Here is a 55,430-nt window from a genome sequence, read left to right on the forward strand (position 1 = left end):
CGGAAATCCATGGCCAGCGGAACGATCCGTAGAGATAGTTCTGCATCATCAGGTTCACGAACATGTAGGCGAGGGTATAGGCTAGGAACTCGCCACCTGATGCCGTGAAGATTTCCAGATCGAAGAACAGATAAAAGAGCGGCGCGAACAGAAAAACCGTGCGCGGAAATGGAAACATCCAGAACAGCGTTGACGACATGTAGCAGAAGCGCTGCGCAACCGAGAGGCCACGCTTCAACGGCGGGAAACGGAAACGCAGGATCTGCATCATGCCCTGCGCCCAGCGCGAGCGCTGGCCGATAAAGCTTGCAAACGTCGCGGGCTGCAGACCGGCGATCAGCGGTTTGTCGACATAGATGCTGTGCCAACCGGTGCTGTGCAGCTCAAGCGCCGTCTCGCAATCCTCGGTGATGCTGATGCCGCTGAAGCCATTGGTGGTTTCCAGCGCCTTGCGGCTGAGAACCGCCGCAGAACCGCAGAAGAAAGCCGCGTTCCACTTGTCGAGACCACGCTGGATGATGCCGTAGAACATCTCGTTCTCGCTTGGCATCTTGTCGAAGGTGCGAAGATTGCGCTCCAGCGGATCCGGGTTGATGAAGAAATGCGGCGTCTGCACGAGGAAGAGTTTTTCCTGCTCCTCGAAATAGCCTACCGTTTCCTTGAGGAAATCGCGTGCCGGCGCATGGTCGGCGTCAAAGACCGCAATCAACTCGCCGCTGGAATGCTGCATGCCATTGTTGAGATTGCCGGCCTTGGCGTGTTCGTTGCGATCACGCGTGAGATAATGGACACCCAAATCCTCGCAGAGCTGTTTCAGCTCCTTGTGGCGGGCCATCGCCTCCTGCGCCTCCAGAAGTTTCGGAGAATTGCGCTTCTGCAGCGTGCCGCCATCATCCAGCAGCCAGATATGCAGCTTGTCGGCCGGGTAATCCATGCTGCTGGCAGCTGCCAACGTGTTGGCCAGCAGGGTTGCATCCTCGTTATACGAGGGCACGAAGACATCGACATGCGGAAAATGTTCGAGCTTGCCCGCACGCGAGGGGCGCGGCGGCAGCGGTGTCGCGACGACGAAGAGGCTGAGGCCCAGCATCATCACGTTGTACATTTCAGCGAGATACAGCAGGAAACCGGGAATGAAGTTTTCCAGCTGGTTGATCGGCGGCAACGTGCTGGTCGTGCGCCAGTAGACATAACGCAGCACGATGGCCGTGCCGAAAGCCAGCGCGATCAGACGCCAGGTCCCCTCACCCTTGAGGATCTTGATGATCGCCATCACGGCGAGCGCGCAGATGCTGGCAATGAGCTGTGTCTGGAGATTGACCGGCAGCGTGATGAGAGCAATGACGGCAGTAACGACAATGATCCAGACGATGACGCTGCGGATCTTGTGAATGGGCATTTCAGAACTCCCCGCGCCGGTCTGGCGCAACTTCAATCCGATCCGTCATCGGTCTTGTCATGGGCAGCGCGTGCCGCTGCCGCCGACACAATCCGGGGTCGGCACCCGTATGGAATTTTGGTTTTGCATCGCTGGCCGCCCGTTTGCCGTAGCAGCGGCGGGCATTGACGAATTCGTTGGCGGAAGCGGTACCATGGGGCCGGTCGGTGCAGTCGAAACCGGCGGCGTCACGGTGCGGGCAGCCTGGCGGACCGGTGCCACCCGCGGGCGGGCGGGCGCAGCCGCGGCACGGCGCACCGCCGGTTGCGGTTCGTAACCAAGCGGTGCTGCATAATGGTCGATCGCTGCGGCCGCAGGATAGACCGGATGACCCGGCCGGCCGAGGTTGGGATCGACGCCATCCGTCCTGCCATAAGGGTTCCATTGCCAGCCGGTGAACGAGCCATTGATGGTGTAGCCGTACATGGTCGCCAGAAGCGCCTGTTCCGACAGCACGGCATCACACAACCGCAAACGCATCTGGATGATGCCGAGGTTATGAAGGGTATTGCGGGCATCGGGGCTGGAGCGGATCTGCTGCCAGCCATAAACGCAGGTATCGCCGCCACGGCTCCTGCCCACCGCATAGCTGAACGGGCCGTAATTGTTCTGCAGGTAGCTCGGCGTGCGCACCATGGCGATGCCCGGTACCTCGCTGCGCATTTCCCGCGAAACGGCGAGATCCGTCAGTCGAGCCGAAGAGAGCGTCTTGTCGGTATTCGTGCCCTCGATACCGGGGCCCACGAATTTGACCTTGATCGAGTTCTGGCCGGGTACGGAAGATTGCGTGCGCAGGGCTATATCCTGCTCTATGCCATTGCGGAAGCGGCGCTCGACAACGGCAATGATCGCTGGTCCACCCGGCGGCGGAAAGACCAGTGCTTCTGTCGCGGAAACCGAACGCGTCGGCTGAAACCGGGTGACGCCCTCGGTGGAACTGCAGCCCGCCAAGGCTCCCATCAACAGAACTGTCGTCGCAATCGATTTCATACAGGCAGCCGCAATCAAAAAACTGGTTCCACGCGTTGCACATCAAGACTGATTCGCGAGTGCTGCGTGGATAATATTAGCGTTTTAGTAACTGATTTGTTAATCAAGCGTTAACGCTATTCCCAGAAAAAGCCACATGCCCCACCACGGGATTGGAAATGACCGGCGATAGCCTATTCGACCAGTCGCATCACATCTCCGGCGACCGCATAGGATGACAAGCGGCCAAGAAAGCTCATGCCGATCAAGGCGGTCGGCAGGGCGCCATTGCGCACCACGAGTGCATCGACATCTTTCAACGAGACATTGCCGACAGTCAGACTGGCCAAGGTCACACGGGCCGCCTTGATGTCGCCTGCCGCAGTCGCGACCGTATGGTCGTAGACGAGATCATCCGAATCGATGCCGATGTGTTGCGCGTCCGTTTCACTCAAGGCAACGAATGTCGCACCGGTATCGATGACGCCGGCAACAGGACGGCCATTGATGACAAACTTGGCCGCGAAATGACCATCACGACCGGCCATAAGCGTCGCATCGTTCGCAAGTCTGGATGTTGAAGAGATGGGCTGCGATAAGGCGGCGCTGGGCTCCTTACCGGAGGCAAGCATCGCCGGCGCCTGGGTGGCGACAAATACCGCAAGGCTTGCAGCCACGACAATTCGTGCAAGCATGACAAGGAATCCTTCCTTTTGATCCCGCATCATGCAGGCCAGTGATTCGGCCCATACAGCTCAAAACGTTAAAAAATCCTCAAATGAGACGAGCGGGAAACCCGTTTCAGCGCAGAACCAGTGCAGATTTTGTGTGGCTTCGGAACAGATGGCCTCTTAAAGGGAACCGGTGAACATGCAGGGAGTATCGATGTCCAAGCCGCGCAAGCGACAGTCCATGGCCGGACAACGCCTGAAAAGAGACTTCCCTGACATCCATGCCGAGCTGGTTTCCGGCCGCATTCCCTCCCTGAAAAAAGCCCTCATCAAGGCAGGACTTGCCACCAGGCCGACGCCGATCGAAAAGCTGGTGAAGGCCTGGGGCAAGGCAAATGCGCAGGAGCGCGAGCAGTTTCTGACGCAGATCGGTGCCAACCGTATAGCTCCGACAATACCTGCAATGGCAGCAGAGACGGCGCACGGCCTTATTGCCAATGGCCGCTATCTCCTGCCGCAGACCGTGCAACGGATTGAAACCATCATGAAAGCGCGCAATCTGTCGCCATCGCTGGTGATGAAGGAAGCGGGATTTCCGACCGAAGGACGCGCGTTGACGATGGCGCTCGCCAGAAATGCAAGCCTGCGGCTCGCCGTCATCGCCGCCCTTGGACAGTGGATCAAGGATCAGGACTGACGATCATCCACCTGCGATCGGCAAACGATCCGCCAGCAACCGGATGGCATCGACGCCGACATTGGCGAAGGCGGCACGGACAAAACCCTGCTGATTTTCGCCAAAACAGGTTCCGGGCAGCATCAGGATACCGAATTCCGACGCCATCCAGCGCGTCACATCCATGGAGTCGCGACCGATAAACGGGTGCCGCAGATAAGCGAAATAAGCACCGATCGATACGATGGACCAGCCAGCCAGACCATCGATGACCGTTTGAAAGGCCTGTCGCCGCTCATCGATAATGGCGGTATTGCCCTGTCGCCATTCCGTCAGGGCCGGCAGAGCCGCAGCCACGGCATGCTGGGCCGGACGCGGCGCGCAAATCTGCAAATTGTCCATCACCTTCTGCAATTGCTCCATCGCCTTTCCCCCGCAAACGATCGCGCCGAGGCGGTGGCCGGGAATGCAGAAGACCTTTGAAAAGCTGTAAAGATGGATGAAGCCGTCCCGCCATCCGGTTTTGGAAAACAGCGCATGGGCCGGTCCGGAACCAGCCGGCAGGAAATCACGATAGGTCTCGTCGGCGATGACAAATATGCCGCGGGCTGCGCAGAGGTCGTAAAGCGCATCCAGAAAAGCAGGCAGATAGACTGCGCCGGTCGGATTGTTGGGCGTGACCACGAAAACGGCGCGGGTGCGCGACGTTACCGCCGCCTCCACCGCCTCGATCGACGGCACGAACCCGGCCTGCGGGTCGGCATCCACGACTTTCACGTCGATGCCCAGCATGCGCAGTGTCATTTCGTGGTTGAAATAATAGGGGCGGATAAGAATGACTTCGTCGCCAGGCCGCAGCAGCGCCAGCGCGACGGCAAAAAACGCCTGATTGCCGCCAGCGGTGATCTGTACATCTTCAGCCGTCACCTCGGCCTGATAGGCAAGATTGAGATCGGCCGCAAAGGCATTGCGCAGAACCGCCTCGCCCTGGATCTGGCCATAACCGCACAGATCGGCGCGGCTGGCCGTCTCCCCCAGCCAGCGCAACAGATCGTCATGCGGTGCGTAGCCCGGAACGGCCTGCGAAAGATCGATGACCGGGCCGGCCGCTCCCGTGTAGGATTTGAGACTTGCCTGCACGGCCGGGATCGGCGGCGGCGCCAATTGTTCCACCCATGGATTGAAGCTTAGCGGCGCAGGCATGTCGTTCATGGTTTCCCCTTTTTTCACCCGCATACGGGCCTGCTGCGTGACAAGGATTGTCCATCAGCCTTGCCAACCTGCAACGACATCGGAAAAATTGAAAGCCTCAGGCCTCGCTGACATTCTTCAGGAGAACGGACTGATCGGTGAGGTATCGCGCAAAGATCGGCAGGCTGGCCCCGCCGATGGCGCGCGCCTGCGATCCCACCTTCCCCTCGATGATATCGGGAATGACGACGCCGCGCAGATCGAGCCGGGCGACGGCCTCGAGGGTCGCGGTAACGATACGCTTTCTGACCCAGGCTGGAAAACCGCCATCGATGACGGCAGCGCCGAAATCGATGATCGATGCCGCCGCAACAATGGCCTGCGCCAACGCGGCGGCCGTCGCCTGGATCCAAACCTCAAGCGGCTCACCGAAATCGACCCACTCATCGGCGGAATACCACAAGGGCTGAGGATCGACACCGCGTTCACGCAGCATGTTTTCCAGAACGAAAATCGAGGCGATGTCGAGAAGCTGACGGTTCTCGCCATCCTTTCCGCGCACAGGCAGCGGGCCGACGGCCCCGGCCGTACCGGTTCGACCGGAAAAGATGCTGGAATTCAAAACAATGCCGCCACCGATGAAGGAACCGATGAACAGGTATATGAAATCGGGATAAATCGACCCCATCCCAAAAACCAGTTCAGCACCGCAGGCACTGGTGGCATCGTTCTGCAGATAGACGGAATGCGCCACCCGCGCTGCGACTTCCGCCTGCAGATCGAACCCGTGCCAGACATCCATCGCCCCGCTCGGAGCACCGATTTCATCGGCCCAATTCCACAATTCGAAAGGTGCGGCGATACCGATGCCGGCCACACGGGCCTGTTCCTCGGCATTCATCTGCGCCTCTATGTCGGCAATGCCGGACGTGATGATCCTGAGAATTTCCTGCGGAAGCGGATAGGCATAGGTCTCGTGGTAACGCTTGCGAATATTGCCGACGAAATCCATCAGCACGAGATCGGCGCTGCGGCGGCCGATTTTCACCCCGAAGGACAGGACTGCATCGGGATTGAGCCGCATCGGCACCGAGGGTTGGCCGACACGGCCACGCAACGGCTCGCCACGCAACAGCAGACCATCCTTTTCCAGCGCGCGCATGATGACCGAAGCCGTCTGTGCGGACAGACCACTGAGCCGGGTAATATCCGCCTTCGACAGCGCGCCATGCAGCCGCACCAGCGACAGCACAAGCCGCTCGTTATAGGCGCGCACCCGCGTCTGGTTGGAACCACCGGAAAAACCGGCAGATGAAACGAGCCCGGAAAGCGGGCCATCGGTGATCGACATCCAGCACCTCCCCGCCTTCGCTCTCTCACGCCGGACACAGCATGACAAGATGGAATAAATAATTCAATCGGAATTAATTATTGACAGGCGGTTTTGTTTTGCGATTATGCAAATCGCAAGAATGCAGGGATGTCTGGAGGAGGCATCTGGCTCGATCTGGCCCTGTATCGCTCGAACCCGTCCGCGTCGCGGACTTCGTCTCTGGGAGGAGATCATGAAAAAATCCGTATTGTCCCTGTCTTTCGGGGCGCTGGCGTTTGGCGTCGTGTTTGCAGCACCGGCACAGGCCGCCGATGTTTCCGCCTGCCTGATCACCAAGACCGATACCAACCCCTTCTTCGTGAAAATGAAGGAAGGCGCCACCGCCAAGGCCAAGGAACTCGGCGTGACGCTGAAATCCTATGCCGGCAAGATCGATGGTGACAGTGAAAGCCAGGTGGCCGCAATCGAAACCTGCATCGCCGATGGCGCCAAGGGTATTCTCATTACAGCTTCGGACACCAAGGGCATCGTGCCGAACCTGAAAAAGGCACGCGACGCCGGCCTTCTGGTAATCGCGCTCGACACGCCGCTTGAGCCGATCGACGCTGCTGACATGACCTTTGCCACCGACAACCTGCTTGCCGGCAAACTGATCGGCCAATGGGCGAAGGATACGCTGGGCGACAAGGCGAAGGATGCCAAAGTGGCATTTCTCGACCTCACCCCCTCGCAGCCTTCCGTCGACATTCTTCGCGACCAGGGTTTCATGATCGGCTTCGGCATTGACCCCAAGGACCCGAACAAGATCGGTGACGAAAACGATCCACGCATCGTCGGCCACGACATCACCAACGGCAACGAGGAAGGCGGCCGCACGGCGATGGAAAACCTTCTCCAGAAGGACCCGACCATCAACGTCGTCCACACGATCAACGAACCGGCTGCCGCTGGTGCCTATGAAGCCCTGAAGTCGGTCGGCCGCGAAAAAGACGTGCTGATCGTTTCGGTCGATGGCGGTTGCCCGGGTGTCAAGAACGTCGCCGATGGCGCGATCGGCGCCACCTCGCAGCAATACCCGCTGCAGATGGCAGCACTCGGCATCGAGGCCATCAAGAAGTTTGCCGATAGCGGTGAAAAGCCAAAGCCGACCGAAGGCAAGAACTTCTTCGATACCGGCGTGACGCTGGTCACCGACAAGCCCGTCCCGTCGATCAAGTCGATCGACACCAAGGAAGGCCTTGGAAAGTGCTGGGGCTAAGCCTCTAGCCAATTTTGCGGGCCGGTGGAGACACTTCATCGGCCCGCCACGGCAAACCGGCCTGAACCGGACACACGACACAGCGGGAGGATTTCATGAGCGAGCCAGTGGCAAGCGCACCGCATCACGACTACGAAAAAGTGCTGAAGGACAGTTCCAAGGATGTGGCATCCTTCGACAGCGACAAACCATCCGCCCTTCACAAGTTTCGCCATTTCCTGCATTCAAACCCGTCCGCCGTATCGCTGATCGTGCTGGTGGTTTCGCTCTTCGTGTTCGGACTGACGCTCGGCGGCAAATTCTTTTCCGCCTTCTCGCTGACGCTGATCCTGCAGCAGGTGGCGATCACCGGCATTGTCGGCGCCGCCCAGTCGCTGGTGATCATGACCGCCGGCATCGACCTGTCGGTCGGCGCCATCATGGTCCTGTCTTCGGTGGTGATGGGCCAGTTCACGTTTCGCTACGGCCTGCCGCCGGAACTCGCTGTTCTCTGCGGCTTCATCACCGGCGCGCTTTGCGGCTTCATCAATGGCGTGTTGATCGCCAAGGTAAAACTGCCGCCTTTCATCGTGACGCTCGGCATGTGGCAGATCGTGCTTGCCAGCAATTTTCTCTATTCCGCCAACGAAACCATTCGCGCGCAGGAAATCGAGGCGAATGCGCCGATCCTGCAATTCTTCGGCGAAACTTTTAAACTCGGCGGTGCAGTGTTCACATATGGCGTCATTGCCATGATCCTGCTCGTCGCCGTTCTCTGGTATGTGCTCAACCACACCGCCTGGGGCCGCCATCTTTACGCGGTCGGCGATGATCCGGAAGCCGCCGATCTTTCCGGCGTCAACGTGACGCGCATGCTGATTTCCGTCTACGTTATCTCCGGCGTCATCTGTGCGCTTGCCGGCTGGGCGCTGATCGGCCGCATCGGCTCCGTCTCGCCGACCGCCGGCCAGTTTGCCAATATCGAATCGATCACCGCCGTGGTGATCGGCGGCATCTCTCTGTTCGGTGGCCGCGGTTCCATTCTCGGCATGATGTTCGGCGCACTGATCGTCGGCGTCTTTTCGCTGGGTCTGCGCCTTCTCGGCACCGACGTGCAATGGACATATCTCCTGATCGGCGTCCTCATCATCGTCGCCGTCGCAGCCGACCAATGGATCAGAAAGGCCGCCCGCTAATGACCGAGGTACAGACAAGAAAACCCTTCCTCACCGGCCGCGGACTGATCAAGCGTTACGGCCGCGTCACCGCCATCGACAATGCCGATTTCGACCTTTATCCGGGCGAAATCCTCGCCGTGATCGGTGACAACGGCGCCGGCAAATCATCGCTGATCAAGGCGATTTCCGGCGCCATCCGGCCTGACGAGGGCGAGATCCGCATGGATGGAGAACTCGTACAGTTCGCCTCGCCGATAGAGGCCCGCAAGGCCGGCATCGAAACCGTCTACCAGAACCTTGCGCTGTCACCGGCACTGTCGATTGCCGATAACATGTTTCTGGGACGCGAGATCCGCAAGCCGGGCTTCATGGGCAAGGTACTGCGCAAACTCGATCACGGCGCCATGGAACGAATGGCTCGCGAAAAGCTCACCGAACTCGGACTGATGACCATTCAGAACATCAACCAGGCAGTGGAAACACTGTCGGGTGGCCAGCGCCAGGGCGTGGCGGTGGCGCGCGCAGCTGCTTTCGGTTCCAAGGTCATCATTCTCGACGAACCGACAGCGGCGCTCGGCGTCAAGGAAAGCCGGCGTGTGCTGGAACTCATCCTCGACGTGCGCTCGCGCGGCATTCCGATCGTGCTGATTTCCCACAACATGCCGCATGTTTTTGAAATCGCCGACCGCATCCATATCCATCGGCTCGGCAAACGACTGACCGTCATCAATCCGAAGGACTATACGATGTCGGACGCCGTCGCTTTCATGACCGGCGCCAAGGCACCGGAGCCACTTGCCGCATGACACCGACGACAGACGATCTCGCCCGCACACTGATGGACCGTGCGGGCGACAAAAAACGCTTCCTCGTGGCGATCGCCGGCCCGCCCGGTGCCGGAAAATCGACGCTGGCGGATTCTCTTTCGGCCGCATTGAAGGCAAATGGCGAGACCGCCGAAGTGCTGCCAATGGATGGTTTTCACATGGATGACGGCATCCTGCGTGAAAAGGGACTTCTGCCGCGCAAGGGTTCCCCTGAAACATTCGATGTCCGCGGCTTTCTTGATATTATCCGTGCCGTGAAAGCTGCCGAAGGTGAAGTGCTCGTACCGGTGTTTGACCGGTCGCGTGAAATTGCCATCGCCGCGGCGCGCATCGTTGCCAGATCGACGCGTTTCGTGCTGGTGGAAGGCAATTATCTGCTGCTGGACCAAGCCCCGTGGTCCGCACTGGATGGGCAATTCGACTATTCGATCCTGATCTCCCCACCCGTCGCTTTGCTGGAAAAAAGGCTGATGCAGCGATGGCTGGATCTCGGCTTCACGCAGGAAGCGGCGCGCGCGAAAACCGAAGGCAACGATCTCAAGAATGGTGCCCTTGTCCGCGAACACGGCCGAACGGCCGATTGCGTCCTGACGGACTGAGCCTTTGATGCTCAAATGGCGCAATTGCACGCCACTCTTGATCAACATCAAGAATAGATCGCACGAAAAATGCGATCAGTCCGGTGGGAGGACGTGAGGCGGGGATTGCCCCGCAATGTCCAGAGGACACTGCAATGCCCACCAAATTGACTGGAATTCTGACCTATTTCAAACAGGCGGTGCCGTTCCGGATCCTGCCCGCGATCGTCACCACCGCCTTTCTGATTACTCTTCTCGCCATTCCTGCCCCATCTGGCCTGGATGAAAACGGCTGGGTAATGCTGGCGATCTTCCTGACCACCATTCTGGCGATCATTCTGAAGGTGATGTCGATCGGCGTCATGGCCATCATGGCGATCGTCATCGTCTCGCTGGCGCAGGTCACCTCGCCCAGTTCGAAGGGCGCCGTCGCCGATGCGCTCAGCAGCTTTGCCAATCCGCTGATCTGGCTGATCGTTATTGCCGTGCTGATCTCGCTCGGCCTGAAGAAAACCGGGCTGGGTCGTCGGATCGGGCTTTATTTTATCGCCCTTCTCGGCAAGCGCACGCTCGGTATCGGGTATGGACTGGTGATCTGCGAACTGATCCTCGCACCGTTCACTCCCAGCAATACCGCACGCGGTGGAGGCATCATCCATCCGATCATGAAATCGATCGCCAACGCCTTCGATTCGGATCCGGCCAAGGGAACGCAAGGTCGTGTCGGCACCTATCTGGCACTGGTGAACTATCATGCCAACCCGATCTCGTCGGCGATGTTCGTCACGGCAACGGCACCCAATCCGCTGGTGCTGGAATATGTCACCAAGGTCACCGGCGGCACTGTCCATCTCACCTGGGTCACCTGGGCGCTCGCCATGTTCGTACCCGGCATCGTCGCGCTTCTGGTCATGCCGCTCATTCTATACGCGCTGTCGCCGCCGGAGATGAAGAAGACACCCGACGCGATCGTCTACGCCCGCAAGGAACTGACCGAGATGGGACCTCTGTCGGGCAAGGAATGGGTGATGATCGGCACCTTTGCGCTGTTGCTGCTGTTATGGGCCAACGTGCCGGCAATGATGTTTGGTCCCGCTTTCATGCTTGATCCGACCGTGGTTGCCCTGATCGGCCTCTTCGCGCTGCTGATCACCGGCACGCTCGACTGGAACGACATTCTCGGTGAAAAAAGCGCCTGGGACACGCTCATCTGGTTCGGCGCGCTGGTGATGATGGCCGACCAACTCAACAAGCTCGGCGTGATCGGATGGTTCTCGAACGGCATGAAGGATGCGATTACCGCTGCCGACTTGAGCTGGCAGCTGACGGCCGCGGTGCTCGTGGCGGTCTTCACCTTCTCACATTACATGTTTGCCAGCACCACAGCCCATGTCAGCGCCATGATGCTCGCCTTCCTGACCGTCGGCGTCATGCTGATCCCCGCCGAATATCAAGGCATCTTCATCCTGATGATGGCGGCCGGCTCAGGCATCATGATGACGCTCACCCATTATGCCACCGGTACCTCGCCGATCATTTTCGGCAGCGGATATGTCACCATGAGCAAATGGTGGGGCATCGGTTTTGTCATGTGTGTGATCAACCTTGCCATCTTCGCCACCGTCGGCGGCATCTGGTGGAAGGTTCTGGGTTACTGGTGAAACCAAAAATCGCCTCCTGCGGCCGTCATCGCGGCAAGGGAGCGGCGTTCCGGAAATTTCCAATGAAACGAGGCAGCTGTGTTCACCCGCAGCTGCCTCTTTTTATTGGAGGAACATGCGGTTTCCGCGTTTCCCAAAATGCTATTTTGAGATCGTGCAGGCCGGAATCTATGATGTCGGGACCACGATCTTGGCGTTGACGAATACGTCGTACCGGGTGCTTTTGCCGACGATCTGATGCGATGGCTTGCGCACGCCCGGCATGGGCTCCGCACGCAATGGCCACTTCAGCACGACCCGGTTTTGCGCGGTTTCCAATGCGATGCGCATCAATTCCGCCGAATCCGGATCAGTGCCGACGATATCCCGGATCAGCCGCATCTCCTTTTTCACCAGTGATGTCTTGTCACGTGGCGGATGCATCGGATCGATCAGAACGACCTGCGTCTTCAACTGTGTCAGCAGAACGCAGGAATCGCCATGAAGGAGAGTCATGCGATCAACCGTTTCAGCATAACGCCCACCTTCCGCATGGGCCCGCTCAAGCCCCTCGGCAAGCAGCGCATGCATCGTCGGCGAACGCTCGATCAGAGTGACGCGCGCGCCGAGTGCAGCCAGAAAAAATGCATCGCGTCCAAGCCCCGCCGTCGCATCAACGACCTCGGGCGTGACCCCACTGGAAAAGCCGGCGGCTTTTGCCAGAGGCTGCCCACGCCCCTCGCCAGAACGAAAACGATGGCCAACGGCACCACCGACGAAATCGACGATTAGCGATGATTGTTCGAGTTTTTGCGCCATTGTCCGGCCTCAGAAGGGAACGGGAGCGGTGAAGCTGACATCCTGACCATCGGGATGACGAAAGGCCAGATGCTCGGCGTGCAGCAACAGACGGTCAGCCGCAGCCAATGCCGCACTATCCGCATAAAATTCGTCACCAAGGATCACGTGCCCCAGCGCCTTCATATGCACACGAAGCTGATGTGTGCGCCCCGTCAGCGGAGACAGGCGAAGCCGCGTGGTGTTCTCGCCATATCCGAGCACCTGCCAGCGCGTCTGTGCGGGTTTGCCATGCTCCGTATCGACTCGATGCCTGGGCTTGTTGTCGGGATCGATCGCCAAGGGCAGGTCGATCATTCCTTCCTCGTCGGCCACACGTCCCCAGACCTCGGCTACATAGGATTTTTTGGTCGTGCGCGCCTCGAACTGGGCGGCAACAAAGGCGTGCGCCTTGCGGTTGCGCGACATCAGCACCATGCCGGATGTATCCTTGTCCAGCCGGTGGATGATCAATGCCTGCGGATAGTCTTTCTGCACACGCGTCAGCAAACTGTCGGACAGGGCAGGATGACGACCAGGCACGGACAAGAGGCCGCTCGGCTTGTCGAAAACAAGGAAATCCGCGTCACGGTGGAGAAGCGACACGTAGGGATCGAGCGGCGGGTTATAAATCGGAGCGACGTCTGAAAGCGCGGTCATGAAGTCCGTCTAGCACAATTCGATCCACGCGGGAGGGGTTTTGCGTGTCGATCTTACCCGGTATTCCCCTGCCTCGTCAGCCAAGAGACAGGCTGATGTTTTCCGCTGCCTGCCTCAACAACGGCAGCACATGCTCGACCAATTGCGTCAGCGACATGTGCGCGGCAGGCGCCCCCACGTTCAACGCCGCAATCGTTTCCCCACGTCGGTTCTTCAGCGGCACTGCAATGGATCTCAAGCCGAGTTCAAGCTCTTGATCGATGATTGCGTAACCAAGCTGCCTCACCCGACCAAGCTCGGCGATGATCGCATCAATATCCGTCAGCGTGCGATCCGTATTGGCATGCAGATCGGTTCTTGCGAGCACATCACGAGCACCATCATCGCCCAGTGCGGCCAGAAGTATCCTGCCCATCGATGAACAATAGGCAGGCAGACGGCTGCCGGGGTTGAGATTGATCGACATCACCCGACGCTGCGACGCACGCGCGATGTAGAGAACCTGCGTTCCGTCGAGGACGGAGGCAGAAGAACTCTGGCCGGTCTTTTCGGCGAGCAGGTCGAGATGCGGCTGCAACAATGCCGGCAAAGGGGTTGCCGAAAGGTAGGCGTGGCCGAGACGCAGGATGCGCGGCGTCAGGGTGAAGAATTTCCCGTCGTAATCCGCATATTGCAGCTCTGCCAATGTCAGCAGAGACCGCCGCACGGTGGCCCGGTCAAGTCCCGTCTTCTTGGCGACATCGGCGATTGAAAGACGTCGATCGCCTTCCCCGAACGCTTCGATCACCCGCAAACCCTTCGCAAAACCGTTGACGAAATCCGTTTCCTTCACAGCGCCATCACCCATTCATTTTGTGCGATATACAAACAAATGTCAATTAACGCACAAAACGGATTGTCGCAAGCTTTTGTGAGTTTTATCAAACATGAGGAGGCGCTGACGAATGTCGGTGTAGAGAGGTCGAGGAGGCTTCATGGACAAGAGGTCGGCGAGTGCCGCGCAGGCAGTGTCTGCCATTGGTGACGGCGCGGTGGTGATGATCGGTGGATTTGGCGGTTCCGGTGCGCCAATCGAACTCATTCATGCGTTGATCGACAAGCGGCCCAAAAATCTCACGGTCATCAACAACAATGCCGGCAATGGCCGTATCGGCATCGCCGCGATGATCGACGCCGGCATGGTCGACAAGATGATCTGCTCATTTCCGAAATCGTCAGATCCACGCGCTTTTACGGAAAAATATCTGGCGGGAGAGATCGAGCTGGAACTGGTGCCGCAAGGCACGCTCGCCGAGCGGATCAGGGCCGGTGGGGCTGGCATTCCAGCCTTCTACACGCCGACCGCTTATGGCACCGAACTAGCGCAAGGCAAGCCGATCGCTGAATTCGACGGCCGACATTATGTTCAGGAACGCTGGCTGAAGGCCGACTTTGCGATCATCAAGGCGCATATTGGCGATACCCACGGCAACCTCACCTACAACAAGGCCGCACGTAACTTCAATCCGCTGATGTGCATGGCAGCCGCCAGAACCATCGTGCAGGTATCCAGTCTTGTGGAGGCCGGAGGCATAGATCCCGAACACATCGTCACGCCGGGAATTTTCGTCGATCAACTGGTCGAGGTGCCGAACCCGCAGCAGGAAGAGGCGATGATCCGCGCCGGTATGCAATACGAGGGAGGCGTTTACGCATGAGCACCGATACATCAAGCGTGGCCACAGACGATGCACGACTTTCGAGCGCCCAGATGGCCTGGCGTGCCGCACAGGATATTCGAGACGGCGCCTATGTGAACCTCGGCATCGGCTTTCCCGAAATGGTGGCGCGTTACCAGCCACCGGGCCGGCAGGCGATCTTTCATACCGAAAACGGCATTCTGGATTTCGGCGAAGCGCCAAAACCCGGTGAGGAAGACTGGGACCTGATCAATGCCGGCAAGAAGGCCGTCACCCTGAAGCCCGGCGCCGCGTTTTTCCACCACGCGGACAGCTTTGCCATGGTGCGCGGCGGCCATCTCGACGTGGCGATCCTCGGCGCGCTGCAGGTGGCGGAAAATGGCGACCTGGCCAACTGGCGCGTCGGCTCGAGGGGCGTTCCGGCGGTCGGCGGCGCCATGGATCTCGTCCACGGCGCCAGGCAGGTTTTTGTCATCACCGAGCACGTCACAAAGAATGGCGAACCCAAGCTCGTTGAAAAATGCACATTTCCGCTGACCGGCGTCGGCTGCATCACCCGCATCTACACCAGCCACGCCGTGGTCGATATCGTCGAAGGCCGCTTCGTTCTGCGCGAAAAACTGCCCGGCCTGACCATCGAGGAATTGCAGGCCATGACCGGCGCCAGACTTCATGTCGAGCAATCGGTCATCGATCTCGTGGTCCCGGCTCTGTGAGTTTTTGACATTCCGCATCGCGTTTCGACACCGCACCGATGCGTGGAGGAGGGTTTTATGACTGACGCATTCATCTGCGATTACATCCGCACCCCGATCGGCCGATTTGCTGGCGCATTATCCTCGGTTCGGGCGGACGATCTCGGCGCGATCCCGCTCAGGGCGTTGATGGGGCGTAATGCTGCCGTCGACTGGGAAGCAGTGGGCGATGTCATTTATGGCTGCGCCAATCAGGCGGGAGAAGACAACCGCAATGTCGCCCGCATGTCGCTGCTGCTGGCGGGTCTGCCGGTTTCGGTGACCGGTACGACGATGAACCGTCTGTGCGGTTCCGGCATGGATGCCGTCATCACCGCCGCCCGCGCCATCAAGGCCGGCGAAGCGGAACTGATGATTGCCGGCGGGGTGGAAAGCATGAGCCGCGCGCCTTTCGTGATGCCGAAGGCCGAAACGGCCTTTTCCCGAAATGCCGAAATCCACGATACGACGATCGGCTGGCGTTTCATCAATCCGCTGATGAAGAAGCAATATGGCGTCGATTCCATGCCGGAAACTGGTGAAAACGTGGCCGAAGACTACCACGTCTCGCGCGAGGATCAGGATGCCTTTGCAGTCCGCTCCCAGAACAAGGCGGCGGCAGCTCAGGAAAACGGTCGGCTGGCAAAGGAGATCACACCCGTCACCATTCCACAGCGCAAGGGTGATCCCGTCGTGGTCTCGAAGGACGAGCATCCCCGCGCCACCACGATCGAAACGCTGGCGAAACTCGGCACGCCCTTCAAGAAGGAAGGCGGAACGGTCACGGCCGGCAATGCTTCCGGCGTCAACGACGGTGCAGCGGCCTTGATCATTGCCTCGGAAGCAGCGGCAAAGAAATATGGTCTTAACCCCATCGCCCGCGTCATGGCAGGGGCTGCGGCAGGTGTTCCCCCGCGTATCATGGGCATCGGCCCTGCCCCGGCTTCACAGAAGCTGATGGCCATGCTCGGCATGAGACAGGATCAATTCGACGTCATCGAACTCAACGAAGCTTTTGCCTCACAGGGTCTGGCGACATTGCGCGAATTGGGAATTGCCGACGACGACATCCGCGTCAACATCAATGGCGGCGCCATCGCGCTCGGCCATCCGCTTGGCATGTCAGGCGCCCGCATCGCCGGCACGGCTGCACTCGAACTGTCGCTTGGCGGTGGTCGCCATGCCCTTGCCACCATGTGCATCGGTGTCGGGCAGGGTATCGCGGTGGCACTGGAACGGGTTTGAACGGATCGGGAGGCGGCGGACCTCCCTCGCCGGTGTTGAAGGCGGGGTTCACTCACTATATTGAATGGCAAACAGGCTCGGATATTTGAGATCTGAATTTTCGCATATGGCGAAGATGGTACGAGCCGGAGACATGTCATGCTGACGATTGGCGATTTGTCAAAAACGACCGGCGTCAAAGTGCCGACCATCCGTTATTACGAGCAGATGGGGCTCTTGTCCCACAGCGAGCGCTCGGAAGGAAACCAGCGTCGATATTCGAAGGGGGAGCGTGAGCGCCTTTCGTTTATCAAACATGCGCGCGAGCTGGGCCTGACGATCGAGGCGATCCGGGAATTGATCGATCTCAGCCAGCATCCGGAAAAACCCTGCGCCGAAGCCGACCGTATCGCTGCCGAACAGCTCGTCACCGTTCGCGAAAAGATCGAGCGACTGCAGAAGCTGGAGGCGGAACTCGAGCGGATCACCACCCATTGCCACAGCAATCACGTCCGCGACTGCTATGTCATTCAGGCGCTCGCCAACCATGATCTTTGCTCGACCGACCACGATTGACACCCATCGCCGGGCGACCTGAATTCATTCCGAAAAGGCAGTCGAAAGCCGGCTACGAAACATAGCCGGCTTTCGAAAAAATCGCCTTGCAGCCGTCCGATTATTTGATCGGCCGTAGCAGGCGCAACGCGTTCATTGTCACGAGCACCGTTGCGCCGGTATCGGCAAGGATGGCAGGCCACAGACCCGTCACGCCGATCACGGTGGTGACAAGAAAGACGGCCTTTAAACCAAGCGCGATCGTGATGTTCTGAAAGATGTTCTTCATCGTGCGCTTCGACAGATCGATCATCAGAGCGACATCACCGACACGGCCGTGAAGGACAGCGGCATCCGCAGTTTCCAGCGCCACATCGGTGCCGCCGCCCATGGCAATGCCGATATCGGCAGCGGCGAGCGCCGGGGCATCATTGATGCCGTCGCCGATCTTGCCGACCACATAACCATCCTTCTTGAGTTCGCCGACAATGCGCTGCTTGTCTTCCGGCATCAGCTCGGCGCGGACTTCGATACCGAGCTGTGCGCCGACGGCCGTTGCGGTGCGTGCGTTGTCACCGGTCAGCATGACCGTCTTTATGCCGGCATCGGTCAATGTTTTCAGGCCCGCCACAGCATCGGCACGTGGCTCGTCGCGCATGGCGATCGCGCCGGCCAGCACATCGCCGATGATGAGAACGGATACCGTCTTGCCATCATCGTTAAGCGACGTGATCGAACGGGTATGCGCTGCAGAAAGCTTCACGCGCTGCGCGACTGCCCTCGGCGAACCGAGAAACACTTCGACGCCGTCGATGACAGCCGTTACGCCCTTGCCCCCCAGTGCCTTTGCGGCCACTGCCGGCAATAGATCGATACCGTCTTCCTCGGCCCTTTCGAGAATGGCGAGCGCCAGCGGATGGCTCGATCCGGTTTCCAGAGAGGCCGCATACCGCAATACGTCCACGCCTGCGCGTCCGAACGGTACGATATCCGTCACCACAGGCTTGCCGGCAGTCAGCGTGCCGGTCTTGTCGAAAGCAATTGCCGTCAGCTTGCCGAGACCCTCGAGAACTGCGCCACCCTTCATCAGCAGACCGCGGCGCGCACCGGCCGACAGCGCAGCGGCAATCGCCGCCGGCGTTGAAATGACCAGCGCGCAAGGGCAGCCGATCAGCAGGATGGCAAGGCCCTTGTAGACCCACTCGCTCCAGCCGCCTCCGGCAACCAATGGCGGGATGACGGCAATCAGGGCCGCGACCAGCACGACACCCGGCGTGTAATATCGAGAGAAACGATCGATAAAGCGTTCAGTAGGAGCCTTTGATTCCTGCGCTTCCTCGACAAGCCGCACGACTCGCGCAATCGTATTGTCTTGCGCCGCAGCCGTCACACGGATGCGCAGGGCAGCATCACCATTGACCGTACCGGCGAAGACGACATCGTCGACACCTTTTTGCACAGGCACGCTTTCACCCGTCACCGGCGCCTCATCGATGGCACTTTCGCCCGCAACGATGATGCCGTCAGCGGAAACCCGATCACCGGGACGCACAAGGATGACGGAGCCAACCGCCAAGGTTTCCGCCGGCACTTCACGGGTCTTGCCGCCGTCCTCAAGCAGCGCGGTTTTCGGCACCAGCGCTGCCAGCGAACGAATGCTGTCGCGTGCACGTCCGGCGGCCACACCTTCCAGCAACTCGCCAACAAGAAACAGGAACACGACGGCTGCGGCCTCTTCGGTGGCATTGATGATCAGCGCGCCGGCGGCGGCAATCGTCATCAGCATCTCGATCGAAAAAGGCGTCCCCATCCGCGCTGCCATGAAAGCGCGGCGGGCAATCGGAAACAATCCAACCAGCATTGCCAGAATGAAGGCGAATGTGGCGATAGCCGGAACCAGATGACCAACGACATACGCAACCACCAGTGCCAGTCCGGCCATGATCGTCAGGCGTCCCTTGCGGCTTTTCCACCACGGACCATCGCTGGGACCATGGTCATGGCCGTGCAGGCTTTCGCTCGTGTCGTCCGCATGAGAATGGTCGTGACTATGATCATGATGGTGATGGTGGTGGGCGTGGGCGTGGGCGTGGGCGTGATCGCCATGATCATGCGAGCAGCCGGGACCATGGACATGACCGCCACTCGCTGAACTGTCCACCGTCGACGATTTCTCCCTGGGCACGATAGGTGTAGCGCCATACCCCAACCCGGATAACGTTTTCCCGATGACGTCGAGATTGCCGCCGTCATGCGTCACGGTCATCGTTCCAGCCGTCACGGAAACGGAAACGTCATTGACACCAGGCATGCGTCTGACAGCCGTATCGATCTTGGCCGCGCAGGACGCGCAGTCCATTCCTTCGACACGGAAACGGGTTTGAGTCGGATTGCTCATCGAATGATCCTCTTGGCACTTGGATCATTCGTACGACCTCTAGTAACTAGAGGTGCAAGGGCAAAAATTCAAAATTCTCATCTTGGTGGTGCTGCGACCCCAGACAGACAATCAACCTTGCCTTTTCACCAGGTCATCGCGCTGCTGCGGCGTCAATGGTCTGATATTTTCGCCGCGCAACATCAGAAACAGCTTTGCCGTTTCCTCCAGTTCTTCCGTCGCATATTGCGCCTCACGTAGCGATTTGCCAGCAACAACGGGACCATGATTGGCAAGCAGCACGGCCTGGCTGTCGCGCGCGCGCTCCCTGACCGCCTCCGCCAGGGCAACATCGCCCGGCGGAAAATACGGCACCATCGGCAGCCTGCCGACCCGCATGACATAATAGGCCGTCAGCGGCGGCAAGACATCTTGCGGATCAAGTCCATCGATGAGGCTGATGGCGACGGCATTGGTCGAATGCAGATGCACCACCGCGCCGGCGCTGCTACGTTCGCAATACATGCATTGATGCAGAAAGGCTTCCTTCGTCGGCTTGTCGCCATCGATATGAATGCCTTCCGCAGAAAATCTGGACAACCGCGCCGGATCAAGCGCACCGAGCGACGCGTTGGTCGGTGTCATCAGCAATTCGCCATTCGACAGCCGCGCGCTGATATTTCCTGTCGAACCAAAGGTGAAGCATCGGTCGAACAACGATTTGCCGACTTCGACGATCTCGTCACGCAGGCGTGTGTCTTCTGAAAGGATGGCCGTCATGTCAGCATTTTCCATGCCTTGAGGAAGAAATCGGCTGCGCCGAAATTGCCGGACTTGAGCGCAAGCGCCATCGGCTCGTTATCGCCTGACGTCAATGTCCAGGGCACGCCTGGATCGATCTCCGGACCGATCAGCAAGGCGGCAGGAGCGAGCGCACCGACCACCGCACCCGAGGTTTCGCCACCGGCAACGATCAGTCGCCGAACACCTTCACCGCGCAATCCGATCGCCGTCTGTGCCAGAAACGTCTCGATGACCTCCCCTGCCCTTTCCTGTCCGAGGCGTTTTTGAGCGGCAAGGACATCTTGCGGATCAGCACTCGAATAGATCAACGGCACGGCATCTCCCTGGGAAAGCGTCCATTCCAGCACTTCGCCGACCGTGATGCGGCCTTCGACAATGTCTATCGGATCGAGCTTCAGAACCGGCAGGCCGGCATCGATTGCCACCTTGATCTGCTTGCGCGTCGCCTCCGAGCACGACCCAGCAAGAATGGCGGAGCGCCCGGCAGGCGCCGCAAACTGCCCTGCCGTCTTGTCACTTGCCAGCAGACCGGCACGCCGAAAATTCTCCGGCAGGCCGATCGCGATGCCGGAGCCACCGGTGACCAAAGGGAAATCGGCAATCGCCTCGCCGATGACACGCAGATCCCTATCGGAAATCGCATCAACGACGACGACGCGATCACGCCTCGTTTTCGCGGCGTCAAACGCGTCTCTGACGGCATCGACACCGCGGGCGACAGCATCATGAGAAACCAGTCCGACCTGCAAACCGGATTGGGCCACCATCAGACGCACCAGAGACGAATCCGTCATCGGTGTCAGTGGATGATGTCGCATCGGGCTTTCCGACAGCAACTGCTCACCGACAAACAGATGCCCTTTGTAGATCGTTCTGCGATTGGCTGGAAAAGCCGGGCAGACGATTGTGAGATCGGTTCCAAGCGCCTTCACCAGCGCATCCGTGACCGGGCCGATATTGCCCTTGGGCGTGGAATCGAAGGTCGAGCAATATTTGAAGATGATTTGCCGCGCACCGGCGGCTTTCAACCATGCGAGCGCTTCCAGAGACATTCGGACGGCTTCACTAGAAGGAATCGTGCGCGATTTCAGCGCAACCACGACGGCATCGACATTGGCAGGATCAAAGCCCGCCGGCGGAACGCCCACCGTCTGGATGGTTCGCATGCCTTCGCGAGACAGCACCAGCGCCAGATCGGTCGCTCCAGTCAGATCATCGGCGATTGCGCCCAGCAGCATGCCATTCCTCCCCATCGGATGATTCAGATTCAGGCCGTAGCACCCTCGATAATTGAAAACCCCGTGTCGATGATCCGGGCATCTGGCGGACGTTTCGTGTCTTCGAGCAAAATCTCGACGGCCGTCTTGCCGATGGCGAAGCGGTTGGAGAGCACTGTGGTCAGCGGTTTTGGAAGTACCTGACCGATCTCGAGCCCGTTGAAGCCGATGAGAGCGAGATCCTCCGGCACAGAAATATTGGCCGCAAGGCAATGCATGAAGCCACCGACCGCCATATCGTCATTGGAAAAGGCAACGGCGTCGATGCCTGTGTTTTCCGCCAGCAGACGCGCAAGCGTTTCACGGCCCTCCAGCGTCGAACTGGCCTGCTCTGTACGGCACTCTGCCACCAGCGGCAAACCGGCTTCACCAAGCCCCTCGCGCAGCCCCTGATAACGCGCATAGGCGCGCCTGTCCGACGCCCAGTCATGGCCGGCATAGGCAATTTTCGAATAACCACGGTTCACCAGATGCCGCGCCATGGCTCGACCGGCCTGCCGATGCGACAGACCGACCGCCAGATCGATCGGTCGATCATCGATATCCATCAGTTCTGCAATTCGAACCCGGCTGCCTTCCAGCATGCGTCTTGCGGTATCAGTATGCGCAAACCCGGTCGTGATGATCGCTGCCGGCTGCCAGGCCAAAAGCGAGGAAATCAGATGCTGCTCGCTTTCGAGATCGTAATCGGTCACGCCGATCATCGGCCTGTACGGCGTCCCTGCAAGCCCGGCATTGATACCCTGCAGCACCTCGGGAAAAACGATGTTCGACAGCGATGGCAGGATGACGCCAATGATCAGCGAGGATGAAGACGCAAGCGAACCGGCTGCCCGGTTCGGCACATAACCGAGCTGCGCGATCGCATCGTTGACGCGTCGCCGGGTCTCGGTCGCAATCGGTCCTTTGTCACGGATCACCCGCGAAACCGTGTTTTCGCTGACGCCGGCCAGCCGTGCCACATGCGCGAGCGTCGGCGTCTCGGGCATTGACAATGAAGAGCGCTCTTCAGCCAAAAGGCTGCTGTCCGTCATGCGACAATCTCCAGATCTATCTCAGCGCTAACATAACTCACTTGAACAGATCAAGATGATGTGGTTTGAAAGAGATGTTAGCGCTGAGATAAGGTCGTTTATCGCATTCACGGAGGATTTTTTGCGATGTCCCGCCCACCAACTGTCGCTGTTATCGGTCTTGGTTCCATGGGACTTGGCATGGCCCGTTCGGCGTTAAAAGCCGGCCAGCAGGTTCGGGGCTTTGACGTCAATCCAGATATGCTTGAAAGACTGTCAGCAGACGGCGGCATCGCAGCGAAAAACCCTGCCGATGCCACCAACGGCGCGGATGTGGCTGTCGTCGTTGTCGTCAATGCGGCTCAAACGGAATTGGTTTTGTTCGGCGATCACGGCATCGTCTCCGCCATGAGGCCCGGCGCAGTGATTATCTCCTGCGCCACGATCTCGCCAGGCGAGGCAAAATCCTTCGCCGCGCGCACGGAGGCTGCGGGCCTGCTTTATCTTGACGGCCCGATCAGCGGCGGCTCGAAAAAAGCAAATTCCGGCGATCTCACCTTTATGGCTTCAGGATCGCCCGAGGCTTTCGAGGCTGCAAGACCGGCTCTCGATGCCATGGCTGCAACCGTTTACGAACTTGGCGACCAGCCGGGCATCGGCTCATCCTTCAAGATCGTCAACCAGTTGCTCGCCGGCGTGCATATCGCTGCCGCATGCGAGGCAATAACTTTCGCAAAAAGCCTGAACCTCGATATCAGCCGCGTTTTCGACGTGATCACAAAATCGGCCGGCAATAGCTGGATGTTCGAGAACCGCATCCCGCATGTCCTTGAGGGCGATTACACCCCGCACAGCGCCGTTTCCATCTTCTCGAAGGATCTCGGCATCGTTTCCGATATCGGGCGCGCGCAAAAATTTCCACTGCCGATCACGGCAGCAGCACTACAAATGTTCATCATGACCGAGGCTGCCGGCATGGGACGAGACGACGACAGTTCGGTCGCACGCCTGCTGGCACAGATTACCGGGCAGCAACTGCCCGGCATGCCTGAAAAGGCATGATCCGATGCCGAAATTCGCTGCCAATCTTTCGATGATGTTCAACGAACGGCCGTTTCTGGAGCGTTTTCAAGCCGCTGCCAATGCCGGCTTCACGGCTGTCGAATATCTGTTTCCCTATGAATATCCTGCCGAGGTCATCGCCGAAGCGCTTCGCGCAGCCGGGCTGAAACAAGCCCTGTTCAACATGCCGCCGGGAGACTGGGCAGCCGGCGATCGCGGCCTTGCCAGCCTCCCGCATCGGCGCGAGGAATTTCAGTCAGCACTTGGCACCGCGATCTCCTACGGGAAGACAATCGGCACACCCCTTCTGCACATGATGGCCGGCATAGCCCCGTCTGATGACCCAGCCGCCCTTTCCTGTTACCGGGACAATCTGGAAATGGCAGCAGACGCAACAGCTGAAGCCGGGATAGGCCTTGTGATCGAACCCATCAACAAGCGCGACATGCCGGGATATTTTCTCAATGATTTCAATCGCACATTCGAGCTCGTTCGAGAGCTCAACAGGCCTAATCTCAATCTGCAGTTCGACATCTATCACCGCCAGATCCTGCATGGTGATGTGATCACCGGATTGAGGCAAATGGCATCACGCATCGGCCATATCCAGATCGCTGCCGTCCCGACCCGCCATGAGCCATTGACGGGAGAACTGGATGACCGACGTATTTTTCAGGAAATCGATGCGCTCGGATACCAAGGTTACGTCGGCTGCGAATACCGGCCGGCAGGAAGAACCGAGGATGGGCTTGGTTGGATGACGTAGCCCGAAAACTGCTCCTGTGATCTGGGATTTCAAACACGAGCATTTCACAGGCGACGATGTATTGTCACCCAGCGAACGAGCGAATAGCGCTTAATGGACTGTCTAATGAATACATAGAAATAATGGCGGAGAGGGTGGGATTCGAACCCACGATACGGTTGCCCGTATGCCGCATTTCGAGTGCGGTGCTTTCGACCACTCAGCCACCTCTCCGCTTGAGCATGATGACGCGTTGGTCAGCGCGAGGCGGTTCATAGCGATGAAAATCGGGGCTGGCAAGAGGTCAAAAGAAACTCTTTGTAGATGATCGCCTTGACAGTTTTTTGACTCTCGCGTATCCCCGCACGCAATCAGGCGTGGAAAGCTTTCTTCGCCTCTTTGTTTGTGCGGTTTTCGCCTCAAGCGCTTTCCCACAGATTTTCACCGGCAGCGCAATCCGAGAATATCGGAAACCTGCCATCCCGACTGACAAAAAGACGGCCACCCCTTTGGGGGAGAGCCGGAACGAACATGAAAGGATAAAGAATGTTCGCAGTCATCAAGACCGGCGGTAAGCAGTACCGCGTGGCCGCCAACGACGTGCTCACCATCGAAAAGCTGGAAGCCGAAGCTGGTGCAGTCGTAGAATTCAACGAAATCCTCGTTATTGGCGTTGGCGCCGATGCCAAGTTCGGTGCGCCTTTCGTTGCTGGTGCAATCGTCAAGGCAGAAGTCGTTGAGCATAACCGTGGCAAGAAGGTTCTTTCCTTCAAGAAGCGTCGCCGTCAGAATTCCAAGCGTATTCGCGGCCATCGCCAGCATCACACGGTTGTTCGTATCACCGACATCGTCGCTTAATCGGGTTTCGTAGGTTTAAAGGAGAACTCCCATGGCACATAAAAAAGCTGGCGGTTCGTCGCGTAACGGTCGCGATTCAAATTCCAAGCGCCTCGGCGTGAAGAAGTTCGGTGGCGAAGTCGTCATCGCAGGCAACATTATCGTGCGTCAGCGCGGCACGCAGTGGCATCCGGGCGCCAATGTCGGCCTCGGCAAGGACCACACCATTTTTGCGCTCACCGCCGGCAACGTGAACTACCGTACGAAGGCTAACGGCCGCGTATACGTGTCCGTGATGCCGAAAGCCGAAGCCGCAGAATAAAAGCCGGCAAGCGTTAGCAACCGGCGTCTCATCGACCCGGTTGAACGTTAAAAGGTTCAGTCAAAGAAAAGGGGAGATGGGACACCACCCACCTCCCCTTTTTCTTGTTCCCCACGAAGGAGACTGAACATGCAAGGCGAATTGTTGAGGAGCAGCCAATCACGGTTGCCCGAAGAGCGGCCAAGGCCCGATGGCTTAAGGAGCAGTTGCCCCGTCTTATTGTCGCAAAGGCTCGTTCTGCGCGCCCCGCACGAAGAAGACATCGACGCCCTTGCCCATCTCGCCAACAATGCGAATATTGCGACCATGGTCGCCCGCATGCCGCACCCATACACGGCCAAAGACGCCGCGGATTTCGTGCGACGTACGAAAGATGGCGTGATTGGCAAGTGCGTCTATGCCATTACCCATGCCGAAAACGGCAAATTTCTCGGATGCTGCGCGCTGGAGCCGCAGGAAGACCCGGCCACGCTCGAAATCGGCTATTGGCTGGGCGAACCCTACTGGAATGACGGCATTGCCACCGAAGCGGCGCATGCGCTGATCGACATGGCGTTCCGCACGCGCGACATCGACCAGATCGACGCGCGCTGCCGGGTCACCAACATCCCCTCCCGCCGCGTCATCCAGAAATGCGGCTTCCAGTTCCAGGGTTCCGGCATGGTCGGTTCTTTGGCATTGGGCGGCATGGTGCCGGTCGAATGGTATCGCCTCGATCGCAAGACCTGGATGTCGCTGAGAAGCTGGGGGGAAATGCGATGATTGCCCTGGAGAGCGAAAAGCAGGACGTCCGCGCGGGTATCGGCCCCTGCCCGACCATCCGCACGCCGCGGCTTTTATTGCGCCCACCCCGGATGGAGGATGCCGATGCCATCGCCGTTTCCCTGGGTGATTTTTCCGTATCGCGCATGCTGGCGCGGGTGCCCGCACCGTTCCATCGGCAGGATGCAGTGGACTGGCTGAAACAGCAGACTGCCAGAAAGCTGCCCGACTGGAATTTTGCCATCTGCGATACCGACGGCCGTCATCTTGGCATCGTCAGCATAGAACTGCGGCATGGCCAATGGCATCTGGGCTATTGGCTGAACCGCAGCGCCTGGAAACGCGGGTTGATGACGGAAGCGGCGGGCAGCGCTTTGAAGGCGTTTTTCGAATGCATGCCGGATGCAGAAATGCATTCCGGAATGTTTTCCGACAATGCCGGCTCGTTGCGCGTTCAGCAGAAACTTGGTTTTGCCATTATCGGTTGCCGAGACATGTTCTCCATCGCCCGCAATGCCATGGTCATGCATATCGACACGGTGGTGACAGCGCGGGACTTTGTGCAGACGATCAGGAATTGAAGACATGCCGGGGCAATCAATTGTCCCGGCATTTCAGGAGAGGATGAATGCTCAGACGAGCTCGAGCCAGACCGGAAAATGGTCGGATCCCTTGGCGTCCATATCGACAAAAACATCCCGGACGCGCGGAAAGAGAGCATGATTGACAAAGCAGTAATCGAGATGGGCCTTGGCCGGCCCTTCCGGCGGTTCGATCCAGCTGTAGCAGTCGGATGTAAGGCGACCAAAACGCGCCAGAACATCGACGAGCTGGTTGCTGCGCAATGCGCGGCCATAGAAACGGTCATCATGCCCGACCGTGGCGATATATTCCGGCGTCTCCGGTTCCATGTTGAAATCGCCCATCACGACAAAATCCTGCGGCAGCGGCAGTTCTGGAAATCTGTTGGAGCCAATACCCGTCAGAGAACCACCCTCGGCCACAAAGTTCAAAACCCGTTCTTTGAGAAAGGCGATCTGCGCCATGCGCTCATCGGGCGACACATGATCGAGATGGACGGAATAGACGCGGATGGCGCCATCCGGCGTATCGATGACCGCCTCGACGGCGCTGCGCTGCAGGTTGATAAGCTCGACACTGTGGCTACGCGGCAAAAGCAGGTTCCGGGTAGCAAGAATTGGCCAGCGCGACAGGATCATGTTACCGAACTGGAAACGCCGCTCCTTGCGACGACCATTTTCGACCACGAAGTCGAAAAGCACGTCGCAACCGGCGCCATAAGAGATGAAGAAGTCGGGAAACAGTTCCTGCAGGGCGGCAACCATGTCGACGTGATCGTTTTCCGGCGATCCGCGTGTGACCTCCTGCAAGGCGATGACATCGGCACCAGCGAGGCTCTTGGCGATACGTTCGAGGTCGAAAAGGCCGTCGAGGCCAAAACCATACTGGATGTTATAGCTGACGAACTTCATGATAATCTTTGACCTTGGCCCCTATGGGCGATATCCAAACCGCAAACCGACTATCAGATAAGTGACGGCAAAAAGATGAAATTTCTTGACGAGGCAAAAGTATACATTCGCTCTGGCGACGGCGGCGCCGGTGCGGTCTCGTTCCGTCGCGAAAAATTCGTCGAATTCGGCGGACCGGATGGTGGTGACGGTGGTCGTGGTGGCGATGTCTGGGTCGAGGCCGTCAACGGTCTCAACACGCTGATCGATTTCCGCTTCCAGCAGCACTTCAAGGCGCAGACCGGCATCCATGGTATGGGCCGCAACCGTACCGGCGCCAATGGCGGCGAAGTGACGCTGAAAGTGCCGGTCGGCACACAGATTTTCGAGGAAGACAACGAAACCCTGATCATCGACCTGACGCGCGAAGGTCAGCGTTTTCGCCTCGCCAAGGGCGGCAATGGCGGTTTTGGCAACTCACACTTCAAGACCGCGACCAATCAGGCACCGAACTGGGCCAATCCGGGCCTTGAAGGCGAAGAAAAGACCGTATGGCTGCGTTTGAAGCTGATCGCCGATGCCGGTCTCGTTGGTCTGCCGAATGCCGGCAAATCCACCTTCCTTGCATCGGTTACCCGTGCGCGGCCAAAAATCGCCAACTATCCATTCACGACGCTGCATCCAAACCTTGGCGTCGCCACCATTGACGGCCGCGAATTCGTTTTGGCCGATATTCCCGGCCTTATCGAAGGCGCGCATGAAGGCGTCGGCATCGGCGACCGTTTCCTTGGCCATGTGGAGCGCACCCGCGTTCTCTTGCACCTCGTTTCCTCGATGGAGGAAAATGTCGGCAAAGCCTACAAGACGGTCAAGACAGAACTGGAAGCCTATGGCGGCGGATTGATTGACAAGCCGGTCATCGTCGCCTTGTCACAGATCGACATCCTCGATGACAAGGAACTGAAGAAAAAGACCAAGGAGCTTGAAAAAGCGAGCGGCCAGACGCCATTTGCGATTTCGGCCATCACCGGCAAGGGCATGACGGAAGTTCTGCGCGCCCTGCGCGACATCATCGTCGAGGCGAGCGGCACCAGTGAAACCGCCCTGCCCGATCGTTCCGCACCAGTTCAGAACGACCTCGACGAGGACGATGACGAATGACAGCCGGCCGCAAATCGATTGCCAGCCACCGCCGCATCGTCATCAAGATCGGCTCGGCTCTTCTTGTTGATCGCGGCACCGGGCTGAAATCGCGCTGGCTCGATGCAGTCTGCGCCGATATTGCGGCATTGAGAGCGCGCGGCAGCGAAGTGCTCGTCGTTTCCTCCGGGGCCATCGCGCTCGGTCGCACCGTTCTGGGCCTGCCCGCCGGTGCGCTGAAGCTTGAAGAAAGCCAGGCAGCCGCAGCCGTCGGCCAGATCGCGCTGGCGCGTGCCTGGTCGGAAAGCCTGTCTCGCGACGCTATCGTCGCCGGACAGGTGCTGCTGACGCTGGGCGATACCGAGGAGCGGCGTCGCTACCTCAATGCCCGCGCAACGCTGAAACAGTTGATGAAGATGGGCGCAGTGCCGATCATCAACGAAAACGACACTGTCGCCACATCGGAAATCCGTTATGGCGACAATGATCGGCTGGCTGCCCGCGTGGCCACCATGGCGGGTGCCGATCTTCTGATCCTGCTTTCCGATATCGACGGACTTTACACGGCCCCCCCGCATATCGATCCTGAAGCGCAGTTCCTTGGTGAGATTGCTGAGATTACACCCGAGATCGAAGCCATGGCCGGCGGCGCGGCATCCGAGCTGTCACGTGGCGGCATGCGCACCAAGATCGATGCCGGCAAGATCGCGACAGCCGCCGGCTGCGCGATGATCATTGCTTCCGGCAAGACCGAACACCCGCTCCGCGCCATAGAGGACGGCGTTCGCTGCTCGTGGTTTGCGCCGGCGACCACGCCGGTCAATGCCCGCAAGACATGGATTGCCGGGCATCTTCAGGCGAGCGGTGAACTTCATGTCGATGCAGGTGCGCAAAACGCATTGCATGGTGGGAAAAGCCTTCTGCCCGCCGGTGTCCGCAGGATCAGCGGCCAATTCAATCGTGGTGACACGGTTGCCATTATCGGTGTTGATGGCCGCGAAATCGCGCGGGGTCTCGCCAGTTATGATGCCGATGAGGCTCGGCAGATTGCCGGTCGTAAATCCGGCGAGATCGAAAACATTCTCGGCTATGCAGGCCGCGCCGCCATGGTCCATCGCGACGACCTGGTTGTAACCGGCCATCACGCGCTTGCAGAGGAAGCAAAAGTCAGGGAGGACGCGCATGCTGGATAGAGTTACCGGAGCGGCGGATGTCGCCGCCGTGATGGATATGATCGGCCGCAATGCCAAAAGCGCTGCACGCATTCTCGCCACGGCTTCGACGCAAGCAAAGAACGCTGCCCTGCAGGCCATGGCCGACGCTATCCTGGCAGCAGAAGACAAATTGCTGGCTGCCAATGCCGCCGACCTGAAAAACATTGAAGGCAAGGGACTTCTGCCTTCCTTCATCGACCGCCTGACGCTGACAACAAAAAGCATAGCGGGCATGGCTCAAGGCCTGCGTGAAATTGCTGAGTTCAAGGATCCGGTCGGTGAGGTGATCACCGCCTGGGATCGCCCCAACGGTCTGCAGATCGAGCGCGTGCGCACCCCGCTCGGCGTCATCGGCGTCATTTATGAAAGCCGCCCGAACGTGACCGCCGATGCCGGCGCACTATGCCTTAAGGCTGGCAACGCGGTTATTTTGCGCGGTGGCTCGGATTCCGCCCTTTCATCGCAAGCTATCCATTCCTGCCTGGTTGAAGGGCTGAAAGCCGCTGGGCTTCCGGAACATGCCATCCAGCTGGTGCCGACGACGGATCGCGCAGCGGTTGGGGCCATGCTTTCGGGTCTCGATGGCACGATTGACGTGATCGTGCCGCGCGGCGGCAAAAGCCTGGTCGCGCGTGTGCAAAACGAAGCCCGTGTGCCGGTTTTCGCTCATCTTGAGGGGCTTTGCCACATCTATGTGGATGCCTCCGCTGATCTCGACATGGCACGCAAGATTGTTGTCAACGCCAAGATGCGCCGCACCGGCGTTTGCGGCGCGGCCGAAACCCTGCTGATCGACGCTTCTGCCGCGGACACGCTGTTGAAGCCGCTGGTGGATGTTCTCCAGCAAGCCGGCTGCGAAGTGCGTGCCTCTGCTGATGTGCTTGCTAAGGTCCCTGGCCTCGCTCCGGCCACCGAAGAAGATTGGCGCACGGAATATCTGGATGCCGTCATCTCGGTGAAGCTGGTCGACGGCATTTCGGGCGCAATCGACCATATCGATACCTATTCCTCGCACCATACCGAAGCGGTGATCGCAGAAGATCCGCAGGTCGTGACGCGCTTCTTCAACGAGATCGATTCTGCCATCCTGTTGCACAACGCGTCCACGCAGTTTGCCGATGGCGGCGAATTCGGCATGGGAGGCGAAATCGGCATTTCGACCGGCAAGATGCATGCCCGTGGCCCTGTCGGCGTCGAACAGCTCACCTCGTTCAAATACCGCGTGCATGGCACCGGCCAGACAAGGCCCTGATCGCTGGTGGAGGAGGAAGCAGCCGTCGATCGCCGCTATCTGCGCATGCCGCATGTCGAGCGCGGCATGACCGTCGGCCTGTTCGGCGGTTCGTTCAATCCCCCGCATGAAGGCCATCTGCTGGTGGCGGAAATCGCCATGCGCCGGCTGTCCCTTGATAATCTCTGGTGGATGGTGACGCCGGGCAATCCGCTGAAAAGCCGCTCGGAACTCGCCTCCCTGAGCGACCGGATCGCTGCCAGTGAAAAGCTGATCAACGACCCGCGCATCAAGGTGACCGCCTTCGAGCAAAATCTCGATACGCGCTTCACGGCCGATACCGTGGCGCATGTGGCGGCGCGCAATCCCGGCATCCGTTTTGTCTGGATCATGGGCGCGGACAGCCTGAAAACGTTTCATCTATGGCAGAACTGGCGCCAGATCGTCGCCACCTTCCCGATCGCCATCATCGACCGGCCGGGCGCAACGCTGTCACTTGTGTCTTCGACAATGGCGCGTGCCTACGACCATGCCCGCGTCGATGAGGAAGACGCGGCGGGCCTTGCGCTGCGCCCTGCACCGGCATGGACATTTGTCCACGACCGCCGCTCGACCATCAGTTCCACCCAGTTGCGCGCAAAGGCACGACAAAAAACGTGAACGGTCCAATCGCGCTACGGTCGCAATCCGATCGTCATCACTCTTGAAAGATTATCCGTTCGATGCCACCTTCTTTCTTGCGATCCCGCTTGTATCTGGGATTCGCGAGTGCCTGTTTTGTCTTGGACGAAAGGAAAAACCCTGACAACAGTACACGCCAAGGGAAAGACCCAGCGTCTCCTCCCGACGAGCACCGACCGCGGCGCCGAAGCTGCTCATCGTGCTCTTGAACTGGTCCTCGCAAGCCTTGAGGACTCCAAAGCCGAAGATATCGTCACCATCGACATTGCCGGAAAATCGGCGCTGGGAGACTACATGGTCGTTGTCTCCGGGCGATCGAGCCGCCATGTCTCGGCGATCACCGATCACCTTGTTTCCGATCTAAAGGACGAAGGATACGGCGGTTCCCGTGTCGAAGGCCAGGAAACCGGCGACTGGGTGCTGATTGACACCGGTGACATCATCATCCATGTGTTCCGCCCTGAAATCCGCGAGTTCTACAATCTGGAAAGAATGTGGGCAGAGCCGGATTACGAGGAAAACACATTGCACTGACGGGTTCCTCACCGCAGACGTGAACCGCTAGGTGCCAATTCCGTTCCCGACACCGCCGTCCATACGGCGGTTTTGGATCGGAGGAACATGGCGGTTCAAAAATGCGCATCAGCCTATTTGCCGTGGGACGGTTGAAAGCCGGCCCTGAAAAGGAACTTGCGTCCCGTTACGTGGACAGGATGGCCAAGGCCGGCCCGGCTGTAGGCCTTGAGTTTGCACGTGTCGTGGAAGTGGCGGAAAGCCGTGCGTCCAATGCCGAAACACGCAAACGCGAAGAGGCCGGCATGCTGGACAAGGCGCTGCCGGAGGGCAGCGTTCTGATCATTCTCGACGAGCGTGGAAAATCCATGGACAGCGAGGCCTTTGCCGCGCTGATCGGCCGCTTTCGCGATCAAGGCAAACGCGATTGCATGCTGGCGATCGGCGGGGCTGATGGCCATGATGCGTCTTCCCGCGACAAGGCCGATGCCGTTATCAACTTCGGCGCAATGACATGGCCACACCAGTTGGTGCGCATTCTTCTGGCCGAGCAGCTTTACCGCACTGTCACCATCCTTTCCGGCCATCCTTACCACCGCGTCTGATGACGGTTTTCGACCGAATTGCCACACGTGATCTTGGCAGTAGCGTGAGTGCCCGAATCTGCTTAGTATCAAGCGATCCGGCAGAGATTCGCGGGACGGAATGAAGAGATCGACATGGATTGGCTGGACTGCAGCACTGCCGGCAACGGCGGTGTTTTTTGGCGTGGTCGCCGGTCCCTTTCCATTGATAAACCTGGCAGCGGCACAGGCGCAGGAAGACATCGATTTGTCGCCGCCACCGGTGACACCGCCCGAAACGCCTGCAACAGCCGATAGCGCTTCAGCGGAATTGCAGCGCAAACGCGATGAAACACGCGCCGAACTGGAAGCCCTGACAAGCTCGATCGACGTTTCCTCCGAAAAAGCACGGCAGATCGAAGAGAATATCGCAACGCTTGAAAAGAGCACCGCCAATCTGCGGCAGGCCTTGATCGATTCCGCCAAGCGGCGAAAGGATCTCGAGGAAAAGATCCTCGCAAGCGAAGAGAAAATTGCACAACTGGGCGTACGTCAGGACGCTCTCAAGAAGTCCCTGCATGACCGTCGCGCCATTCTGGCGGAGGTCTTGGCGGCTTTGCAGCGCATGGGGCGCAGCCCTCCGCCAGCCCTCCTCGTCACTCCGGAGGATGCACTCGGGTCGGTGCGCAGCGCCATTCTGCTGGGCGCCGTCGTGCCCGGCATGCGCAAGCAGGCAACGGCGCTCGTTGACGATCTGGAACAGCTGTCCTCGCTTCAGAAAGATGCAACGACTGAGAAGTCACGTGTTGCAGAAACGATTTCCTCCAGCCTGGAAGAAGACAGGCGTATGGGGCTTCTGCTTGTCGAGAATGACAAGCAGAGCCAGAGCAGCGCCACGGACCTTATCGCCGAACAGCAGCGCTCGGATGAACTGGCCGCAAGGGCAGAAAGCCTGAGCGGACTGATCGAGACACTGGAAAATGACATCACTTCCATCCGCGAAGCTGCGGAAAGGGCGCGTCTCGAAGAGGAGCGCCAGAAGATGATGAGCGCCGAAGAGCGCGAAAAAGCACGCCAGTTGGCCGAGAATGGCGTGCCCGACAAAAACCGCATTGCGCCCGCATATCCGTTTTCAAGCTTGCGGCAAAAGCTTGAACTGCCTGTGGCTGGCGATATCCTGCGTTCATGGGGCGATCCCGATGGTACCGGACATCCTGCTCGAGGCATGACCTTGGCATCAGGACCGAAAGCAGTGGTGACCGCCCCGGCAGATGGCTTGGTTGTATTCGCCGGCGCATTTCGCAGCTATGGTCAGATGGTGATTCTCAATGCCGGCGATGGCTATCACGTTGTTATGACCGGCATGAACAGCGTGAATGTGCGACAAGGCAAGTTCGTCTTTGCTGGTGAACCAATCGCCTTGATGGGCGAAAAAAGAGTAGCAAGCGCGACTGCGTTGGCGCTGGAAACAGATCGCCCAACGCTTTACATTGAATTCAGGAAAGATGGCAGCCCGGTCGATTCGGCACCGTGGTGGGTCAAAAAGGACACTGGAAGGGCACGCAATGATTCGTAGGGCTTCTCTTGTCATCGTCGGCGCACTCATGGGTGCCACAGCGATGAGCGTGATCTATTCGGCCGGCGTTCCGGCTCAGGCAGCCGGTTCCTCGACCTATCGTGAACTGTCGGTTTTCGGCGATGTCTTCGAGCGCGTCCGTGCCCAGTACGTGACGCCGCCAGACGAAGAGAAGCTGGTCGAGAACGCCATCAACGGCATGCTGACCTCTCTCGATCCGCATTCGAGCTTCATGAATGCCAAGGATGCCGACGACATGCGCACCCAGACAAGGGGTGAGTTTGGCGGTCTCGGCATCGAAGTCACGATGGAAAACGAACTGGTCAAGGTCATCACCCCGATCGATGACACCCCTGCTTCCAAGGCAGGCGTTCTGGCCGGCGACTTCATTTCCGAGATCGATGGCGCGCCGGTGCGCGGCCTGAAGCTCGAAGATGCCGTCGAAAAGATGCGCGGGCCGATCAACACGCCGATCAAACTGACGATCATCCGCCAGGGCGCTGACAAGCCGCTCGACATCACGGTCGTACGCGACACGATTGCGGTTCAGGCCGTCAAGTCTCGCGTTGAGGGCGATGTCGGTTATGTTCGCGTCATCTCGTTTACCGAAAAGACCTATGAAGGCCTCGAAAAGGCGATCAAGAAGATCAAGGCCGACGTTCCAGCCGACAAGCTGAAGGGCTATGTGCTCGATCTTCGCCTCAATCCGGGCGGTCTTCTGGATCAGGCAATCAACGTATCCGACGCTTTCCTGGAGCGTGGCGAAGTGGTTTCGACCCGCGGCCGCAATGCCGAGGAAACCCGCCGCTTCAATGCCAGCGCAGGCGACCTGACGGATGGAAAGCCCGTCATCGTTCTCGTCAATGGCGGCTCTGCGTCCGCTTCGGAAATCGTTGCCGGCGCCCTGCAGGATCTGAAGCGCGCCACGGTGGTCGGCACGCGTTCCTTCGGCAAGGGCTCCGTCCAGACGATCATCCCGCTTGGTGAAGCCGGCGCACTGCGCCTGACCACCGCGCTCTATTACACGCCGTCCGGCAAATCGATCCAGGGCACCGGCATTGAGCCCGACATCAAGGTCGAGCAGCCATTGCCGCCGGAATTGCAGGGCAAGGTGAAGGCGGAGGGCGAATCCAGCCTGCGTGGCCACATTACCGGCCAGAGCGAGACGGAAGAAGGTTCCGGTTCGGCTGCCTATGTGCCGCCGGAAGCGAAGGACGATCTCCAGCTGAACTACGCGCTCGACCTTCTGCGTGGGAACAAGACGGACCCATCCTTCCCGGCGCATCCTGACAAGGCTGCCGCTGCCGTGAAGCCGTAAGAGCCACAACATTTGATGAAACCGGCCCGTTTTCGGGCCGGTTTTCTTTATTAAGTCAAAACATCAAGGCGGACGATCTTTGGGGACCGATCTTCACGCACCGCTTGGGCGGGACCGCGCGGCGCGGCTGCGACGTTCACGACGAACCTCGATCGGTGTCATTTTCGGAATGCTGGTTGGCGCCGGCGTTCTCGGCTTCTCCTTTTATGCCATGCGGTCTGACCCGGCCCTTCAGAAGACCGAGATGGCCTCAAATGTCGCCCCTGCCGCTTCTTCCGAAGAAGATCGCACCGCAACCGCACCTTCTTCCGCCAAGGTGGGCGTGCCGCGATCCGGCCCCAACAGCGGCGCAAATGTCCAGCGAACGCAGACCGATAACGGACAGGTCGTCACCACCTATTCTCCGCGACAACGCGATGGCGACGGTCCTCTGATCGTCGAGGCTCAACGCATAGGCCAGGACCCGCGCATGGCGGCCACGCCGAATGAGGATCTTGTCGAAGAGACACCGGAGGGACGCCTGCCGATCATCGGCCCGGACGGACTGCGGCCGATGGAACAATATGCACGTCCATGGTCAGGCGCACGCGGCACGCGTATTGCCATCGTTGTTGGTGGGCTCGGCCTCAGCCAGACCGGAACACAGAACGCCATCCGCACGCTTCCGGCTCAAGTGACGCTTGCCTTTGCCGCAACCGGCAACAGCCTGCCTCGCTGGATGCAGGAGGCCCGCCGCAATGGCCACGAAATCCTCGTTCAGCTTCCCATGGAGCCATTCGACTATCCGAGCAACAATCCGGGCGGTTCAACCCTGGTCACGGAAGCGAATGTGAAGGAAAACATTGCAAACCTGCATGAAGCGATGGGCAAGATCACCAATTACACCGGGGTGATGAACTATCTCGGTGGCCGTTTTCTATCCGATGCCGATGCGCTGGAACCTGTCTTGCGCGATATCGCGGGGAGAGGCCTGCTGTTCCTTGATGATGGTTCGTCGGCGCAATCGCTGAGCGAGAAAATAGCCAAGCCCCTACAGCTTCCGCACGGTTTCGCCGATCTGACCCTGGATGCACAACTCGACAAGCAGGAAATCCTGAAAAAGCTCGATGAGCTTGAGCGTATCGCCCAACGCAAGGGTTTTGCGATCGGTTCCGCATCCGCTTTCGACGAAAGCATAGACGCGATTCAGCAATGGGTTGGCGAAGTCAGCAACCGTGGCATCGAGATCGTTGGCGTTTCCGCTGTCGTCGATGATCCCGCACATCCATGAACGGAAAAGAAATGAGCAAGACAAAAGAGCCCGTATCTGCAGACAGTCTGCCCTATCGCCCCTGTGTCGGCGTGATGGTCTTGAACTCCGAGGGTCTCGTCTGGGTCGGCCGCCGTTTGTCTGAGAACAATTCCGAATCCGATGGCTCACCCCAGCTTTGGCAAATGCCGCAGGGCGGCATCGATAAGGATGAGGACGCGCTTGTCGCCGCCCGGCGCGAACTTTTCGAAGAAACCGGCATGCGTTCGGTGACGCTGCTTGGTGAGTGCAAGGACTGGATCAATTACGATCTTCCGGCCCATCTGATCGGCATCGGGCTGAAGGGAAAATATCGCGGACAGGCGCAGCGCTGGTTTGCGTTTCGCTTCGATGGCGACGACAGCGAAATCAATATCGAGGAACCACCATCCGGCCAGCATCAGGAATTTGACGCCTGGGATTGGAAGCCGATGGCGGAACTGCCAAACCTGATCGTCTCTTTCAAACGCGAAGTCTACCAGAAAGTGGTCGCCGAGTTCAGCCATCTCTCGAAGAGGCCGGCCTGAACGGTAAGCCAGATTGCGAATAGAAAACGCCGGCAGTTTTAAACTGCCGGCGTTTTTTTGATAAATGGTGCTCTCTGTTATTCCGCCACGTCAGCGGAATCGGCGTTGAGCTGGCCGTACTTTTCTTCACCGATTTTGCCGAGGAGCTCCAGCTGCGTTTCGAGGAAGTCGATATGGCCTTCTTCGTCCATCAACAGTTCTTCGAAAAGCTTCATGGAGACATAATCCCCGGCGGTGTGACAGATGTCTCGGGATTCCTTGTAGGCCTTGCGAGCATCGTGTTCGCCGGCAAGATCCGCTTCCAGAACTTCCTTGACGTTCTGGCCAATGCGCAATGGCGCAAGCGTTTGCAGATTGGGATGACCTTCGAGGAAGATGATGCGGGCGACCAGCTTGTCGGCATGCCCCATTTCCTCGATCGACTCGGCACGTTCCTTCTTGGCGAGCTTGGTATAACCCCAATCCTCTAGAAGACGGTAATGCACCCAGTATTGGTTGACGGCGCCGAGTTCGAGGAAAAGAGCCTCGTTAAGCCGCTCGATGACCTTTTTGTCGCCTTTCAATGTCCGCTCTCCTGTTATCTTCGTGGAGTTGTTTCAGGCGGGACATATAATCAACTACTTCAGCTTCCGTCGAGTGGCGGTGAGCGTGATAGTCTTCGGTGGTGCGAATGATCAGATCGACGACATTGGGGAAGCAGCCGCAACAGCGGCCGCGCTTGGCCATGGAATGATAGACCTTGGCAGGGACGATGAGCTGCCAACAGTCCTCATCGAGCATCGTGACGATAGCGTCGCGAATTTCGTTGGCGGTGATGTAATTGCAGCTGCAGACTAGCATCCTTCAGGCCGTCCATAAACATGACATAGCTTATCCGCTTTCTTTCCCAAACAAGGGGCCGAATGTCAAGAAAATGAATCATCTCTCTAATATGCACGCTTTGCAAAACTCCTGTTTTGCCATTCCGGTGCGAATGGAGATCCGGCAGGATCAATGAAAATTTCTGCCTTTCGGCATAACCTGCGCCGGTTCAGAACCGCGCTGAACATTTGATATCGGTCCCTCTCCATAGGAATTTCGACGTTGCTGCGATTGCCTTGGATCCGGGCGCGACCCATTCAGAGCTTCATCGGCGCGCGGAAGAACGGCGAAGCGACGCACCTCCGTCTGCAGCAGCCCCAGCATCGGGGTCATGTCTTCGATATGTTCGACCACCGTATGGATGACGCCACTCTGACTTTGCAGGCGGCCAAAGATCTTGACCAGCCGCGACCCCATGACGACTGGCCGGTATTTCTCGAAAACCTTTGGCCAGACAATCGCATTGGCCACGCCTGTTTCGTCTTCCAGCGTCATGAAGATAACGCCCTTTGCAGAGCCCGGCCGCTGGCGCACCAGGACGAGGCCGGCAATCGTGACCTTTCTGCCGTTCGGGATATTGAGAAGATCGACACTGCGGCGGACACCCATCGCCTGAAACCGCTCCCTTAGGAAAGACACCGGATGTGCCTTGAGTGAGAGGGAAAGCGCACGATAATCCTCGATCACTTCCTCTCCCGGCAGCATGTTCGGCAACTGGGTTTTCGGTTCTACCTGCAAATCGAGATGAGCGACCTGATCGAACAGAGGCAGCTTTTCGACGGTGCTTTTGACGTCGAGGGCACGCACAGCCCACAGCGCTTCGCGGCGCGACAGGCCGATCGAACCAAAGGCATCCGCATCTGCCAGTTTCTCGATATCAGCCTTTTCGAGGCCGGATCGCAGCCATAAGTCTCGCACCGAACGATAACCCTCCCCCCGGTTGGCGACGAGTTTTTCGCGCATGGGCTTTTCCGACAGACCTTTGACCTGACGGAAGCCGAGCCGAACGGCGTGCTTGGTCAGGATGACATCGCGCATTTCGGCATGCCGACGATCGATCCGCCACCTATCGAATTGCGCCTCATGCAGGCTGCTATCCCAGCCGGAATCATTGATATCCACGGGAAGAACCTCGACGCCGTGCTCGCGCGCATCCCGCACCAGTTGCGATGGCGCATAGAAGCCCATGGGCTGGGAGTTGAGGATCGCCGTACAGAAGACGTCGGGATAAAAGGTCTTGATCCAGGACGATACGTAGACAAGCAGAGCAAACGAGGCGGCATGGCTTTCCGGAAAACCGTATTCGGCAAAACCTTCGATCTGCTTGAAGCAGCTTTCGGCAAAATCGAGCTTGTATCCATTTTCAAGCATCCCATCGATCATGTCCTGCCTGAAGGAATTGACACGGCCCGAGCGTTTGAAGGTTGCCATTGATCGGCGCAATGCATCGGCTTTGGCAGCCGTGAAACCAGCCGCAGTAATCGCGATCTGCATCGCCTGCTCTTGAAACAGAGGTATGCCAAGTGTCCGTTTCAAAACCTCCTCAAGTGCCGGGCTCGGATAAGTGATCGGCCTCTGGTGCCGCTCATCTTCACGACGCTTCAGATAGGGATGCACCATGTTTCCCTGGATCGGGCCGGGCCGGACGATCGCAACTTCGACAACCAGATCGTAAAACTCTCGCGGCCGCAGCCTCGGCAGCATGCTCATCTGCGCCCGACTTTCGATCTGGAACACGCCAATCGTATCGGCGCGGCAGATCATGTCGTAAACTTCCGGACGATTGCCCAGGTTCAGTCCTGCAAGCGTCTCGTCTCGTCCATAATGCTGGCGCATCAAATCGAATGCCTTGCGCAGGCAAGTCAGCATGCCGAGCGCCAGAATGTCGATTTTCAGCAGTTTCAGCGTATCGAGATCATCCTTGTCCCATTCGATCATGTAGCGGCCGGGCATGGCCGTCGGCATGATCGGCACGACCTCATCAAGACGGTCGCGGGTAATGAGAAAGCCGCCAACGTGCTGGGTCAGATGGCGCGGAAACCCCATCAACTCCCTGGCATAATGCATAACCTTGCGCGTCGTCTTGTCTTCCAGATCAAGACCAGCGGCCTTCGCATCGCGCTCGGTTACCCCTTCGTCCGACCAGCCCCAGACCGTGCTGGACAATGCCGCCTGCACATCTTCCGACAGTCCGAACGCCTTGGCGACCTCACGCCCGGCCATACGTGTCCGATAGCTTGTAACCGCCGCCGTCAGGCCGGCATGCCGGAAACCGTAATGGCTGTAGATATACTGGATGACTTCTTCACGCCGTTCATGTTCGAAATCGACATCGATATCCGGCGGCTCGTTGCGTTCCGTCGAAATAAAGCGCTCGAACAGAAGCGTCGAATTTTCAGGGTTCACCTCGGTAATACCGAGGCAATAACACACAGTGGAATTGGCGGCCGAGCCGCGCCCCTGGCAAAGAATTTTCAGGACTTTGCGGGCATGCCAGACGATATGGCGAACAGTCAGGAAATATGGCTCGTATTCCATCTCCTGAATCAATGCGAGTTCCTTGCCGATCGCCTCTTCCACCTTCGGCGGAATACCATCAGTAAAACGCTCTTCGGCTCCCTCCCATGTCAGTCTTTCCAAAGTTCTGGCCGGGGTTTCACCGGAAACACTTTCGTCCGGATAATTGTGCTGAAGCTCATCCAGCGAAAATTTCAACGTTTCGAAAAATCGCTCCGTATTGGCAACTGCCTCCGGATAATTCCGAAGAACACGCGCCATCTCTCGTCCATGCTTCAGATGGCGCTCGGCATTGGGAGCAAGGTGAAAACCGGCTGTCGCCACCGTCACATGTTCGCGTATCGCCGTCACCACATCCGAAAGCGGCTTTCGATCGGGAACGTGATAAAGTGGCTGATTGGTCGCGATGAGCGGAATGTCGGTACGGGTTGCGATGCCTGCAAGCGTCGCCAACGTCACCGCATCCCTGCCATCATAGATTGGCGACAGGACGAGATAGACTGCATCGCCAAACCGCCCCCGCAAAAGACCAAGGACATGCTCGATCTTCTCGATATCCTTGTTGTCGCTCATGCGGACGGGATCGACGACAACGGCGAGCATCATATTCGCTCCCCATTCCAGAATATCCCACTCTTCCAGAATGCAACTGCCCTTCGTCGTTCTCAGATTGCCGCGACTGAGCAGCCGGCAAAGATTGGCCCAACCCTGGCGATTGCAGGGATAAGCCAAAATATCCGGCGTTTCATCGGAAAACACCAACCGGGCACCGGGTTGGAATCGACACGGTGCCGGCATCTCCTTCTCATCCGCTTTCACGCCCTGCTTCGTCTGGCGAGCATGGATTTCGTGCATTTCACGCAGATAGTTATGGGCACGCACGACACCAGCCACGGTATTGCGATCCGCAATACCGATGCCGGACAGATTGAGCGCGCCCGCAGCAAACACCATTTCCTCCGGCCGGGCAGCGCCTTCGAGAAAAGAAAAATTGGTGCGCGCGCCGATCTCAAAAAAGCGTTGTTCGGACCTCATGCGAAAAGACCATGCATGAACCAGCGCTGCGTTGGATCGCGATCATAAAGGCCTTTTCGAAAGATCCAGAACCGATAGCCGGCTGTGGATTCCAGTCGAAAATAATCCCGTGTCGCCGCCTCTTCGTCATCCAGCCACCATTCGGGGCTTAGTCGCTCAGGGCCTTCCGCCCGCGCCACCTGGTGAGTGAGGCGGCGCCAGCGAAAACGCGTCGGCGGCCCATCGGGGATTTCGGCGGCAAAGCTTTCCAGAGGCTCCGGCACCCGGAAAAGACGGAGAGGCCGTTCACTACGCGAAAGAACCGCAGGGGTCTCGGGCATCTGTTTGCCGAGCGGCAAAGCCTCTATGGCGGGTACGAAAATCTCCGCTCTCTCGGGGATATGGCTTTCACGCAACTGATATGTCTGCAGGCAATCCGGCCCAAGCCGAGCCGCCACCTGATCCACGAACGTGGAGAGCGACAAATGTCTGCGATCCGTGGCAGCCAGGTCGGATTGCACACTCTCGAATGGCTCATGATGCAGCACGTTGAGACGCAGGATCTCGTAACCGAAACCGATATCGAGATGGCTCTGCAAGGAGGCGAGCCTTTCCGTGAACAATGCAGTAATCCTGTCCGCATCTCGCAAGGGGCGTGAGGCACCAGCCGAAATGCGCGACACCTGCCCATCGATGCGAAACAGCACCAGTTCGAACAGCCGCCCACCGGCACCCCGCGCTTCAAACCCGGAAAGCAGGCATTGCGCGATCTGCCGTGTGACAAAAAGAATGTCATCTTCCGACTTGATCGGATCGGCGAGACGGCGTTCGGCCGACAGGCTGGCAACCGGCCGACGTGGAGAGATGGGCTCCTCATCGTCGCCGCAGGCCTGATCGAGCCGCAGCATAACCTCTGCGCCAAAACGCCGCACAAGGGGCGCCCGTGGCGTCCGCATGAGATCGGCAACACGTTTCAGCCCGAGTTTCTGTAAAGCCGCAACCGTATTCGGACCAAGCCGCAGCGCGGCCACCGGAAGCGGCGCCAGCGCTTCCTCGCGATTTTCATCTCTGACGACACGATTGTCGCCATAATGGCACACCGCCCATGACAGGCCCGGAGACGAAGAAATCGCGCCACGCACTTCCAATCCCATCTGGGAAAGGCGATTGAGAATGTCTTCCAGCAAGGCGGCTTCGCCACCCATGAGATGAGCGCAGCCGGTAATGTCCAGAAAAAGGCCGTTGCGTCCTTCCAGCGCCACCAGAGGCGTATAACGGTCGCACCAATCGGCAATGCCTTCGAGGAGCCGGTGATCGGCGGCCTGATCTTCGTCGATGACAATCACATTGGGGCAAATGGCCCGTGCTTCGGCCAGCCCCTGCCCGAGCCGAAGGCCCAGCCGGCCCGCCTCTTCATCGCAGCCGACAAGACGCAAGGTGTTGTCGGCAAAAGCGACACAAACGACTGGTCCCGTTTCAGGACGCCCGCTCGAACGCCAGCCGTGTCCCCATTGCCGCCGCAGCACCCGATCGATCGACAATCTTGGAAAGGTCAGAGCCAGAATACGCTGCTGTCCCGTTCGCAAGGACAGATTTTGCTGGGGTGTGAACAATTGAGAGGCGGCGGTCATGGGAATTCCATTCCAGAAGCAGAGAGAATGGAGTCGGGTTGCGGCTCCTTTCCAGGGTGAGACGAAAGACGGAATGCCCGATGCTGCCGCCAAGCATGGTTCCATCGGCGAGATACCGGTTTGCTGCCGGTGCAGTTTCGACCAGAAAACGGAAAGTGGCGCTGCTTGCCTCTTCCTCTCCGGCCTGCCGCAAGATCAGCAGGGGACGCCCTGCTGTTTTGGCGCGAAGGCTCAACCTGCGGCTTTCGGTGAGGCCGAAATGCCGAAGATTGCCGCTCACTTCCAAAATCGTCACGGCAAAAGCGCCGCTTGCCGCCGCCGCTTCCGCCAGCCACAGCGCATCCTCAAGCTTGCGAGGCCGCGCATGCAGAAAGGTCTGTGGTGAAATTCCAAAATCCATCAGACCCAGCGCATAGGGCATGCCGGCTTCCAGAACGGCGAGACGGTCAGCGATCCAGAGGATCGGCAGTCCATTTCCCACGCCTTGGCCGACCGAAATGCCGTTACGCTCATTTTGCACAAGCGCTGCAATGGCCAATGTAAAACCGCTGGCCGCACCGGCATCCTTCATGGCCCCGGTGCGGATTTCAGTCAGCCCATCCAAAGGCAAACCGCCATCGAGCACCTGATCGAGAGCATCAACCTCAAACGGAAGCCGCTCCCGCTTTTCCTGCGTGCTAACGATCTCTTCAGCCCTGTCGCCCGAAGTATCGAACGCCCGGATATTTTTGCCCTCCATACGGGCAATGGTTTCACGCAGGGCAAAGACTGCCTCCTGCGCCATAGCTTTCCCAGCCATGACGTCAGCTCCCGTCCAGATATGTTCACTTTATGTTCTTATGGATTCCAGAGCTGGCTTGAGGAGTCAACCGCAATGTGAAATGATTCCCATTACGATTGCGCTGAGCATTGAATCCGCACTCGAAAAATTTTCTCAAAAAGCATATATGCATGGCCATAAGGAGTACCCATGGCCCGTATCGACCAGACCGACGATTGGCGTGATCGCCATGCGCCCACCATCAGTGCCTTTGAATCGCTTGCGATCGAAGCCTATGGTGTCTTGCCTGCAGAATTCCGAGCACTGACAAGCAACCTGACGATCGAAATCGAGGATTTTCCCGATGACGACGTTTTTGAAGACATGGCTTTGGAAACGCCCTTCGATCTGCTCGGCCTTTTCGAAGGACGCGGCATTTCGGAGCGTTTCACCGTCGAGACAGGTGAGCTGCCGAACCGGATCAGGCTCTATCGCCGCCCGATCCTGGATTACTGGGCGGAAAACGAGGAAACACTGGGCGATATTATCACCCATGTGCTGATCCACGAAATCGGCCATCATTTCGGCCTCAGCGACGACGACATGGAGCGCATCGAGGAAAGCGCAGACGCCGCCGCTTCTGCCGAACGATAAGGACTTACTGTTCGCCGAGCTTCATGTCGGGATGGTAATCCTTGCCCTCTACCGTCTTGGTAACAGGCTGGGCGCACTGCATTTCGCCGGTCTTGGCATTAAAGGCATAGGCCGGAGAACCTGCCAGTTCCCAGCCCTTGTTCAGGGCCAACGTCACTCTGTGACAAAATGCGGCGTCATCCGGCCCGGTGAGAAGACGGTAAAGCTTCATGCGTTTTTCCTTCGCTCTGCGATGCGGTTTGCTTGTGCGACCAGTTTTTCCGCCTGCATCAGATGCAGGCGTTCAACCATGCGGCCATTCATGGTGATGACATTGAAATTTTGGGCCTCGGGCCGGGCAAAGCTGGCAATGATCGCCTGCGCCTCCTCCACCGCTTCACATGAGGGCCCAAAAGCGCGATTGGCGGTTTCGATCTGGAGCGGGTGGATCAGCATCTTGCCGTCAAACCCCATGTCGCGGCCCTGGATACATTCCTCATCGAACGCAGCATGATCTCGAAAATCGTTGAAGACGCTATCGATCACATCCAGACCATAGGCGCGTGCAGCCAGCACCACCTGCATCATCCAGGGCACGAGATACGTGCGTCCTGGCCGGGCCGGAACGCCGGTATCCTTGCGAAGATCGTTGAGACCGATCACAAAACAATCGAGCCTGCTTCCGGCATCCCGTGCCGTGCGGGCGATATCGACCGCATTGGCAATACCGCGCGCGGTTTCCATCATCGCCCAGATCCGTACTTGCGATGATAGGCCTAAAAGGCGCTCTTCAAGCCATGCGATGGATGCGGCATCGTCCACCTTGGGCAGCGCGACAGCATCAGGAGCCAGATCGCGTACAAGTTCGATGTCTTCCAAACCGAAACAGGAATCCAACGCGTTGATGCGGATTATCGTTTCTCGGCCCTGCAAGGGCGTTTCCGCAAAAAATCGGCGAAGGTTATCTCGCGCCTCGGCCTTCTTTTCCGGAGCAACTGAATCCTCAAGATCAAAGATCACCGCATCGCAATCAAGCATATGGGTCTTTTCCAGAGCCCGCTGGTTGATGGCAGGAACACTGAGAACGGATCGGCGCAGGCGAACAATGTCGGAAGGATCAGGCATGCCACTTTGTGCCAAGCTTTCAGCCTGCACGCAATATCGTGATCACGCCTTGATCATTTCCAACTCCTCAACCCTCTTGCAAGTAAGATGTGAAAGCCCCACATTGCCTGCATACAAAGGGATTTAAACAATCATGCAGAACATCCGCGCCTTCTTCCTTGCTGTGTCCGGTATTGCCGTCATCGCACTTGTGGCTGTCCTCACCGCGTCTCTGACAGCCGCCTTTGCCGGCATGCTGGCAATCTTCACGGGCATCCGCCTGCTTTCGTCGCGCCTGAAGCCTGTTCCGGTACGTGCCACAACTGCCAAGCCGGAAAACATGCGCGTCTGGAACGACGGTCGCGGAACGATCATTGATCTTTAAGGTAGAGCGTACCAACGGGTACCGTACCGGTTGAAGACGAATCGACCTTCAAATCCCGCCGATTTTGCTCTATTGGCATGATCTTCTGCACAAGAAGACCATTGAAGGTTTGCCATGGAAAAGTTCACCACCCTGACAGGCGTTGCCGCACCGCTGCCGGTCGTCAACATCGACACCGACATGATCATTCCGAAGGATTACCTGAAGACGATCAAGCGGACCGGTCTCGGCAAGGGCCTTTTTGCGGAAGCCCGTTATAACGAGGACGGCAGCCCGAACCCCGATTTCGTGCTCAACAAGTCCGCCTACCAGAACGCAAAAATCATCGTTGCCGGCGACAACTTTGGCTGCGGCTCGTCGCGCGAACATGCGCCATGGGCTCTGCTCGACTTCGGAATCCGCTGCGTGATCTCCACGTCCTTCGCCGACATCTTCTATAATAACTGTTTCAAGAACGGCATCTTGCCGATCGTCGTTTCCCAGGACAATCTCGACAAGCTGATGGACGACGCTTCACGCGGTTCCAACGCCATTCTGTCGATCGATCTGGAAGCACAGACGATTTCCGGCCCGGATGGCGGTTCGATTACCTTCGACATCGATGCGGCGCGCAAGCACATCATGCTTGAGGGCCTGGACGATATCGGCACGACCCTGAAGAACGATGCCAGTATCGGTAGTTTCGAAAACAAGATGCAGGCCGATCGCCCTTGGCTCTGACCGCGGCCTTAGCATCATCTTCGTGAAGCGGATTTCTTCAGGCGCCTTTCAACATCCCATCTCGGCCTGATCAGAACGTCATATCCGGCTCCGCCCTCGGCAGGTTCGGGCGGAGTTCCAGGCATCGCAAAATGCGAGGCAAGGAGGGTGAGCCTGCGAATGCAAGGGAATATCATGTCCAATAACATCTTCCTTCTTCCTGGCGACGGCATTGGCCCTGAGGCGATGGGCGAAGTGCGCAAAATCATCGCGCATATGAACGACACGATGGGCACGGGCTTCGTGCTCGATGAAGGCCTTGTCGGTGGATGCGCCTATGACGCCCATGGTGTCGCTATTTCCGAAGAAGACATGGCCAAGGCGATGGCGGCAGACGCCGTCCTTTTCGGCGCCGTCGGCGGCCCGAAATGGGATAGCGTGCCTTATGAGGTTCGCCCCGAAGCCGGCCTGCTGCGCCTGCGCAAGGACATGCAGCTGTTCGCCAATCTGCGCCCGGCAATCTGCTATCCGGCACTGGCCTCCGCATCGTCACTGAAGCCGGAACTGGTTGAAGGCCTCGACATTCTGATCGTCCGCGAACTGACGGGCGGCGTTTACTTCGGTGAGCCGAAGGAAATCATCGATCTCGGCAATGGCCAGAAGCGCGGCATCGATACGCAAATCTACGACACTTACGAGATCGAGCGCATTGCCGGCGTCGCCTTCGAACTGGCACGTACGCGCAACAACGCCGTCTGCTCGATGGAAAAGCGCAACGTCATGAAGTCCGGTGTGCTCTGGAACCAGGTCGTCACCGAGGTTCACAAGCGCTCCTATTCCGACGTCAAGCTTGAGCACATGCTGGCCGATGCCGGCGGCATGCAGCTCGTTCGCGCCCCAAAACAGTTCGACGTGATCGTCACCGACAACCTGTTCGGCGACATGTTGTCCGACGTTGCCGCCATGCTGACAGGATCGCTCGGCATGCTTCCGTCCGCTTCGCTCGGCGCACCCGATGCCCACACAGGCAATCGCAAGGCACTTTACGAGCCTGTACATGGCTCGGCACCGGATATTGCCGGCAAGGGCATTGCCAACCCGATCGCCATGATTGCATCGTTTGCGATGTGCCTACGCTATTCGTTCAACATGGTGGCCGAAGCTGACCGCCTTGAAAAGGCGATCGCGACCGTGCTCGACAAGGGCATTCGTACCGGCGACATTATGGGTGAGGGCTGCCGCCAGGTCGGCACGACCGAAATGGGCGATGCCATCCTTGCCGAATTCGCCGCTGCATCGGCCTGATTACGTCAGCGTCTGACACAAATGTGTTGAACTTGACCCGTTTCGCATATCGGCCCGGCTGGCTTTCGCCCGCCGGGTTTCCCATATGCCTGTTCCTGCATGCCACTAGTACTTATTGAAGAACAGGTGAATATGACGTCGACATTCTCCAAGCTAAGACAACGCAGACAACGCCATGGCGGTGGCTCCGCTTCTCCAGCCTGGTGGCCTTATGCCCTTGTGGCCGTCAATCTTATCCTGATTGCATTCTTCACACTTGATGCACCGATGGGTGCATATGCGACGCATACACCGAACTTACTTCTTCCCATTGGCGAAAAAGTCACCGACTTTGCCCGTTCGGGATGGATACTCGTTGTTGCAGGTCTCGCATTTCTCGGCGCATTCGCCTATTCACGCCGACCTATGCCGCATCGCCAGCGGTTTCAGGTCATCTATACGACCCATATAGCTGCCTATGTTTTCCTGTCGGTCGCCATATCCAGCCTGATCGCCAATATTCTGAAGATCGCCATTGGTCGTGCCCGACCGACCCAGTACGAGGAATGGGGAATTTTTGGTTTTTCGCCTTTCCATGGCGCGTTCGATTTTGAAAGCTTCCCGTCGGGTCATTCCACGGTCGCGGGCGCTTTCATGGCAGCCTTGGCGCTGCTCATGCCACGTTACCGTATCTTCTTCCTGATTGCCGGCCTCTGGCTCGGTATGGCACGTGTCATTATCGGCGTGCATTATCCAAGCGATGTCATCGCTGGGCTGTCTTTCGGGGCCTGGATCGCATTTGCGACGGCGATCGCCTTCTCGCGCTACGGCCTGCTGTTCAACTTCACGCCGGGACGCTTTCCACGCCTGCGTCGGCCGCTTCGCTTGCGCCAACCAAAGACATTGAAGTGAGAACAGGCTTACAGGAGGTTCAGCGCCTCTGGTTTTTACGGAATTCTGATGAAATCGAAGAGAATGCTGCGGGCAAGTGTTTCATCGCCCTGATCCACCGCAGTCTGCAGCTCTCGTAGCGCTTGCGTGACGTCTTGCGCGGAATGGCTTGCCTGGGCCCGCATGATTTTCGGATGCTCGGTTTTCAAAGCATTTGTAACGTCATAAAAAAGCTCTTCGAAAAGCTTCTCTCCCGGCCTGATGCCCGTCACCTGTATTTGAATGCTGCCAGGCAGGTTCTGGTGATTGCGAACAGTGAAACCGGCAAGACGGATCATGTTTTCTGCCAGATCACCTATCCGCACCGGCTCTCCCATATCGAGCAGAAAAGTATCGCCTCCCATCGACATCGCGCTTGCCTGAACGATCAGTTCGGAGGCTTCCTGTATGGACATGAAATAACGCGTCATGTCTGGATCCGTCACCGTGACCGGACCGCCATTGGCGATCTGCTCGCGAAACAGCGGCACGACCGATCCGTTGGAGCCAAGAACATTGCCGAAACGAACAGCGCAAAACTGCTGATTACCGTCCTTGGTTGCTTCCGCCGCCTTGGCGCGAATGATCAGTTCTGCCCAACGCTTGGTCGCGCCCATGACATTGGTCGGGCGTACAGCCTTGTCCGACGAGATAAGGACGAATTTTTCCACACCAGAAGACAAGGCGACATCAGCAACGGTCAATGTTCCAAAAACGTTGTTGCTGATGCCTTCAAGCACATTCGCCTCTACAAGCGGCACATGCTTGTGAGCCGCGGCATGATAGACGACTTCAACGCCGTTGCCACTTATTGCTGCGCGTACCTGTGCCGCATCTCGAACCGAAGCCAAAACAGGAACGACATCGCGATGACCGCCGCTGCGCAATTCGCGATCGATTTTGTAAAGGGCAAATTCGTTAGCCTCGAAAAGCACGAGACACTTCGGCTTCCACTGCACGATCAGGCGACACAGTTCTGACCCGATAGAGCCACCGGCACCCGTCACCATGACGACCCTGTCATGCAGGACACTCCGCAAGAGCGTCTGGTCCGGCGGAACGAAGGAGCGGCCCAACAACTCGTCGATCTCGATCTCTCGGATCTGGTTGACCAGATATCGACCGTCGACGAGGTCAGTGATGTCGGGCAAAGTACGGATTTTCACGCCAAGCCCGCTGACCAGGCTGATAACCGCCTGGCGTCTGTTCGCGGGAATCGAAGACATGGACAGGATGATTTCCTGTATGCCGTATTTCTCGATCAGTCGCGGCAACTGGTTGGGTGGAAAAACACGATAACCGCCGACGTCCCGACCATGGTGCTGGGGATCATCATCGACCAGACCAACAACATAACGCTTGCCATGACCGCGCAAGACGGTCGCCAGCTGTACGCTGGATGGACCCGCGCCGTAGATCAGCATCGGATGTTCGTCGCGGCGGATGCCTGTACCGCTGCTCAATATGAATTTGGCAGCAAACCGGCTGCCGCCGACAAGCAGTACGCCAATGGCAAAATAAAAGAATGGAACGGAGCGGGGGACGATATCCCTGCCAGCCATCGCTGTCAGGAAAACAAAAATCACCCAGATTATGGTGGAAATCACCATGGAGTGAAGAATTGTCCAGATCGCCGTATCCGGCAGGTATCTCAGGACGGCGCGATATAGCCCCATTCTGATGAAGACGGGAACCGCAATCACCGGCGCCAACAACCCAAGCAACAGGCGTTCATCGGTGATCTGAGGGGTCCATTCAGCGTAACGAAGCGCATAGCTAGCCCAAAGCGCAAACATCAGTGCACAGAAGTCAAAGCTGATGAGCAGGGCGCGTTTCCAGAACCGCGGCGTTGCGACAATAATCCAGCGCAAGAATTCGATCACGCTCATTTCACCTAAATTCGACCGATATTCCGGGCACAATCTTTTTTCATCGGGTCAGTTCCGCGCTTCCGGCCGGTTTCTGAAATTTTCGACCGTCACGCGCATACCTTCCTCGGATGAAATCGGCGGAACCCACTGCAGCAGGCGGCAGGTCTTGCCTATATCTACCTGAAGGTTAGCTAGCAAGCGATCTTGATAACCTGACTTTCCCATAAGTTGTAGAAGGCCGGTTAGCAATGCGACAGGGATGGGCAGGTTGATCGGTTTCTTTCCCTGCAGTTTCGCGAGTTTTGAAAACAGCTCTGCGGTCGAAAAATCGACGCCATCGCTGACCAGAAACACCTGACCTGCGGCGTGGGGATGATCTGATAACCGCGCCAGCAGGTCACACAGATTTTCAACATAAACCAACGACCGGCAATTGTTGATGGCACCGAATGGCGAAGGCAACCCGCTGCCCGCCCATTTCAGCATCAGCGCGAAATTGGCAGGCACGCCGGGCCCATAAACAAGGGGAGGGCGAACAACCGTGATCTCCATGCCGGTGTCGCGGCCAAGCTGGAACAGTTGTCGTTCAGCCTCGAGCTTCGATCGCCCGTATTCATCGGCAGGTCTCGGCATGTCGTCCGCGAGGAAAGGTTTTCGTGTGGCGCTCTGGCCCCCACTTGCCTTGATAGAACTTACGAAAACGAAACGCCGGACACCGGTTGCGGCGGCCTGGCGCGCAAGTGCCAGTGTCGCATCGACATTGACCGATTGGAATGCCTGCGCCGGATCAGCTTCCTCCTTGAGGACATGTGCACGACCAGCGAGATGAATCACGACATCCACATCACGCAACGCAACAGACCAGTCGGGATCCTTCGTCATGTCTCCAAGAGCCATACATCCAGGCGCAGGATTGCGGCTAACCGCGCGGAAAGGCATTGCGCGCTTTTCCATAAAAGCGATCAAGGAACGACCGATAAAACCATTTCCGCCAGTGATCAGGATCAAGGGCCAGATCTCCTTTTTGCCGGCTATGCCGGGCTAATGCAGTCCACGCCCAAAATGTCCGCCCGTCTCGTCGTCCCTGAGACCCGCGCCGACCCAGAGGCAACCAACGGCAAGCAGAACATAAACAACCGCCACGGCACCATAAGCGACAATCGGCGATGCAGGGAGGAAAGCGGTCACCGGCAGAACGAACACCAGGTTGAAGATAATGGCTGCCCCGGTTACCGGCAGGGCTCCTCCCACCTTTCGGGACAAGCGCTGATAGGCATGGGAGCGGTGCGCCTGCGTGACATTTTCACCCCGGATAAATCGCACCAGCAGAGTGACCGTCGCATCGACTGCAAACAGCGAGGCGAGAAGCAGCCATTGCGGAACGGTCAGCCATCCCGAAGACATGCTGACAAGCGCAAAAGCGAACAGCATGAAAGCGAGAAATGTACTGCCGGCATCGCCCATGAATATGCGCGCAGGCGGCCAATTGAGAGCGAGAAACGATAGTGTCGAGACGACAATGGCAGCCATCATCCACCAGAACGACGATAATGGAATGCCATCGCTCCAGATCACCAGCATGGCCGCGCCCAGCATCATGACCGACTGTTGGCCGGCTATCCCATCAATACCATCCATGAAATTGAAAAGATTGATCCACCAGACTCCGGCCAGCAGGAGCAATGTGAATGCCAGCGGCCAGAGAGCACCATATTCGGATCCGAAAAAATCAGCAGCAGCGCTCGAAAGATAGATGGCAGCTGCCACCGCACTTGCCTGAACGAGAAAACGAACAGAAGCGGGCAGGGGCGTTCTGTCATCAATCAACCCCAGGAGAGCGATAACGACACCCAGTCCGCATACCCCCATTGCAACGGGATCACTGCCGGCAAAAAACAGGCAGGCAGGCACCGCGCCAACGACAATGCCTATTCCACCACCGGTCGGAGTGGGCTTCTTGTGCGATGAACGTGCGACAGGCGCCTGCACCATTCCTAATCGCACCGCATTGACAATCATCAGCCATATGACCAGCCAACTCACTGCAGCAGAGGTGATGCAAAGAAGCACATTCGTCATCATGACGGATATTGGGATCCTGTCTTAAGAAGCATTGCTCCGGTGTAAGGCCAAGGCTGCAAGCTTGTCCAGCGTAACCGGTTCGCCCATACCGCTCTTGACTCCCTCCACAAATCTTTTAATGAATTCGCGCGAAAAGGAAGCACCATGGCCCATATGCGGTTCGACATCGCTGCCCATGATCAACCGGCACAACCTGCCGGAGGATGCTTCTTTGTTTCCAAAACCAAGGCCAAAACCACGACGAAAATCGTCTGACGTCTCTGGCCCACCGCTCTCTCCCCGGTATGGCCGGGGATCAGGATCCGGCGACATGTCCGGTTCCCCTCACAGCCGAGGAGAGAAGAGAAAGAGAGCATATCATGGGTTTCAAGATCGCAGTCGCAGGCGCTACCGGCAATGTTGGCCGGGAAATGCTGAACATTCTTTCCGAGCGTGGCTTTCCGGCGGATGAAGTGGTGGCACTCGCCTCCGCCCGCAGCCAGGGCACAGAAGTTTCCTACGGCGACAAGACGCTGAAGGTTTCCAACCTCGAACATTACGATTTCTCCGACACCGACATCTGCCTGATGTCCGCTGGCGGCGATGCTTCCAAGAAGTGGTCGCCGAAGATCGGCGCGCAGGGCTGCGTCGTGATCGACAACTCGTCCGCCTGGCGTTACGATTCCGAAGTGCCGCTGATCGTCCCGGAAGTGAACCCAGACGCGATTGTCGGCTTCGCCAAGAAGAACATCATCGCCAATCCGAATTGCTCGACGGCCCAGCTAGTGGTTGCCCTGAAGCCGCTGCATGATTTTGCCAAGATCAAGCGCGTTGTCGTTTCCACCTACCAGTCGGTCTCCGGCGCCGGCAAGGAAGGCATGGACGAACTTTTCACCCAGACCCGCGCCGTCTTCGTCGCCGATCCGGTCGAAGCCAAGAAGTTCACAAAGCGCATCGCCTTTAACGTCATTCCTCATATCGATAGCTTCATGGAAGACGGCTATACGAAGGAAGAGTGGAAGGTTCTGGCCGAAACCAAGAAGATGCTCGATCCCAAGATCAAGGTCACCTGCACTGCCGTGCGCGTACCGGTCTTCATCGGCCACTCGGAATCGGTCAATATCGAGTTCGAAAACGAGATCACTGCCGACCAGGCGCGTGACATCCTGCGCGAAGCACCGGGTTGCCTCGTCATCGACAAGCACGAGAACGGTGGCTACATCACGCCGCTTGAATCGGCCGGCGAAGACGCGACCTACATTTCCCGTATCCGCGAAGATGCCACAGTCGAAAACGGCCTCAACATCTGGGTTGTTTCCGACAACCTGCGCAAGGGTGCGGCATTGAACGCGATCCAGATTGCCGAACTTCTCGTCAATCGTGGCCTGATCAAGCCGCGCAAGCAGGCCGCCTGAACCTTTTGGTAAGCATGTAATACTAAAACCCCGCTGAAAAGCGGGGTTTTTAAATGCGAATCGCTGCAGGATCACGAACTGTTCATTCTTCCTTGCGTTGCGAGCGTTGAAAACTC

At 58.2% G+C, this 55,430-nt stretch carries 55 protein-coding genes, 1 tRNA gene and 1 pseudogene (1 of these 57 only partly in view); 32 read left to right on the forward strand and 25 right to left on the reverse strand.

Features of this window, described 5'->3' with window-relative positions; translation table 11 throughout:
• From bcsA to AAIH70_RS22405, 3 genes are all read right to left on the reverse strand, one after another.
• Positions 1-1,399, reverse strand: partial view of a UDP-forming cellulose synthase catalytic subunit gene (gene bcsA, locus AAIH70_RS22395; RefSeq protein WP_245519317.1) — the 5' portion only. 803 nt of this gene lie to the left of the window's left edge; only the first 1,399 of its 2,202 coding nucleotides appear in the window; it begins with the start codon at positions 1,397-1,399; its stop codon lies beyond the left edge, outside the window.
• A gap of 57 nt (positions 1,400-1,456) precedes the next feature.
• Positions 1,457-2,428: a cellulose biosynthesis protein BcsN gene (gene bcsN, locus AAIH70_RS22400; protein ID WP_132278744.1), complete on the reverse strand. Its 972-nt coding sequence runs from the start codon at positions 2,426-2,428 to the stop codon at positions 1,457-1,459.
• Between the two features lie 173 nt (positions 2,429-2,601).
• Positions 2,602-3,102, reverse strand: a complete 501-nt coding sequence (locus tag AAIH70_RS22405) for a TIGR02281 family clan AA aspartic protease (protein WP_245519316.1) — start codon at positions 3,100-3,102, stop codon at positions 2,602-2,604.
• Between the two features lie 190 nt (positions 3,103-3,292).
• Here AAIH70_RS22405 and AAIH70_RS22410 point away from each other — a divergent pair, with 190 nt between their 5' ends.
• The gene (locus AAIH70_RS22410) at positions 3,293-3,775 is read left to right on the forward strand and encodes a hypothetical protein (RefSeq protein WP_132278738.1); all 483 of its coding nucleotides are present in this window, start codon (positions 3,293-3,295) and stop codon (positions 3,773-3,775) included.
• Positions 3,776-3,778: 3 nt separating this feature from the next.
• Here the strand turns inward: AAIH70_RS22410 and AAIH70_RS22415 are convergent, their stop codons facing one another.
• On the reverse strand, positions 3,779-4,966 hold the full coding sequence (locus AAIH70_RS22415; RefSeq protein ID WP_348639733.1) for an aminotransferase: 1,188 nt from the start codon (positions 4,964-4,966) through the stop codon (positions 3,779-3,781).
• Between the two features lie 97 nt (positions 4,967-5,063).
• Positions 5,064-6,296 (reverse strand): ROK family transcriptional regulator, encoded by a 1,233-nt coding sequence (locus AAIH70_RS22420; RefSeq protein ID WP_132278735.1) that lies wholly within the window; start codon positions 6,294-6,296, stop codon positions 5,064-5,066.
• A 214-nt stretch (positions 6,297-6,510) separates the two neighbouring features.
• Here AAIH70_RS22420 and AAIH70_RS22425 point away from each other — a divergent pair, with 214 nt between their 5' ends.
• The 5 genes from AAIH70_RS22425 (at position 6,511) to AAIH70_RS22445 (ending at position 11,759) form a co-directional block, all read left to right on the forward strand.
• Positions 6,511-7,536 (forward strand): sugar ABC transporter substrate-binding protein, encoded by a 1,026-nt coding sequence (locus AAIH70_RS22425; RefSeq protein ID WP_132278732.1) that lies wholly within the window; start codon positions 6,511-6,513, stop codon positions 7,534-7,536.
• Positions 7,537-7,631: 95 nt separating this feature from the next.
• Complete coding sequence (locus AAIH70_RS22430; protein WP_132278729.1) at positions 7,632-8,711, forward strand: ABC transporter permease; 1,080 nt, start codon at positions 7,632-7,634, stop codon at positions 8,709-8,711.
• Positions 8,687-9,499 (forward strand): ATP-binding cassette domain-containing protein, encoded by an 813-nt coding sequence (locus AAIH70_RS22435; protein ID WP_132278726.1) that lies wholly within the window; start codon positions 8,687-8,689, stop codon positions 9,497-9,499. Before AAIH70_RS22430 ends, AAIH70_RS22435 begins: the two co-directional genes overlap by 25 nt.
• Positions 9,496-10,119 (forward strand): nucleoside triphosphate hydrolase, encoded by a 624-nt coding sequence (locus tag AAIH70_RS22440; protein ID WP_132278723.1) that lies wholly within the window; start codon positions 9,496-9,498, stop codon positions 10,117-10,119. The genes AAIH70_RS22435 and AAIH70_RS22440 overlap by 4 nt, the downstream gene beginning before the upstream one ends.
• A 134-nt stretch (positions 10,120-10,253) precedes the next feature.
• Positions 10,254-11,759: a DASS family sodium-coupled anion symporter gene (locus AAIH70_RS22445; RefSeq protein ID WP_132278720.1), complete on the forward strand. Its 1,506-nt coding sequence runs from the start codon at positions 10,254-10,256 to the stop codon at positions 11,757-11,759.
• 168 nt (positions 11,760-11,927) lie between these two features.
• Here AAIH70_RS22445 and AAIH70_RS22450 read toward each other — a convergent pair whose 3' ends face one another.
• The 3 genes from AAIH70_RS22450 to AAIH70_RS22460 all read right to left on the reverse strand — a co-directional run bounded on the left by AAIH70_RS22450 (position 11,928) and on the right by AAIH70_RS22460 (position 14,067).
• Complete coding sequence (locus AAIH70_RS22450; RefSeq protein WP_132278717.1) at positions 11,928-12,557, reverse strand: class I SAM-dependent methyltransferase; 630 nt, start codon at positions 12,555-12,557, stop codon at positions 11,928-11,930.
• 9 nt (positions 12,558-12,566) lie between these two features.
• Positions 12,567-13,235, reverse strand: coding sequence for a pseudouridine synthase (locus tag AAIH70_RS22455; protein ID WP_430035725.1), 669 nt, complete (start codon positions 13,233-13,235; stop codon positions 12,567-12,569).
• Between the two features lie 76 nt (positions 13,236-13,311).
• Positions 13,312-14,067 carry an IclR family transcriptional regulator gene (locus tag AAIH70_RS22460; protein WP_132278900.1) on the reverse strand — a complete coding sequence of 252 codons (756 nt, stop codon included), beginning with the start codon at positions 14,065-14,067 and terminating at the stop codon, positions 13,312-13,314.
• 142 nt (positions 14,068-14,209) lie between these two features.
• Here AAIH70_RS22460 and AAIH70_RS22465 point away from each other — a divergent pair, with 142 nt between their 5' ends.
• The 4 genes from AAIH70_RS22465 (at position 14,210) to AAIH70_RS22480 (ending at position 17,448) form a co-directional block, all read left to right on the forward strand.
• Positions 14,210-14,932: a 3-oxoacid CoA-transferase subunit A gene (locus AAIH70_RS22465; protein WP_132278711.1), complete on the forward strand. Its 723-nt coding sequence runs from the start codon at positions 14,210-14,212 to the stop codon at positions 14,930-14,932.
• On the forward strand, positions 14,929-15,630 hold the full coding sequence (locus AAIH70_RS22470; protein ID WP_132278708.1) for a CoA transferase subunit B: 702 nt from the start codon (positions 14,929-14,931) through the stop codon (positions 15,628-15,630). The genes AAIH70_RS22465 and AAIH70_RS22470 overlap by 4 nt, the downstream gene beginning before the upstream one ends.
• Before the next feature lie 57 nt (positions 15,631-15,687).
• Complete coding sequence (gene pcaF, locus AAIH70_RS22475) at positions 15,688-16,893, forward strand: 3-oxoadipyl-CoA thiolase (RefSeq protein ID WP_430035728.1); 1,206 nt, start codon at positions 15,688-15,690, stop codon at positions 16,891-16,893.
• A 138-nt stretch (positions 16,894-17,031) separates the two neighbouring features.
• Positions 17,032-17,448 carry a MerR family transcriptional regulator gene (locus AAIH70_RS22480; RefSeq protein WP_132278702.1) on the forward strand — a complete coding sequence of 139 codons (417 nt, stop codon included), beginning with the start codon at positions 17,032-17,034 and terminating at the stop codon, positions 17,446-17,448.
• 100 nt (positions 17,449-17,548) lie between these two features.
• On the opposite strand, the gene AAIH70_RS22485 is transcribed toward AAIH70_RS22480, so the two are convergent.
• From AAIH70_RS22485 to AAIH70_RS22500, 4 genes are all read right to left on the reverse strand, one after another.
• Positions 17,549-19,825 (reverse strand): heavy metal translocating P-type ATPase, encoded by a 2,277-nt coding sequence (locus AAIH70_RS22485; protein ID WP_430035730.1) that lies wholly within the window; start codon positions 19,823-19,825, stop codon positions 17,549-17,551.
• Between the two features lie 111 nt (positions 19,826-19,936).
• A complete protein-coding gene (gene otnC / locus AAIH70_RS22490; RefSeq protein ID WP_132278696.1) occupies positions 19,937-20,584 on the reverse strand; it encodes a 3-oxo-tetronate 4-phosphate decarboxylase in 648 nt (215 codons plus the stop codon).
• The gene (gene otnK, locus AAIH70_RS22495) at positions 20,581-21,846 is read right to left on the reverse strand and encodes a 3-oxo-tetronate kinase (protein ID WP_132278693.1); all 1,266 of its coding nucleotides are present in this window, start codon (positions 21,844-21,846) and stop codon (positions 20,581-20,583) included. The genes otnC and otnK overlap by 4 nt, the downstream gene beginning before the upstream one ends.
• Positions 21,847-21,875: 29 nt before the next feature.
• Positions 21,876-22,919 (reverse strand): LacI family DNA-binding transcriptional regulator, encoded by a 1,044-nt coding sequence (locus AAIH70_RS22500; protein WP_245519315.1) that lies wholly within the window; start codon positions 22,917-22,919, stop codon positions 21,876-21,878.
• Between the two features lie 126 nt (positions 22,920-23,045).
• Between AAIH70_RS22500 and ltnD the strand changes: the two genes are divergently transcribed.
• The gene (ltnD, locus tag AAIH70_RS22505; RefSeq protein ID WP_132278690.1) at positions 23,046-23,960 is read left to right on the forward strand and encodes an L-threonate dehydrogenase; all 915 of its coding nucleotides are present in this window, start codon (positions 23,046-23,048) and stop codon (positions 23,958-23,960) included.
• Between the two features lie 4 nt (positions 23,961-23,964).
• The gene (otnI, locus tag AAIH70_RS22510; RefSeq protein ID WP_132278687.1) at positions 23,965-24,726 is read left to right on the forward strand and encodes a 2-oxo-tetronate isomerase; all 762 of its coding nucleotides are present in this window, start codon (positions 23,965-23,967) and stop codon (positions 24,724-24,726) included.
• A gap of 123 nt (positions 24,727-24,849) precedes the next feature.
• On the opposite strand, the gene AAIH70_RS22515 is transcribed toward otnI, so the two are convergent.
• Positions 24,850-24,939, reverse strand: a tRNA-Ser gene (locus tag AAIH70_RS22515).
• 312 nt (positions 24,940-25,251) lie between these two features.
• On the opposite strand from AAIH70_RS22515, the gene rplU reads away from it, so the two are divergent.
• The 4 genes from rplU to AAIH70_RS22535 all read left to right on the forward strand — a co-directional run bounded on the left by rplU (position 25,252) and on the right by AAIH70_RS22535 (position 27,207).
• On the forward strand, positions 25,252-25,563 hold the full coding sequence (gene rplU / locus AAIH70_RS22520) for a 50S ribosomal protein L21 (protein ID WP_132278684.1): 312 nt from the start codon (positions 25,252-25,254) through the stop codon (positions 25,561-25,563).
• Positions 25,564-25,594: 31 nt separating this feature from the next.
• The gene (rpmA, locus tag AAIH70_RS22525; protein ID WP_132278681.1) at positions 25,595-25,864 is read left to right on the forward strand and encodes a 50S ribosomal protein L27; all 270 of its coding nucleotides are present in this window, start codon (positions 25,595-25,597) and stop codon (positions 25,862-25,864) included.
• A gap of 129 nt (positions 25,865-25,993) precedes the next feature.
• Positions 25,994-26,626, forward strand: coding sequence for a GNAT family N-acetyltransferase (locus tag AAIH70_RS22530; protein WP_132278678.1), 633 nt, complete (start codon positions 25,994-25,996; stop codon positions 26,624-26,626).
• Positions 26,623-27,207: a GNAT family N-acetyltransferase gene (locus tag AAIH70_RS22535; RefSeq protein WP_245519314.1), complete on the forward strand. Its 585-nt coding sequence runs from the start codon at positions 26,623-26,625 to the stop codon at positions 27,205-27,207. Before AAIH70_RS22530 ends, AAIH70_RS22535 begins: the two co-directional genes overlap by 4 nt.
• Positions 27,208-27,258: 51 nt before the next feature.
• Here AAIH70_RS22535 and AAIH70_RS22540 read toward each other — a convergent pair whose 3' ends face one another.
• Entirely contained in the window at positions 27,259-28,119 is an 861-nt protein-coding gene (locus tag AAIH70_RS22540) for an endonuclease/exonuclease/phosphatase family protein (protein WP_430035734.1), read from the reverse strand.
• 75 nt (positions 28,120-28,194) lie between these two features.
• Here AAIH70_RS22540 and obgE point away from each other — a divergent pair, with 75 nt between their 5' ends.
• The 10 genes from obgE to AAIH70_RS22590 all read left to right on the forward strand — a co-directional run bounded on the left by obgE (position 28,195) and on the right by AAIH70_RS22590 (position 38,149).
• Complete coding sequence (gene obgE, locus AAIH70_RS22545; protein ID WP_132278669.1) at positions 28,195-29,259, forward strand: GTPase ObgE; 1,065 nt, start codon at positions 28,195-28,197, stop codon at positions 29,257-29,259.
• Positions 29,256-30,431, forward strand: a complete 1,176-nt coding sequence (proB, locus tag AAIH70_RS22550; RefSeq protein ID WP_132278666.1) for a glutamate 5-kinase — start codon at positions 29,256-29,258, stop codon at positions 30,429-30,431. Before obgE ends, proB begins: the two co-directional genes overlap by 4 nt.
• Complete coding sequence (locus AAIH70_RS22555; RefSeq protein WP_430035737.1) at positions 30,421-31,704, forward strand: glutamate-5-semialdehyde dehydrogenase; 1,284 nt, start codon at positions 30,421-30,423, stop codon at positions 31,702-31,704. The genes proB and AAIH70_RS22555 overlap by 11 nt, the downstream gene beginning before the upstream one ends.
• 45 nt (positions 31,705-31,749) lie before the next feature.
• On the forward strand, positions 31,750-32,343 hold the full coding sequence (locus tag AAIH70_RS22560) for a nicotinate-nucleotide adenylyltransferase (RefSeq protein ID WP_132278894.1): 594 nt from the start codon (positions 31,750-31,752) through the stop codon (positions 32,341-32,343).
• Positions 32,344-32,451: 108 nt separating this feature from the next.
• On the forward strand, positions 32,452-32,898 hold the full coding sequence (gene rsfS / locus AAIH70_RS22565; protein ID WP_132278660.1) for a ribosome silencing factor: 447 nt from the start codon (positions 32,452-32,454) through the stop codon (positions 32,896-32,898).
• A 101-nt stretch (positions 32,899-32,999) separates the two neighbouring features.
• Positions 33,000-33,482 (forward strand): 23S rRNA (pseudouridine(1915)-N(3))-methyltransferase RlmH, encoded by a 483-nt coding sequence (gene rlmH, locus AAIH70_RS22570; protein ID WP_132278658.1) that lies wholly within the window; start codon positions 33,000-33,002, stop codon positions 33,480-33,482.
• Between the two features lie 100 nt (positions 33,483-33,582).
• Positions 33,583-35,016: a murein hydrolase activator EnvC family protein gene (locus AAIH70_RS22575; protein ID WP_132278656.1), complete on the forward strand. Its 1,434-nt coding sequence runs from the start codon at positions 33,583-33,585 to the stop codon at positions 35,014-35,016.
• Positions 35,006-36,334, forward strand: a complete 1,329-nt coding sequence (locus AAIH70_RS22580) for a S41 family peptidase (protein ID WP_132278654.1) — start codon at positions 35,006-35,008, stop codon at positions 36,332-36,334. The genes AAIH70_RS22575 and AAIH70_RS22580 overlap by 11 nt, the downstream gene beginning before the upstream one ends.
• A gap of 79 nt (positions 36,335-36,413) precedes the next feature.
• Positions 36,414-37,604: a divergent polysaccharide deacetylase family protein gene (locus AAIH70_RS22585; RefSeq protein WP_430035740.1), complete on the forward strand. Its 1,191-nt coding sequence runs from the start codon at positions 36,414-36,416 to the stop codon at positions 37,602-37,604.
• An 11-nt stretch (positions 37,605-37,615) separates the two neighbouring features.
• Positions 37,616-38,149, forward strand: a complete 534-nt coding sequence (locus AAIH70_RS22590) for an RNA pyrophosphohydrolase (protein WP_132278652.1) — start codon at positions 37,616-37,618, stop codon at positions 38,147-38,149.
• Between the two features lie 77 nt (positions 38,150-38,226).
• Here the strand turns inward: AAIH70_RS22590 and bfr are convergent, their stop codons facing one another.
• The 5 genes and pseudogenes from bfr to AAIH70_RS22615 all read right to left on the reverse strand — a co-directional run bounded on the left by bfr (position 38,227) and on the right by AAIH70_RS22615 (position 44,971).
• Positions 38,227-38,712, reverse strand: coding sequence for a bacterioferritin (gene bfr, locus AAIH70_RS22595; RefSeq protein ID WP_132278651.1), 486 nt, complete (start codon positions 38,710-38,712; stop codon positions 38,227-38,229).
• A pseudogene (locus AAIH70_RS22600) lies at positions 38,678-39,039 on the reverse strand ((2Fe-2S)-binding protein). The gene bfr and the pseudogene AAIH70_RS22600 overlap by 35 nt, the downstream one beginning before the upstream one ends.
• A 100-nt stretch (positions 39,040-39,139) precedes the next feature.
• A complete protein-coding gene (locus tag AAIH70_RS22605) occupies positions 39,140-42,562 on the reverse strand; it encodes an error-prone DNA polymerase (RefSeq protein ID WP_132278649.1) in 3,423 nt (1,140 codons plus the stop codon).
• The gene (locus AAIH70_RS22610) at positions 42,559-44,127 is read right to left on the reverse strand and encodes a Y-family DNA polymerase (RefSeq protein ID WP_281033632.1); all 1,569 of its coding nucleotides are present in this window, start codon (positions 44,125-44,127) and stop codon (positions 42,559-42,561) included. The genes AAIH70_RS22605 and AAIH70_RS22610 overlap by 4 nt, the downstream gene beginning before the upstream one ends.
• On the reverse strand, positions 44,018-44,971 hold the full coding sequence (locus AAIH70_RS22615; RefSeq protein ID WP_245519312.1) for an ImuA family protein: 954 nt from the start codon (positions 44,969-44,971) through the stop codon (positions 44,018-44,020). The genes AAIH70_RS22610 and AAIH70_RS22615 overlap by 110 nt, the downstream gene beginning before the upstream one ends.
• Before the next feature lie 171 nt (positions 44,972-45,142).
• Between AAIH70_RS22615 and AAIH70_RS22620 the strand changes: the two genes are divergently transcribed.
• On the forward strand, positions 45,143-45,586 hold the full coding sequence (locus AAIH70_RS22620) for a metallopeptidase family protein (RefSeq protein WP_132278645.1): 444 nt from the start codon (positions 45,143-45,145) through the stop codon (positions 45,584-45,586).
• A 4-nt stretch (positions 45,587-45,590) separates the two neighbouring features.
• Here AAIH70_RS22620 and AAIH70_RS22625 read toward each other — a convergent pair whose 3' ends face one another.
• Complete coding sequence (locus AAIH70_RS22625) at positions 45,591-45,797, reverse strand: DUF1737 domain-containing protein (RefSeq protein ID WP_132278643.1); 207 nt, start codon at positions 45,795-45,797, stop codon at positions 45,591-45,593.
• A complete protein-coding gene (locus tag AAIH70_RS22630) occupies positions 45,794-46,690 on the reverse strand; it encodes an HpcH/HpaI aldolase/citrate lyase family protein (protein WP_132278641.1) in 897 nt (298 codons plus the stop codon). The genes AAIH70_RS22625 and AAIH70_RS22630 overlap by 4 nt, the downstream gene beginning before the upstream one ends.
• Before the next feature lie 133 nt (positions 46,691-46,823).
• On the opposite strand from AAIH70_RS22630, the gene AAIH70_RS22635 reads away from it, so the two are divergent.
• The 4 genes from AAIH70_RS22635 to AAIH70_RS22650 all read left to right on the forward strand — a co-directional run bounded on the left by AAIH70_RS22635 (position 46,824) and on the right by AAIH70_RS22650 (position 49,949).
• Entirely contained in the window at positions 46,824-47,054 is a 231-nt protein-coding gene (locus AAIH70_RS22635; protein WP_132278639.1) for a hypothetical protein, read from the forward strand.
• A gap of 114 nt (positions 47,055-47,168) precedes the next feature.
• Positions 47,169-47,774, forward strand: coding sequence for a 3-isopropylmalate dehydratase small subunit (gene leuD, locus AAIH70_RS22640; RefSeq protein WP_132278637.1), 606 nt, complete (start codon positions 47,169-47,171; stop codon positions 47,772-47,774).
• A gap of 174 nt (positions 47,775-47,948) precedes the next feature.
• Positions 47,949-49,058, forward strand: a complete 1,110-nt coding sequence (gene leuB, locus AAIH70_RS22645; RefSeq protein ID WP_430035745.1) for a 3-isopropylmalate dehydrogenase — start codon at positions 47,949-47,951, stop codon at positions 49,056-49,058.
• Positions 49,059-49,190: 132 nt separating this feature from the next.
• Complete coding sequence (locus AAIH70_RS22650) at positions 49,191-49,949, forward strand: phosphatase PAP2 family protein (protein WP_132278635.1); 759 nt, start codon at positions 49,191-49,193, stop codon at positions 49,947-49,949.
• A 35-nt stretch (positions 49,950-49,984) separates the two neighbouring features.
• Here AAIH70_RS22650 and AAIH70_RS22655 read toward each other — a convergent pair whose 3' ends face one another.
• The 4 genes from AAIH70_RS22655 to AAIH70_RS22670 are packed head-to-tail and all read right to left on the reverse strand — an operon-like array spanning position 49,985 to position 54,232.
• A complete protein-coding gene (locus AAIH70_RS22655) occupies positions 49,985-51,856 on the reverse strand; it encodes a polysaccharide biosynthesis protein (protein WP_430035783.1) in 1,872 nt (623 codons plus the stop codon).
• A 48-nt stretch (positions 51,857-51,904) separates the two neighbouring features.
• The gene (locus tag AAIH70_RS22660; RefSeq protein WP_132278631.1) at positions 51,905-52,846 is read right to left on the reverse strand and encodes an NAD-dependent epimerase/dehydratase family protein; all 942 of its coding nucleotides are present in this window, start codon (positions 52,844-52,846) and stop codon (positions 51,905-51,907) included.
• Between the two features lie 33 nt (positions 52,847-52,879).
• Complete coding sequence (locus AAIH70_RS22665; protein WP_132278629.1) at positions 52,880-53,920, reverse strand: MraY family glycosyltransferase; 1,041 nt, start codon at positions 53,918-53,920, stop codon at positions 52,880-52,882.
• A 21-nt stretch (positions 53,921-53,941) separates the two neighbouring features.
• Complete coding sequence (locus AAIH70_RS22670; RefSeq protein ID WP_165932113.1) at positions 53,942-54,232, reverse strand: hypothetical protein; 291 nt, start codon at positions 54,230-54,232, stop codon at positions 53,942-53,944.
• Positions 54,233-54,279: 47 nt separating this feature from the next.
• Between AAIH70_RS22670 and AAIH70_RS22675 the strand changes: the two genes are divergently transcribed.
• Positions 54,280-55,314: an aspartate-semialdehyde dehydrogenase gene (locus AAIH70_RS22675; RefSeq protein WP_132278627.1), complete on the forward strand. Its 1,035-nt coding sequence runs from the start codon at positions 54,280-54,282 to the stop codon at positions 55,312-55,314.
• The last annotated feature ends 116 nt before the right edge of the window (positions 55,315-55,430 follow it).

Origin of the sequence: Neorhizobium sp. BT27B, from assembly GCF_050455485.1 — a bacterium.
Lineage (GTDB): Bacteria > Pseudomonadota > Alphaproteobacteria > Rhizobiales > Rhizobiaceae > Neorhizobium.

What these genes read in the sequence shown, in the direction of transcription:
- bcsN (WP_132278744.1), bottom strand. Translation starts at nt 2,428, where the DNA reads ATGAAATCGATTGCGACGACAGTTCTGTTGATGGGAGCCTTGGCGGGC.
- AAIH70_RS22405 (WP_245519316.1), bottom strand. Translation starts at nt 3,102, where the DNA reads ATGCTTGCACGAATTGTCGTGGCTGCAAGCCTTGCGGTATTTGTCGCC.
- AAIH70_RS22410 (WP_132278738.1), top strand. Translation starts at nt 3,293, where the DNA reads ATGTCCAAGCCGCGCAAGCGACAGTCCATGGCCGGACAACGCCTGAAA.
- AAIH70_RS22415 (WP_348639733.1), bottom strand. Translation starts at nt 4,966, where the DNA reads ATGAACGACATGCCTGCGCCGCTAAGCTTCAATCCATGGGTGGAACAA.
- AAIH70_RS22420 (WP_132278735.1), bottom strand. Translation starts at nt 6,296, where the DNA reads ATGTCGATCACCGATGGCCCGCTTTCCGGGCTCGTTTCATCTGCCGGT.
- AAIH70_RS22425 (WP_132278732.1), top strand. Translation starts at nt 6,511, where the DNA reads ATGAAAAAATCCGTATTGTCCCTGTCTTTCGGGGCGCTGGCGTTTGGC.
- AAIH70_RS22430 (WP_132278729.1), top strand. Translation starts at nt 7,632, where the DNA reads ATGAGCGAGCCAGTGGCAAGCGCACCGCATCACGACTACGAAAAAGTG.
- AAIH70_RS22435 (WP_132278726.1), top strand. Translation starts at nt 8,687, where the DNA reads ATGGATCAGAAAGGCCGCCCGCTAATGACCGAGGTACAGACAAGAAAA.
- AAIH70_RS22440 (WP_132278723.1), top strand. Translation starts at nt 9,496, where the DNA reads ATGACACCGACGACAGACGATCTCGCCCGCACACTGATGGACCGTGCG.
- AAIH70_RS22445 (WP_132278720.1), top strand. Translation starts at nt 10,254, where the DNA reads ATGCCCACCAAATTGACTGGAATTCTGACCTATTTCAAACAGGCGGTG.
- AAIH70_RS22450 (WP_132278717.1), bottom strand. Translation starts at nt 12,557, where the DNA reads ATGGCGCAAAAACTCGAACAATCATCGCTAATCGTCGATTTCGTCGGT.
- AAIH70_RS22455 (WP_430035725.1), bottom strand. Translation starts at nt 13,235, where the DNA reads ATGACCGCGCTTTCAGACGTCGCTCCGATTTATAACCCGCCGCTCGAT.
- AAIH70_RS22465 (WP_132278711.1), top strand. Translation starts at nt 14,210, where the DNA reads ATGGACAAGAGGTCGGCGAGTGCCGCGCAGGCAGTGTCTGCCATTGGT.
- AAIH70_RS22470 (WP_132278708.1), top strand. Translation starts at nt 14,929, where the DNA reads ATGAGCACCGATACATCAAGCGTGGCCACAGACGATGCACGACTTTCG.
- pcaF (WP_430035728.1), top strand. Translation starts at nt 15,688, where the DNA reads ATGACTGACGCATTCATCTGCGATTACATCCGCACCCCGATCGGCCGA.
- AAIH70_RS22480 (WP_132278702.1), top strand. Translation starts at nt 17,032, where the DNA reads ATGCTGACGATTGGCGATTTGTCAAAAACGACCGGCGTCAAAGTGCCG.
- AAIH70_RS22485 (WP_430035730.1), bottom strand. Translation starts at nt 19,825, where the DNA reads ATGAGCAATCCGACTCAAACCCGTTTCCGTGTCGAAGGAATGGACTGC.
- otnC (WP_132278696.1), bottom strand. Translation starts at nt 20,584, where the DNA reads ATGACGGCCATCCTTTCAGAAGACACACGCCTGCGTGACGAGATCGTC.
- otnK (WP_132278693.1), bottom strand. Translation starts at nt 21,846, where the DNA reads ATGCTGCTGGGCGCAATCGCCGATGATCTGACTGGAGCGACCGATCTG.
- AAIH70_RS22500 (WP_245519315.1), bottom strand. Translation starts at nt 22,919, where the DNA reads ATGACGGACAGCAGCCTTTTGGCTGAAGAGCGCTCTTCATTGTCAATG.
- ltnD (WP_132278690.1), top strand. Translation starts at nt 23,046, where the DNA reads ATGTCCCGCCCACCAACTGTCGCTGTTATCGGTCTTGGTTCCATGGGA.
- otnI (WP_132278687.1), top strand. Translation starts at nt 23,965, where the DNA reads ATGCCGAAATTCGCTGCCAATCTTTCGATGATGTTCAACGAACGGCCG.
- rplU (WP_132278684.1), top strand. Translation starts at nt 25,252, where the DNA reads ATGTTCGCAGTCATCAAGACCGGCGGTAAGCAGTACCGCGTGGCCGCC.
- rpmA (WP_132278681.1), top strand. Translation starts at nt 25,595, where the DNA reads ATGGCACATAAAAAAGCTGGCGGTTCGTCGCGTAACGGTCGCGATTCA.
- AAIH70_RS22530 (WP_132278678.1), top strand. Translation starts at nt 25,994, where the DNA reads ATGCAAGGCGAATTGTTGAGGAGCAGCCAATCACGGTTGCCCGAAGAG.
- AAIH70_RS22535 (WP_245519314.1), top strand. Translation starts at nt 26,623, where the DNA reads ATGATTGCCCTGGAGAGCGAAAAGCAGGACGTCCGCGCGGGTATCGGC.
- AAIH70_RS22540 (WP_430035734.1), bottom strand. Translation starts at nt 28,119, where the DNA reads ATGAAGTTCGTCAGCTATAACATCCAGTATGGTTTTGGCCTCGACGGC.
- obgE (WP_132278669.1), top strand. Translation starts at nt 28,195, where the DNA reads ATGAAATTTCTTGACGAGGCAAAAGTATACATTCGCTCTGGCGACGGC.
- proB (WP_132278666.1), top strand. Translation starts at nt 29,256, where the DNA reads ATGACAGCCGGCCGCAAATCGATTGCCAGCCACCGCCGCATCGTCATC.
- AAIH70_RS22555 (WP_430035737.1), top strand. Translation starts at nt 30,421, where the DNA reads ATGCTGGATAGAGTTACCGGAGCGGCGGATGTCGCCGCCGTGATGGAT.
- AAIH70_RS22560 (WP_132278894.1), top strand. Translation starts at nt 31,750, where the DNA reads ATGCCGCATGTCGAGCGCGGCATGACCGTCGGCCTGTTCGGCGGTTCG.
- rlmH (WP_132278658.1), top strand. Translation starts at nt 33,000, where the DNA reads ATGCGCATCAGCCTATTTGCCGTGGGACGGTTGAAAGCCGGCCCTGAA.
- AAIH70_RS22575 (WP_132278656.1), top strand. Translation starts at nt 33,583, where the DNA reads ATGAAGAGATCGACATGGATTGGCTGGACTGCAGCACTGCCGGCAACG.
- AAIH70_RS22580 (WP_132278654.1), top strand. Translation starts at nt 35,006, where the DNA reads ATGATTCGTAGGGCTTCTCTTGTCATCGTCGGCGCACTCATGGGTGCC.
- AAIH70_RS22590 (WP_132278652.1), top strand. Translation starts at nt 37,616, where the DNA reads ATGAGCAAGACAAAAGAGCCCGTATCTGCAGACAGTCTGCCCTATCGC.
- AAIH70_RS22605 (WP_132278649.1), bottom strand. Translation starts at nt 42,562, where the DNA reads ATGAGGTCCGAACAACGCTTTTTTGAGATCGGCGCGCGCACCAATTTT.
- AAIH70_RS22615 (WP_245519312.1), bottom strand. Translation starts at nt 44,971, where the DNA reads ATGGCTGGGAAAGCTATGGCGCAGGAGGCAGTCTTTGCCCTGCGTGAA.
- AAIH70_RS22620 (WP_132278645.1), top strand. Translation starts at nt 45,143, where the DNA reads ATGGCCCGTATCGACCAGACCGACGATTGGCGTGATCGCCATGCGCCC.
- AAIH70_RS22625 (WP_132278643.1), bottom strand. Translation starts at nt 45,797, where the DNA reads ATGAAGCTTTACCGTCTTCTCACCGGGCCGGATGACGCCGCATTTTGT.
- AAIH70_RS22630 (WP_132278641.1), bottom strand. Translation starts at nt 46,690, where the DNA reads ATGCCTGATCCTTCCGACATTGTTCGCCTGCGCCGATCCGTTCTCAGT.
- AAIH70_RS22635 (WP_132278639.1), top strand. Translation starts at nt 46,824, where the DNA reads ATGCAGAACATCCGCGCCTTCTTCCTTGCTGTGTCCGGTATTGCCGTC.
- leuD (WP_132278637.1), top strand. Translation starts at nt 47,169, where the DNA reads ATGGAAAAGTTCACCACCCTGACAGGCGTTGCCGCACCGCTGCCGGTC.
- leuB (WP_430035745.1), top strand. Translation starts at nt 47,949, where the DNA reads ATGTCCAATAACATCTTCCTTCTTCCTGGCGACGGCATTGGCCCTGAG.
- AAIH70_RS22650 (WP_132278635.1), top strand. Translation starts at nt 49,191, where the DNA reads ATGACGTCGACATTCTCCAAGCTAAGACAACGCAGACAACGCCATGGC.
- AAIH70_RS22655 (WP_430035783.1), bottom strand. Translation starts at nt 51,856, where the DNA reads ATGAGCGTGATCGAATTCTTGCGCTGGATTATTGTCGCAACGCCGCGG.
- AAIH70_RS22665 (WP_132278629.1), bottom strand. Translation starts at nt 53,920, where the DNA reads ATGATGACGAATGTGCTTCTTTGCATCACCTCTGCTGCAGTGAGTTGG.
- AAIH70_RS22670 (WP_165932113.1), bottom strand. Translation starts at nt 54,232, where the DNA reads ATGTCGCCGGATCCTGATCCCCGGCCATACCGGGGAGAGAGCGGTGGG.
- AAIH70_RS22675 (WP_132278627.1), top strand. Translation starts at nt 54,280, where the DNA reads ATGGGTTTCAAGATCGCAGTCGCAGGCGCTACCGGCAATGTTGGCCGG.